Here is a 56,321-nt window from a genome sequence, read left to right as displayed (position 1 = left end):
GCAAGGATAAGGGACCATCAAGAACAACAGAGTTGATGACGATCACGAAGATCGCGGTGAACACGACCTCGAAGACCAGCGCCGCCGGCAGCGCATATTCGCCGAGATAGCCCGGACCCCAGCCGTTCTGTCCAAGGCTGGCCGTGGAGCCGGCGATGATTGCCAGAACGAATGCGCCCACCAGCCCGCCGGAGAACTGGGCGACCCAGTAGCGCAGCATTTCGCCGGCCGGCATGCGGCCCGCGACAAATACGCCGAGGCTGACGGCGGGATTGATGTGGCAACCGGAGATCGGCCCGATGCAATAGGCCATGGCGACGATGGCAAGACCGAAGGCAAAGGCGATGCCGGTCTGGCCTATGGCATCGCCGCCCAGAACGGCCGCGCCGCAGCCAAACAGCACAAGCACGGCCGTGCCGATAAATTCTGCCACGAGTTTCTTCATGTTGAGGACCCCGAAAAAACGGCGGCCCCCATTCCCCGAGCGGCTCGCCGACAATTGAACGATCAATGTGGAGCGACCCAGGTGTTTTTTTCGAGATATGCGCGATTGATTCGCGTTTAGCAAGCAAAATAAGAGAGCGGCAACCTATCCGTCTATCGTCACGGACCAGCCGAAGCGCGCGGACTTGCCGGCGGGCAGGGTGACGGTGAAAGGCCGGTCTTCGATCGCCGGCCCCTTGCCGTGGGCCGCGGCCATGCCGTGCCAGGGCTCGACGCAGATATAGGGCGCGCCGGGCTTGGTCCAGAGCGCCAGATTGGGCAGGTTTTCGAAGCGGAAATGCAGCGACGGGCCATCCTCTGCGCTGAGGCTCAGCCGATCGCCCGCGCCTTCGGGAAAGATCATCGCATCCTCCTCGAAATAATCATGGTCGAGGGCGAGCAAGCCGCCTGAGAAGGGGGAGGCGAGCGGCGTCAGGTCCAACAGGCCGTCGCGCAGGCGGATCATGGCGGGCGCGGCGCGGTTTGCGAGCGCGATGTGATGGACATGGCCCCTGGTGAGGCCCGGCATCGGCCAGCGGAAGGCGGGATGAAAGCCGAAGCCGAAGGGCATCGGCCGGTCGTCCCGGTTTTCCACCTCGGCGGTCACCGTCAGCGTCGCGTCCGACAGCGCATGGGTGATCGAGAGCGAGAATTCGAATGGATAGGCCAGCCGCGTCTCGTCGGTCGGGTCGAGCCGGAAGCGGCAGGAGGAGGACGAGCTGTCCTCGAGCGCGAACACGTTCTTGCGGGCAAAGCCATGCTGTTGCATCGGGAATGCCATGCCCTCGATCGTCACCCTGTTATCCGGCGCCTTGCCGACGATCGGAAACAGGATGGGCGCGCGTCCGGTCCAGTAGGCCGGGTCGCCATCCCAGAGCCATTCGCGCCCGTCCTTGCTGGTGAGAGATCGGGTCTCGGCGCCAAGCGGCGAGACCGCGACGGCGAGGCGTTCGTTCTTGATCAGAATGTCGTCGGACATGACTGCATCTCCCGTTTGCGGTAATGCAACAGTAGAGCAATTCCAGGTGAAGTGGATACCGGTTCACCGTCCGGAATTGCGTAAAACAAAGAGATAGGGCCTTTTCGCCTTTCCGTGAAACGCGGAATGGCTCTAGTGGAGAACGGCGAAAAAGCGGAACCGGTTCTCGCCAAATCCGAGGCGGCGGCGGAAAGCGGCGCGGCGAGAAAACCCGATGCGCCGGCTTTCACGCCCGCTATCATGCGAGGCGGCCTCAGATACTGTTCATCAGCACCTTGCGCAGCTTCTCGAACAATTCGTCGATCTCGGATTTGGAAATGATCAGCGGCGGCGACAGGGCGATGATATCGCCGGTGGTGCGGATCAGCAGGCCGTCTTCATAGGCTTTCAGGAAAGCGGTGAAGGCGCGTTTGGTCGGCTCGCCCGCGATCGGTTCCAGCTCGATCGCGCCGATCAGCCCGGTGTTGCGGATGTCGATGACATAGGGGCAGTCGCGCAGGCTGTGGAGCTGTTCTTCCCAATAGGGCGCGAGTTCTGCTGCCCGCGTCAGCAGGCCCTCTTCCTTGTAGGTGTCGAGCGTGGCGAGCGCCGCTGCCGACGCCATCGGATTGCCGGAATAGGTATAGCCGTGGAAGAACTCGATCATGTGCTCCGGGCCGCTCATGAAGGCGTCATGGATCGCGGAGGTCACGAACACCGCGCCCATCGGAATGACGCCGTTGGTCAGGCCCTTGGCGGTGATGATGATGTCCGGTTTGACGTCATAATACTGCGCGGCAAAGGGCGTGCCCAGTCGGCCGTAACCGGTGATCACCTCGTCAAAGACCAGCAGGATGCCGTATTTGGTGCAGATCTCGCGCAGCTTCTTGAGATAGCCCTTCGGCGGAATCAGGACGCCTGTGGAGCCGGCGACCGGCTCGACGATGACGGCCGCCACGGTCGAGGGGTCGTGGAGCGTGACGATCCGCTCCAGTTCGCTCGCAAGATCGCCGCCATGCTCCGGCTGGCCCTTGGTGAAGGCGTTCTTCTCGGGCAGGTGGGTGTGGGGCAGATGGTCGACGCCGGTCAGAAGCGTGCCGAACATCTTGCGGTTGGCCACGATGCCGCCGACCGAGATACCGCCGAAATTGACGCCGTGATAGCCCCGCTCGCGGCCGATCAGCCGGAACCGCGAGCCCTCGCCCTTCGCCCGGTGATAGGCGAGCGCGACCTTGAGCGCGGTCTCGACCGATTCAGAGCCCGAATTGGTGTAGAGCACATGGTTCATGCCCTCCGGCGCGATATCGACCAGCCGGTTGGCGAGTTCGAAGGCCTTGGGATGGGCGAGCTGGAAGGCGGGAGCGTAATCGAGTTCGCCGGCCTGTTTGCGGATCGCCTCGACGATCTTCGGCCGGCAGTGACCGGCGTTAACGCACCAGAGCCCCGCGGTCGCGTCCAGAACCTTGCGCCCGTCGGCGGTGGTATAATACATGTCCTTGGCGGCCACGAACATGCGCGGGGCCTTCTTGAACTGCCGGTTGGCGGTAAACGGCATCCAGAATGCGTCGAGATTGTTGGGCGTCACATTGGTGCTGTCGGACATGAGCTGCTCCACAAAAGAAAGCGACCCGTCGCCGGGCCCTGTTGCTTCAATACTATTGGAGAGCACGTTATCAGCGGCACCGCCGCCGTCAAGCGAAAGCCTCTGCCAAAAGGCACAATCCGTCAGGCATCGCCCTGACTATCCCTGTCGGCCCGCGATGCGCCGACCGACAGAGGCTCAGCCCGCCTTGCGGCTGGCGATCATTTCCTCGTCGTAGATCTCGCCGAGCGTATCGAGAAGCTTGCGGACCGGTTCGGCATGCGTGCTGTAATAGATGGTCTGCGCTTCGCGCCGCGTTTCCACGAGGTTCTGGGCGCGCAGCTTCGACAGATGCTGCGACAGGGCGGATTGACTGAGGCCGACGCGGACCGCGAGTGCGCCGACCGGCATCTCCCGTTCGATCAGCACGCAGAGAATCTGAAGACGCTTCGGGTTTGCCATCGCAGAAAGCAGGCTGGCGGCCGGAGAGGTCTTGTCTGACAGTTTGTTTGCGCTCACATCAGTACTCCTTGGCTTGCAACGAAGTGTCAATAATTTTCCCAATGCCTAAAATGGAATGTAACTGAGTCGTCTGGAAAAAAATAATACGAAATTTAGGGTATTTTTTAACAGGGTCGCCGAAAATAAAGGAAAATCCCATTTCCATCTGCCCGCTGCGCCAATTCAACTCGATTGATTACTGATAAATGACAAACTGGAACCGGTCTGGATGCGGCGCGTCCCGCGGTCGGGTCTTTACCCGGGGTCGATCAGGTCCTTGCCCTCGATGGCGTAGGCCTTGCCAAAGCCGCCATTGAGGTTCGCCGACACCGGCGTCAGGCGGAACAGGTTGAAATCGGGGAAATCGATGTAGGTCTTTGCCTTCGGGTGACGTTCGAGGAACCGCTTCCGCATCCGCGCGTGGTCTTCGCTGCCGCGTTCGATAACCCCGGCCAGGCACCGCGTCGTCATGCGCGGATGGGCCATCGGGTCGCCCTTTCCGGGTTCCCCCGTCAAAAGCGATACCCTGCCGTCGCGCTGGATCGCCCTGGTATGGCTCGATAGCGCCGAAATCAGGATCACGGGCGCGCCGTCGACATCGGTCGCGATCAGCACACGGCTTGCAAGTGGAAAACCGGTCTCCGGTTCGTTGACGGCAAGGGCGGCAAAGCCGGCATCGCGCAGAAGCGATTTTGCCAGCCGGATCGCCGCTTCGTCGGTTTCGCGCAGGGGAGAGGCTTTCTCGTTCATGCCAAAGGCCCTGCCGATTGCGGCCGCCGTGGCGAAAGGCCGGCGGCAATCTCGCGGTGCGAGATCGTTCCGGCAATCCGTCCGCCCTCGACAACGCCGATCGTTCCGGGCCGTTCCGCCAGCAGGCGTATCAGCGTCATGGCCGGCGTTGCGGCTTTGACGGTCGCGGCGATCTGCGTGTCCAGCTGGCTGCGCGAGGATACCGGGTTCATGATGTCTCCTGCCGTGAGAACCGTGAGCGGGTTGGTATTGGCGACGAAGTCGGCAACATAGTCGTTTGCCGGGTTCTTGATGATTACGCGCGGCGTGTCCGTCTGGATTATCTTGCCGCCTTCCATGATCGCGATGCGATCGCCGAGTTTGATGGCTTCGTCGAGATCGTGGCTGACGAACAGGATCGATTTTCTGAGGCGCTGCTGCAGCTCCAGCAACTCATCCTGCAGATGCGCGCGGATCAGCGGATCGAGCGCCGAAAACGGCTCGTCCATCAACAGGATTGGCGCGCCGGTGGCAAAGGCGCGCGCAAGGCCGACCCGCTGCTGCATGCCGCCTGAAAGCGCGTCGATCGGGCTGTCGGCCCAGTCGGAAAGGTTGACCAGCGCGAGCTGTTCTTCGATGCGTTCGCGCCGCTCGCGTTTGGGCACGCCCGAAAGTTCCAGGCCGAGGCCGACATTCTCGGCAACGCTCAGCCAGGGCAGCAGCGCGAACTGCTGGAACACCATGGAAACGGACCGGGCCCTCAGCGCCCTGAGCGCTTTGGCGCTCGCGGTATAGGGATTGATGACACCGTCTTCGGTATGCACGTCGACGTCGCCGCGCACGACCGGCGCCAGGCCATTGACGGCGCGCAGCAAGGTCGATTTTCCTGAGCCCGAAAGGCCCATCAGCACGACGATCTCACCGCGCCCAAGCTTCAGCGAGGCATTGGAGACCCCGACGAGGCTTCCGGTGCGGGCGTGAATATCATCACGCGAAAAACCGGCATCGATGAGCGGCAGGGCGCGGCGCGCATGCCTGCCATAGACGATATCGATTGCGTTGATCTCGACGACTGTTTCCATGGGTTCTGCGTCAGCATGGGCAGGAGGGGATGGCAGGCGGTTGTTTCTCATATTCGCGCACAAGCGGCAAGATGCGCCGCGCGAAAGCGGCGGCCCGCGCTTTTCTGTGGCTTTCTGCGATTCAGGCTTTTTGCGGGCCGCCGTTCGCGGCAAGAAAGAAGAAAAAGGACCGCAAAAATGGCGAAACTTCACTTTTACTATGCCACGATGAACGCCGGCAAATCGACCCTGCTGCTTCAGGCCGCCTATAATTACCGCGAGCGCGGCATGCATGCCGTCATCCTGCTTGCCGAACTCGATGATCGCGGCGGCAAGGGCGTGGTTTCCTCGCGGATCGGGCTCAAGGCCGATGCGGTCACGTTCGGGCAGGATACCGACCTGTTCGAATGCGCAAGCGCACTCAACGCAGAGCGCACGATCGATTGTCTGTTCGTTGACGAGGCCCATTTCGCCACCGCCGAGCATGCGTGGCAACTGGCGCGGGTCGTCGATGAACTCAAGATTCCCGTGATGGCCTATGGCCTCAGATCGGATTTCATGGGCCGGCTGTTTCCGGCATCGGCCGAGCTGTTCGTGCTCGCGGATGAAGCGAGGGAGGTGCGGACGATCTGCCATTGCGGCCGCAAGGCCACCATGGTCGTGCGTCTGGATCAGGCCGGCAACGCGCTGCTCGAAGGCCCCCAGATCGAGGTCGGCGGCAATGACCGCTATGTCTCCTATTGCCGCCTCCATTGGAAGGAAAAAACCGGCCGCCGGTAGAGCTTCGTCTTCGGCCTGATCTGCGCCGAACGCTTATTCGATCAGCTTGAGACGGATCGCCTTTGCCACCAACTGGGCCCTGTTGACGCATTCCATCTTGCGGATCGCGTTCGCCAGATAGGCATTGACGGTATGATCGGAGAGATTGAGGATTCTGCCGATCTCGTGCGATGTCTTGCCCTCGGCGGTCCATTTGATGACCTCCAATTCGCGCGAGGAAAGGCTCTTCAGGTGGTGGGCGGAAACCGGCCGTAACTGCTCGAACCGCCGGCAGGCGGCGACCGCCAGCCGGTCGAGCTCCGCCTTTTCCGCGTCGTCGAGCGGTTCGCGATCCCCGAACAGCAGGAAGGCCAGGGGCTCCGGCTGACAGTCCGGCGCGGTGAAGACAACCCCCATGCGGACATGGATGGTCTTGAGGCGCTGGCCGAAAGCCGCCTCCCTGTCATCCAGTTCGAACTGGTCGATATCCCACTCGATCGGCGAGGTCGCGGCTCTCCAAGACCGGACAAAGGCGGAATTTTGCAGGATCTCCGCCTGATCATAGGCCGCGATCAGGGGGTAGGGGAGCGAAGTAAAGTGAATCAGGGACTGCAGCAGCGCGTCCTTGCTCCGGGGAATGTCAGTCAACGTAAAGTGGTTGAAACCAAAGGTTGATGTTATCTCTCCAAGCGCTACGATAAGCTCCGCCGTTGTGTCCGAACGCGCGACCCGCGCCCGCAACTCCAGAATTCTGGATTCGTCCATCATCATCGCTATTTCTGCCATAACTTGTTTTATCTTAAGCATTTTTCGCATTTCAGCCCAAGATGGTCGATGAAGGTCGGCGACCTCCCGAGGAATATTATGAGAATAATGTTCGCGGACTATTCCCTCTTGAGTTGACACGGAAACTCTTTGCAGGCGAACATTGTCTTTAGTTTGATAAACCTTTCGACATGTAAAAATCAAGCTATGGTTGTAAATGAGATGTGAATATCCTCGTTCGGACTGCGATCTGCCCGTGGTTTGACGATGGTGCGGAGGGGATCCCGGCCAGACTTCTCGCCCTGGCGCAAAGCGCGGTAAATGCGCAGGCCCGCGCGCCGCCGGGAAACTCTCAGGGGTAAGCGGCGGCACGCCGCTGGCCCGACGCCGGATAATCGCCGATTGCGACCTGCTAAATTGCCTATTCCGCCGCCCGGCGCTTCTCCGAGGCCGCGACATCCGCCTCCACCACCGCAAGGCTCGCCATGTTGACGATGCCGCGCGAGGTCACCGAGGGCGACATGATGTGCGCCGGCAGGGCGCTGCCGAGCAGGATCGGCCCGACATGCAGCGCCTCGAGCATGCTCTGCACCACCGTCATGGTGATATGGGCGGCATCGAGCGAGGGGAAGATCAACAGATTGGCTTCGCCCGTCAGCGTACTGTTGGGCATGGCGCGTTCGCGCAACAATTCGGAGATTGCGGTATCGCCGTGCATTTCGCCGTCGACCTCGAGCTCGGGCATGCGGGCGCGCACCAGCGCCAGCGCTTCACGCATCTTGGCAGCACTTTCGGAATCGCGCGAGCCGAAATTGGAGTGCGAGACGAGTGCTGCCTTCGCCGTGATGCCGAAGCGGGCAACGGCGCGGGCGGACTGGATCGTGGTTTCCGCGATCTCTTCCGCGCTCGGGCAGTAGGTCACGTGGGTATCGGCGAAGAAGGTCGCGCCGCGGTTGGAAATCAACAGGCCAAGGCTCGAGAAGTCGCGGACGTCCTCATGCTTGCCGATGATGTTGCCGATATCGCGCAGGTGCTTTTCGAACCGGCCCTCGACGCCGCATAGCAGCGCATCCGCGTCGCCGCGCTTGACCGCCAGCGCGCCGATCACCGTGGTGTTGGTGCGCACGATGGTGCGCGCGCGCTCCGGCGTGACGCCCTTACGCGCGACGAAGGAGAGGTATTCGTCGACATATTCGCGAAACCGCGAATCGCTTTCCGGATTGATGATCTCGAAATCCTCATGCAGCTTCATGCGCAGGCCGTAGCGCTTCATGCGGGTTTCGAGCACGTTCGGGCGTCCGATCAGGATCGGCTGGGAGATGCCTTCCTCGATCAGCACCTGGGCGGCGCGCATCACGCGCTCGTCCTCGCCGTCGGAGAAGATCACGCGTTTGCGCTCGGCGGCCTTGGCGGCGGCGAAGACCGGCTTCATCACCAGGCCGGAGCGGAAGGCAAAGCGGGTCAGGTGTTCGTAATAGGCCTGATAGTCCGGGATGGGGCGCTCGGCGACGCCGGTCTCCTCGGCGGCGCGGGCAACGGCGGGCGCGATCCTGAGGATCAGGCGCGGGTCGAAGGGCGAGGGGATCAGGTAATCGGGCCCGAAGATCAGCGGTTCGCCATTGGCCGCTGTCCGCGATGCTTCCCAGACCTCCTCCTTCGCCAGCCCGGCAATGGCGCGCACGGCGGCCATCTTCATTTCCTCGTTGATCGTGCGCGCGCCGCAATCCAGCGCGCCGCGGAAGATATAGGGGAAACACAGGACGTTGTTGACCTGGTTGGGGAAGTCCGAGCGCCCGGTGCAGATCATCGCGTCATCGCGCTCGGCGCGGGCGAGGTCGGGCATGATTTCCGGCACGGGGTTGGCGAGCGCCATGATCATCGGTCGCGGCGCCATCTGCTTGAGCAGCGACGGTTTCAGCGCGCCTGCGACCGAAAGGCCGAGAAACACGTCCGCGCCCGCGATATGGTCGGCAAGCGCGTGGGCGTCGCTCTCCTGCGCGTAGATTGCCTTCCACTGGTCCATATTGGTCTCGCGGCCGGGATAGACCAGGCCGTCAATGTCGAACACCCAGATATTCTCGCGCTTCGCGCCAAGCGAAACCAGCAGGTTAAGGCAGGCAAGCGCCGCCGCGCCCGCGCCCGAGGCCACGATCTTGACGTGCTCCAGCGATTTCCCGGCAAGCTCCAGCCCGTTCAGGATCGCGGCGGCGACGATAATGGCGGTGCCGTGCTGGTCGTCGTGGAACACCGGGATCTGCATTTTTTCGCGCAGGATCCGCTCGACCTCGAAACATTCCGGCGCTTTGATGTCCTCAAGGTTGATCCCGCCGAAGGTGGGCTCCAGCGCGGAAATGGTGGAGACCATGCCATCGATCGACGGCGCGTCGATCTCGATATCGAAGACGTCGATACCGGCGAATTTCTTGAACAGAACGGCCTTGCCTTCCATGACCGGCTTGGAGGCGAGCGGGCCGATATTGCCGAGGCCGAGAACGGCGGTGCCGTTCGATATCACGGCGACCAGATTGGCGCGGGAGGTGTATTGCGCGGCGTCATGCGGGTTTTCATGAATGGCGATGCAGGGCGCGCCGACGCCGGGCGAATAGGCTAGGGCGAGGTCGCGCTGGTTGCCGAGCGGCTTGGTCGCCTGGATTTCCAGCTTACCGGCACGCGGATAGCGGTGATAAAAAAGAGCCTGCTGCTGGAGGTCTTCCCCGGCGGGCTTCTTTCCTGTCGGTTCGCTCATCGTCTGGTCTCCTTGCACGGCGAAAAATCCGGTCCCCATAAAGTCGGGCGACTATATGGTCGGAAAAAAGGAACTGCAATCCATCGGGATCGCTTCAAGCATTTTTGGAATTCGGGAGGCGGTGCGGTTGGCGACGCAGTGTTTACACATCCTCGTCTTCCGCGATCCGTTTTTTCGCGTATGTTAGCGTCTTCTGAAGCCGCGCCCGCGCGGGCAACCATTATCACGGAGCTGATTTATGAGCACAAACCGCATGCTGCAGCCGATGGCGCCGATTTTCCTGGCCATTCTGCGTGTCGTGGCAGGGATTCTGCTATTTGAACACGGTACGCAAAAAATCCTGCACTTCCCGGTCTCGGAGATGCATCCCCCGATGTTTTCGCTGCTTTGGGTGGGCGGCATTCTCGAAATCGTCGGCGGCGCGCTGATCGTGCTCGGACTGTTCACCCGCATCTCGGCCTTCGTGCTGTCCGGCATGATGGCGGTCGCCTATTTCATGTTCCATGCGCCCTCGAGCCTCTATCCAGCCAATAACGGCGGCGATGCGGCGATCCTGTTCTGCTTCATCTTCCTCTATCTCGTCTTCGCCGGCCCCGGCTCCTTCAGCCTCGACGGCAAGCGCAAATAAGCCTCAGCGCATTCAAGACAATCGAAAGCGGGCCCTGGCGCCCGCTTTTTTGTTGTGTCCGCGAAGCATGGTTGCCCTTGGACCCGAACTGCTCTAGGCCACGGCAGAGACAGAAGGAGATAGGCCGCCATGATGCCGAAGCAATATATCATTCCCGGCATGATGATCCGGGACATGCTGGTGCCGGTGCCGCTCGACTGGAGCCGTTCGGAGGGGCCGGTGCTGCAGGTTTTCGCCCGCGAGATCGTCGATCCGGTCAAGCGGCGGGAGGATTTGCCGGTGCTCGCCTTTCTGCAGGGCGGGCCGGGCGGCAAGTCGCCGCGTCCGGTCGCCGGCGGCCCGCCATGGCTGAAGGCCGCGCTGAAAACCCACCGGGTGGTGCTGATCGACCAGCGCGGAACCGGCCGTAGCAGCCCGATCGACGGTCATGTCATCTCCCGTTTCGAAAGTGGCGAGGCGGCCGCGGACTACCTGATGCATTTCCGCGCCGACAGCATCGTCGCCGATTGCGAGCACATCCGCAAACAATTGCTGGGCGATGTCAAATGGGAGACGCTCGGCCAGAGCTTCGGCGGGTTCATCACGCTCACCTATCTTTCGCGCGCGCCGGAGGGGCTCGCCGCCTGCTATGTCACGGGCGGGCTTGCCGGACTTGCCGCCGAGGCGGAGGAGGTCTATCGCCGCACCTATCCGCGCGTTCTTTCCAAGAACCGGCGCTATTATCAGCGCTATCCAGAAGATGAGCGGCTTGCCGCCCGCATTGCCGATTTCATCGAAGACAACCCGGTTCACCTGCCGGACGGCGACCGGCTGAGCGTGCGCCGGCTGCAGACCCTGGGGCTGGGGCTCGGCATGGGCCCCGGACATGAGGCGCTTCATTTCCTGCTCGACGAGGCCTTTGCGGATCCCGACGAAACGCGCCTGTCGGAGAGTTTCCTGTTTTCCGTGATGGCCGAGACCGGTTTTGCCGGCAATCCGCTGTTCGCGGTGCTGCAGGAGAGCATCTATGCCCAGGGGCCCCGGCCCACTGCCTCCGCCGCTGAACGGATAAGGGGCGAATTCCCGCGCTTCGATCCGGCACGCCGGCCGCTGCTGTTCACCGGCGAGATGATCTACCCATGGATGTTCGAGGAAATCCGGTCGCTGCGTCCGTTCGCCGCCGCCGTCGAGGCGCTTGCGGCAAGAACGGACAATCCGCCGCTTTATGACGCCACGCGGCTGTTCGCCAATGACGTTCCGGTGGCCGCCGCCATCTATCACGACGACATGTATGTCGACGCGGGCCTGTCGCTGGAAACCGCGAACCGTCTTGGCAATTGCCGGATCTGGGTCACCAATGAATATGAGCATGACGGCGTGCGCCAGAGCCCGGCGGTTTTCGAACGGCTGCGGGATATGGTGATGGCCGAAGGCGGCCCGCACCGCTGAATTCCGGGTGGGCCGAAGCGGCGCTACGCCTCTGTCGGCCTGCCCTTGAAAGATTTGGCGAGCACGAACATTTCCACGGATTCGGAGCGTGAGGCCGCGGGCTTGACGTGGATCACCTGACGGAAGTTCTGCTTGAGCATGGTCAGAAGATCGTGTTCTGCCCCGCCCTGGAAGGTCTTGGCGAGAAAATGCCCGCCCTCGGCAAGCGTCTCCACCGCGAAATAGGCCGCGACCTCGCACAGATACATGGTGCGCAGATGGTCGGTGCGGCGGTGGCCGGTGGTGGGCGCGGCCATATCGGAGATGACGACATCCGGCGGCCCGTCCAGCGCCTCGCGTAAAAGATCGGGGGCGGTCTCGTCGAGAAAATCCATCTGAAAGAACGCCACGCCCGGAACGCCGTCCATTTCGAGAAAGTCGATCGCCGCGACGCGAATGTCGGTATCGGTGGAGCCGGTGACCTTGGCGGCGATCTGCGACCAGCTTCCGGGTGCCGCCCCCAGATCGATGATCCGGCGCGCGCCTTTCAGGATCTGATGCTTCTCGTCGATCTCCAGCAGCTTGTAGGCCGCGCGCGCGCGAAAACCCTCGGTCTTGGCGCGCTGCACATAGGGATCGTTGAGATGGCGCTCCAGCCAGCGACGCGAGGACGCCTTCAGCTTGGTCTTCTTGACCTTCTGGCCGATCTTGCGACCCGTTCTGGCCGGTTTGGCGGGTGGTTTGGTCACAACATTCAGTCCTTGTTTGAGGCCGCGCCCTGGCGGCGGCTGAAGCCGCCGCGGCGACGCTGTTTGCGCCAGACCCCGTCATGCATCATCATATCGGTCAAAAGTCCCTCGCGCAGGCCGCGGTCGGCAACCCGCATGCGCGAGGACGGCCAGCGCCTTCGGATTGCCTCCAGGATGGCGCAGCCGGCCAGCACGAGGTCGGCGCGATCCGGGCCGATGCAGGGGTTGGCGGCGCGGCCGGCGAAATCCCAGGACAGCAGTTTCGACTGCATGGCCGTGACCTCGTCATCGGAGAGCCAGATGCCGTCGACCTTGCGGCGGTCATAGCGCGGCAGGTCGAGATGGACGCCGGCCAGCGTCGTGACGGTGCCCGACGTGCCGATCAGGTGAAACCCCTCGTCGTCCTTTCCGCCGCCGATGCCCGGACAGTTGAAATCGCCGAGCATCCGGGTGACTTCGGCCACCATGTCCTCGAAGATTTCCGGCGTCACGTCATGGCCGCCATAGCGTTCCGACAGCGTCACCACGCCGACGGGAAGCGACGTCCAGTGCGAGATGTGGTTGGCGAGCCGGTAGGACCGGTTCTCGTCGAGTTTTATCACCGCGATTTCGGAGGAGCCGCCGCCGATATCGAAGAGCACGGCCGACCGCGTTTCCCTGCCGATCAGCGACGCGCAACTCGATACCGCCAGTCTCGCTTCGGTTTCGCGGTTGACGATTTCGAGCTCCAGCCCGGTTTCCTCGCGCACCCGTTTGAGGAAGATCTCGCCGTTATCGGCCGAGCGGCAGGCCTCGGTGGCGATCAGCCGCATGCGCCGGACGGACCGGCCCCTGAGCTTGGCGGCGCACATGGCAAGCGCCTCGATGGCGCGGTCCATGGCGGCGGGCGACAGGCTGCCGGTGGCGGCAAGGCCTTCGCCCAGCCGCACGATGCGCGAGAAACCGTCGACCACGCGAAACTGATGGTGACGCGTGGGCTGGGCAATCAGCAGCCGACAATTATTGGTGCCGAGATCAAGCGCGGCATAGAGGCTGTGGCCGGGCGATCGATGCGGCGCGGCGGCATTGCCCTGCGGAGCCTCGCGACGGGGCGGAGGCGGCGCGTCGGCGCGCGAGGGCTGTTTCGCGGCGTCGGCGACCGGAGCGGTCGTCTCCCCGGCTACATGCTTGCAACCATCGGCCCCGAGCGGGCCCTTGGTATGAGCCCGGCGTCCGCGCCGACGCTTGCGTTTGCGCCGAGCGGGCTTGTCGCCGTCGCGGGCGGCTTGAGCCGGGCTGTTTTTGTGGTTGCCGTCGGACTGTCGATCCGAAGAGGGGTGTCGCGCAGCCTTGCCGTCGCGGCTTCTCGTCGTTTCGCCGCCATCTGGCGAACGCGCCTGTTCATCGCCACCTGCGACGGCGGCATCATGTGATGCGGGCACTCCGGCGGCGGCCTTGCGGCGACCTTTCCGGGATCGGCGGCGAGCGCGTTTGCCCTTGCCGCCATTGTTCAAGCGCGCCCCGCCATCGGACAGCTCAGCGCTGTTTTGGGGGTCTTCCACTTTGCCAATTCCATCACGCCGCGCAAACCGCAATGGCAGTTCGCAGCAAGGCGCTCATATGATTTTCAGTTGACGTAATCATAGCAGCGTAAGGCCGCTAGGCCAATGACTTTTCTGCGAGGATGCCGGCCACGCGCCATACCGTTGCTTCAAAGTCCCGCGCAGGCGGGGCTGCGGTCTTCTTGCTGCAAGCCATTTTCCGGCGTGACGGACGAAATGGCGAAACCCGGGTTCCAGACGCTTCAGCTTCGACAAAACCGGAACGGGTGCGGGGATTGGGGTCAGCCGTCCCAAGCTTTCGTAAGCGGTCTTGCCGAAGTGAGGAAAATTTTGCGTCTCCCCCTTGGCAAAGCCCGACCTTTCTGTTTATAAGCCCACCACATCCACGGTGCCCCTCGGGCGCCGCGTTGGGGAATAGGTTAACGGTAGACCCACGGACTCTGACTCCGTTAGTCCTGGTTCGAATCCAGGTTCCCCAGCCAAATCTATCGTCAAGTCATTGAAATAAAACACAGTTTTGTATGTTTCACTGCGCGTCAAACCCGCATTGTCACACATGACTGTAACACAAACGGCATCAGGCTGCGTCAGACGAGGTTGAAGCCGATGCCGACGATTGCCCATGTTTTCCGCCGAGGCGCCGTTTACACTTGGCGCCGCCGTGTTCCCGTTCGCTCTGGAAATGCAACCAAAGCTGGTTATATTCAGGTAAGCCTGCACACACACGATCCCGCCAAGGCTCGCGTGATCGGTGCAGCCCTGCATGCGACAAGCGAGAGAGCGTTCGAATTGATGGCAGCTTCACGATTAACCGCCGAGCAGGCAAGGACATGGCTCGAGCACGTCGTAAAAACAGAGCTTGATGCGATCGACAATCGCCGCCTTGCGGAACATGACGATATCTCGGGAGGCGGATACGAGGACAACCGCCTTCTTGATGAACTGGCCGCTCATTGTTTTCGCCTTCTGGCGAGTCAGGGAAAGGGCGCGATATTTGATCCATCAAAAGACAAGGCGCTGGCGGCGCGTGGCTTTTCCGACGAGGAGATCGAGCGCGGCGGCTATATGCTGGATATCTACAAGCGGGATTTCTGGTCTGATGCGCGACATGGCAAGACCGTGCGCGAAGCCGGTCGTGTGCTTGGTCAGGATGAAATATCGTCTCTGGTTTACATGGAGCTCAGACGGATACAGATGGAAGGCAAGTCAGTTGCCCTTTCCGCTTCGCTGAACCCGGATGATGACCGCTTGGGCGACGCCATTGCGGCCGCGAGCAGGGTGATCGAGGCGCGGGAAAGCGCTCGCCGCAATATCTTTGCCGACGGCACGGCAACGGCCCCGCAAGGACAGGATTCCGCGCTTGGTGGCGCAACGCCCGAGCCCGAAGCCATATCCGTCAAGCAGGTCGAACCGCTCGTTTTCCAGGGGAGCAGCTATTCGGACGATATCACTGATGTCGTTGGCCGTCTGAAAGCGATCAAGAAGCGCGAGGGAGCCGACGAGAAGGCGCTGCGGCAGTTCAATCAGGTATTCGGTGTTTTCCGGGAAATCATCGGCGTCCAGAAGATTCAGGAATTGCGGCAGCATCATTTCGCTCGCTACGTGGACACGCTGGGCGAATTGCCCAAGACCTATCGGAAAAGCCCGCGCGATAGGAACCGTCCATTGATTGAAATTCTCGAGGAAGCGCGAGATCTGCCTGATGACAAGAAGGGTATGTCGGCTTCAACGCTCAACCGAAACCTGACGTTTCTGGGTATGCTTTTGCAGAAGGCGAGGTCGGAGGGCCATGACGTCGATCCGAAAATCGACCTGAAAGGCCTGAAGCCGCGAAAGACGGTCAAGGCGCGCGATGAAAAACACGCGTATACACCGGAAGAGGTCCAAAAAATTTTCCAGCATCCGATGTGGACCGGATGCGTCGGTAAACGACGGCGACGCGTGCCTGGCTCCAAGATAATCAAGGACGGGCGATACTGGGTGCCATTGATCCTGGCACTTACGGGCGCCCGGCGGGAAGAGATCGCTGGTATCAAGGCCCGCGAGATTGTTCAGGTCGATGGCATCTGGTGTTTCGATATCAAGCCCAACGCAAATCGGGGCCTGAAGAACGCGCAATCGAAGAGACTTGTCCCCGTTCACGGTCAGCTTCTTGATCTGGGCCTGATCAAGTACGCGAGGAGCCGACGGGGTGTGACGGCTGATCTGTTTCCTGACCTGAAACCGAGCAAAGCAACAGGAAATTTCGGAGACCAAGCCTACCCGGCTTTCGCAAACGCGATGAATGACCAAATCTCCGATGTAGATAAAAAGTCCCTACATTCCTTCCGGCATTACATCATCGATGTGATCAACAATTCCTCGGTCAAAAGTGAGTATCGCAACGACCTCCTTGGTCATCTCGGTGAGAGTATTGGCTCCAGCAGATATGGCAGCGGCACCAGCATCGCCAACCTTCGTGCAACCATCGATCTCTTGCCGCGTATTGCTGCCCTGGAGCCGTTTTGTCAGCCGTTCGAGGTTGGTTCGAAATCGTGATTGGTAAACGGCTTTTGATGTTTCGGTGAGCCGGTCAGGCGTAGCGTCGGCGCGCTCAAGAGCAATATGTCCTGACGGATGAAAGGCGGATTTTTTGTTACCGCCGCATCCTCAGCGTGTAAATCGGCATATGGATTCGACGCCGATCAGCACGATAAGTCTTTGAAATATTTAAAGCGTGTGGGGTCCCGGGTGCCGTGCCGAATAACAGCCGAGGTTGAGGAAATCACCATTTCGCTCGGCTGACCGCATTTGACTGGCCGGGCAGGGCTGACATGATCGCAGCCCGGCCCTGCCTTGCTTTCGTCGAATTTATATGTAGTATGCTAACTAATAGCTACATAACATATAGTGTTCTATCGATATGTCCCGGACTTCGCCCGAACTGCAAATTGCCTTCGTCGAGACGCTTGGCGTCGCCAGCCGCAAGATGCGCACACTTTATGATGCGCGGGTTTCGCGGCTGGGATTGACGTTTTCGCGCGCAAGGGTTCTGACGCTGCTTGCCAGACATGGAAGCTGCAGCCAGAGCGCGCTTGCCTGCGAGCTGGAACTGGAAAAGCCGACCCTGGTGCGCACGCTCGACCGGATGGCCGAACTCGACCTGATCGAACGGGTGGCAGATCCGAATGATCGCCGGGTCAATCTGGTGCAGCTGCGGCCGCACGGAGAGGCGATGGCGGGGAAACTGCTCGCGGAGCGTGCCGGCTTTATCGGCGCGTTTTTCACGCCGGAGGACGATGAAGCGCTCGAAGAGGCGACGGGCCTGCTGCAGGCGATCATTGCGCGTATCGAGCGGCTGGAGCGCGAACCATGAGCGCCGTTCGGCCCCCGGCGGCGCATGAGGACGAAAAGCCGGTCGAGCAGGCGCCGGAAGCGCCTCGGCCGCTTTATCCCGGCGCGCCGCCGCCCCAGCCGCCGAAACCGCTGCCTCAACTGCTGCTCTACATGTTTGCCGCGACCGTGATCGGCCTCACGCAGGCGCTGGGCATGTCCTTCATCACGGTAACGATCCAGCAGATCGCCGGCCCGCTGAAGGCGACCACGGCGGAGGCGACCTGGCTGCTCGCGGTCTATCTGGTTCCGAACGCCAGCCTGACGCTGATGCTGTTCAAGATGCGCCAGCAATTCGGCATACGCCGTTTCGCCGAGCTCTCGATCATTCTCTATGTGCTGGTCAATCTCTGCCACCTCTGGGTGAACAGCTACGAGGCTGCGCTGGTCGTGCGGTTTTTCGCCGGCGTCGCCGCAGCGCCGATGTCGTCGATCGCAATCCTCTATATGCTCGAAGGACTGCCGGCCCAGAAGAAATTCTCGATCGGCATCTGTGCGGCGATGACGGTGATTTCGCTGGGCACGCCGCTTGCCGGCCTGATGGCGCCTGTGCTTCTGGACCATGGCGGCTGGCAACAGCTCTATGTCTTCGAGATCGGCCTTGCGCTGATATCGCTTGCCCTGATCTACAAGCTGCCGCTGGTCTCGGGCGAGCGCGTCAAGGTCATCAGCCGCAACGATCTTGTCGCCTTCAGCTTCCTGTTTATCGGCATGGGCGCGCTCACGGTCGCATTGACGGTCGGGCGGATCTACTGGTGGACGGAAAAGCCGTGGATCGGCGGGCTGATGATCGTCGGCATCGCTTCGCTGACGATCATGGCGATGATCGAGACGCACAGGGAAAACCCGCTTCTCGATGTCCGCTGGCTTACCTCTGCGGAAATCATCCATTTCACTGGCGCGCTGCTGATCTTCCGCATCATTCTCTCCGAGCAATCGAGCGGCGCGCGCGCCTTCTTCATGATGCTCGGACTTGGCAACGAACAGATGCGCGGCCTCTACATCGTGATGATCATTGCCACCATCGTGGCCGGGGCAACCTGTTCGCTGCTGCTGAAGCCGGGACGGGTCGCCGCCCTCCATGCCTTCGCGCTGGTGCTGCTGATCATCGGAACATGGCTCGACAGCCAGGCGACAAGCCTCACCCGTCCGCCGCAGATGTATCTGAGCCAGACGCTGATCGCCTTTGCCGCGGGGCTCTACCTGCCGCCCGCCATGCTGGTCGGGATCATGGCCGCGCTCAAGCGCGGGCCCAGCTACCTTCTAAGCTTCATCATCGTGTTTCTCACCACCCAGCGCATCGGCGGAATTCTCGGCTCCGCGCTGCTCGGAAGCTTCGTCACCTGGCGCGAACAGGTGCATTCCGCCGCCCTGGTTCAGGACCTGGCGGGCGGCGATCCGCTCGTCAGCCAGCGCATCGCCCAGCTTGCCGGAGCCTATGGCCAGACGATCGGCGATGCGGCGGTCCGCAAGGCCGAAGGTGCCATGCTCTTTGCGAGCCAGGTGCGCCAGCAGGCCTATGTGCTCGCCTATAATGACGGTTTTCGTTTCCTCTGCCTCCTGGCCTGCCTGGCCCTTGTGGTTCTCATCATCGATGTGGCCTTCGAGACATGGGAACACAAACGCGCCGCCGCCGAAGGGCTGCCGGCCTGACAACAACAAAAAGACGCCTCCAATGACACGCATATTCCGATCGCTCGCCACCTATCTGACCCTCGCCTTCGGCATTGCAGGCATCGCCGCCCTGCTGTTTGCCTGGGACCTGCCGCCCTTTGACGGATCGGTGGAGCGCACCGACGACGCCTATGTCCAGGGCCAGGTCACCCTGCTTTCGCCGCAACTCTCCGCGCTCGTGGCCGAGGTGTCGGTGACCGATTTCCAGACGGTCAGGGAAGGAGACCTTCTGGTTCGCCTCGACGACCGGATCTATCGCCAGCAGCTTGCGCAGGCGCAAGCAAGCCTGGATGCTGCCAAGGCTGCGCTCGATGCGAATGCGCAGGCGCAGAAGACCGCGAAGGCCAATATCAGTTCGGCCGAAGCCGGCATCGAAAGCGCCGAGGCAAGCCTTGAAAACGCCCGGTCGCAATGGGAGCGCACCGAGCGCCTGAGCGCCAGGGAACTCTCCACCGGAACCGATATGGACAAGGCGCGGGCAACGCTCGATCAGGCAAAGGCCGCGCTCGCGCAGGCCAGGGCCAAGGTCGATGTCGCCAGGCAGGCGCTGCAGACCACGGTCGTCAACCGCCGTTCGCTGGAGGCCAATGTCGCCGCAGCGGACGCCGCCCGCGCGCTTGCCGAGATCAATCTGGAGAACACGCGGATCACCGCGCCGCGCGATGGAACGCTTGGCCAGGTCAAGGCCCATCAGGGCCAGTATGTCACCGCCGGCTCGCAGCTCGTCGCGCTTGTGCCCGACACGCGCTGGATAATCGCGAACTACAAGGAAACCCAGCTCAACGGGCTGAAGCCTGGTCAAAAGGTGACCTTCACCGTCGACGCGCTCAACGGCGAAACCTTTACCGGCCATATCGAGCGCTTCTCGCCGGCATCCGGCTCGCAGTTCTCGGTCATCACGCCGGACAACGCCACGGGCAACTTCACCAAGGTCGCCCAGCGGGTCCCGGTCAGGATCGCAATCGATCCCGGCCAGACCGATGCCGACAAGCTTGTCCCTGGCCTCTCTGTGGTCACCCGCGTTGATGCCAGCCAGAGCTGATCGCCAAATGCTCTGGGTCCGTCTGGGCCGGGTGATCGCAAGGGTCTCAGGAGGATACGGAGAAGCTCCGCCCCTTTGACGGGCACCGGGGCGGTGACAGACCGCCTCAATTCCGATCTTCCTCATCATCGGCTTCGGCGTCACTGAAGACGGCTCCCACCTGTTTGACGAGGTCGTCGATTTCCTTGACAAGGACGCCTCGCGAGCCTCCCGCGACATGTGGCGTGAAGATCGTGTTCGGCGCCTGGTTTAATGGCGATGTGGCGGCGCGCGGTTCCGGCGCATGGGTGTCGAGCGCTGCGAAACCCAGTTGGCCGGAAGTCAGTGCATCGGCAAGCGCCGCCTCATCGACCAGAAAGCCGCGACTGGTGTTGATGAATATCGCCCCGCGCTTCATCCGGGCAAAGGCGGCCGCGTTCATCATCCCCTCCGTTTCCGGCGTCCAGCGCGCATGCAGCGAGACGATGTCAGAGCGGGCCAGCAGATCGTCGCGGGTCGTGAATTCAAGGCCGTATTGCGCCTCCTGAGCGGCGGGCAGGCGATGGCGCTTGGCATAAAGCAGCCGGGCCCCGAAGGGCCGAAGCCGCTCGGCGACCAACAGCCCGACCTGTCCCATGCCGATCATGCCGATCTTCGCGTTGAACAGGCCGCCAAGGCCACTGAGGCCCGGCCAGTTGTACGCAACACCGTCGATGGGAAACACCCTGTTGCGATCCCAGCGGGCATCGCGCGCAAGGGCATCGCTTTGCACCAGGTTCTTCGCCGCGGCGAGCATGAGCAGCACTGCGTGCTCTGCGGTGTAGGCAAGGGAAGGGCGCTCCATGCATATCACATCGGCCCCGGCGGTGCGGATGGCGGCCAGATCCAGACCTGTCGCATCCGACCCGAGCCGCACCACCCGCCGCAATGCCGGAGAAGCGGCGAGTTCTGCGGTCCCGATTGCCGCCCTGCGGCAGATCAGAATATCCGAACCGGCGCTAAGTTCCGCCAGACGGGGCTCTTCCGCAGTGCTCAGTGCGCGGACCTCGACTCCGGCGAGCCCATGGCGTGGGCCGATCCCTTCCACGGCGGAAACGTCGACCGGCTCGGGCGAAAAATAGCGTGTCAGCCATCGGTCATCGTCGCCCCTGGCGCCGCGCAGCGCAATGGCGGCCAGGCGCAGCATCGGGTCGGCATCGCAGATTGTGATGACCGGCACGGGCCGGTCTGCAGGTTCAGTCATCTTTGTTTCAGCCATGTGCGCTGCGCAGGCGGGCCTCTATCCTCTTGACTGCCTCCTTCACGGCGGTGACGGCGGCTTGAGGATGAAACCGGTTCGCCGGTCCGACCACTGTCAACGCATAGGAGCCGCTGCCGTCGTCGAGCGGAACGGACACCGACGCGGTGCCCACGGTCACTTCGCCGAAGCTGATCGCATAACCGTCGCGCCGGGCGGCATCGATGCGCGCGGCGATCTCGTTGGGCTTGATGACGGTCGCCTGCGTTTCCGCCTCCAGCGGCCCGCTTTCCAGCAGCATGGACAGTTCCTGCGGGCGCAGATGGGTCATCAGCGCAATCCCCGTAGCGCCGGAATGGAAGGACGAGGAATACCCCTTGCCATATTCGAACTTGATGCCGTGATGGGAGGTGATTTCCTCCACGATGACCTTGCGCAGGCCGATGCGCTTGCACAGCGTGACCGTCTCGTGGGTTTCGTCGCGCAGGGCCTCCATCTCTGCAAGGGCGGCGATGGCCACCTGCATGTAGCTGCTCTCGACCCGGGCGGAGAGCTTGAGAATGTCGCTGCTCAGGAAATAGTCCTTTGTCAGCGGGTCCTGCGTGACCATGCCCGCATCCATCAGATTCTTCAAAAGCCGGCTCGTGGTGCCGTTGCCAAAACCCAGTTGTTTGCCGATGCGCGAAAACCGGGTTTCGCCGTCCGCCAGCAGGAAGAGGATATCTATGCTTTTGCGGATGGAACTCTGCGGCTTCGTCGCTTCGGTCTTTTTGGCAATGTCCAACTGGTCCATCTCTGTCTCCTCTTCCGGCAGCAAATTGCGATCGATTGCACCGCCGCCCGGCCTCGGGAGAAGTCCCGATCACCGGACAACGGCTAGAATCTAGCCCAGTAAGGCTCGTTCCAAAGCGTCAGGTCGCGCCCTGCCTCTTTCTCGCGCGCGGTCTTGTGGACGCGGTGCCCGCAGATCGCATCGTAAATGGCCATGCCGCGGGCGCAATAGACAATGATTTCCTCATCGTTCTCGCGGCCTGCAACGTCGCCGGCGATCACACCCCCTAGGTCCAATAGCCGATCGGGCGTGATGATGCCGGCATCGATGAGGCATCCCGGCGTCAGGTTCCTGCGGTCCAGCGCTTCGTGGGAATTAGCGTAAAGCTTGTCGGCCCTGGCGAACAGATCATATTCCGCATCCCAGATCGATAGGTCGATGAAAAGCGCGCCGGGGCGTAGCCATTCGTAGCGAATATACGCCTGTTCGGGATCGGTCAGCGTGGTGGCGGGCATGACGATATCGCTGACGCGGACCGCTTCCTCGGCACTGGCGGCGACGGCCACGTCCAGCCCGTGCGCCTTGCGCAGGCGTTCGGCGAAGGCCTCCGCCCGCTCGGTCGAAATATCGAAGACCCGCACTGTGCCGATGTCGCGTCCGTCGTCGCAGACATGCACCAGGGCTTCCATCGCGGCCTGGTTGATGGGACCGGTGGCGATCACGGCCACGTCGTTCCTGCCGGATTTGCGCAGGTAGCGCGCGCCGAGCGCGCCAAGCGCGCCAGTGCGAATGCAACTGATCACGGCCGCATCCATCAGCGCGATCGGATAGCCGCTTTCGGGATCCAGCATCGTCAGCAGGCCGGAAGCGCGCGGGCCGCGGCCCTTGGCCGGGTTTTCCGGGTTGGACGGGATGTTTTTCAGTCCGACCATCCGGTCGCCGTCATTGTCGAGAAAGGCGGCGTGGATATTGGCCCGCTTGGTGCCCTTGTATCCCACGGTCTTCTTCAGGTCGTCCTTGGGAAGATCCCAGAACAAAGTCGCCGTCGTCGCCTCGATGGCGTCGCCCCGGTAGAGCAGGAGCGTTGCGCGATCAACGTCGGCGACCGTCGCGGGTATATCATCCGCGCCGCAGGCGACAGCCTCCTCTTGGGACAGATAGAGGAATTCTTGCTTAGACACTTTGGTGATCCTTCAGGTTCGTATGTCGGACTTAAAAGTCCATAATAAAGGTTCACGAAGCGCGATTATCTGTCAAGCGAAACTCCGAAATTTCAGAAATATGCATTTTCGGTTGACAGATGGGCTGTTCTCGCTTGGAATAATGTCAGACAAAAAAGTTCGTATAACGGACCTTCAGAAGGAGAATGTTATGAAATTGTCTATCTCCACCGGCCTTGCCGCCTTGCTGATCGCGACCGCCCCCCTGGCGGCGAACGCTGCGGACCGCGACCTCAGGGTCGCCTATGACGTCGGCGACATCAGTTCGCTGGACCCGCATCGCGCCTCAAGTCACGTGGATCGGGCGATTGCATCCATGGTCTTCAACGGTCTGGTGCGACTGCCCGCGGGCACCGCCAATATGGGCGCTATCGAACCCGACCTTGCGGAAAGCTGGGAGCAGAGCGAGGATGGTCTGACCTGGACGTTTCATCTGCGCCCGGGCGTGATGTTCCAGGGATGGGATGGCGGCGAGCCTTACGAAATGACGGCGGAAGACGTCGTCTTTTCGCTGAATAAATCCATGGACCCGGAACAGTCGGCCTATTCCGGCGAATATGCCGGCATCACCATTGCCGCTCCTGACCCGATGACCGTGACGATCACCACGCCGGAACCCTTGTCGCAAACCCTGATGCTGGCCAAGCTGATGAACTACGGCGCGGGTTTCATTATTTCCAAGCGCGCTTATGAGGACATGGGCGCTGACGGCTTCCGCCTCCATCCCGTGGGCACCGGCCCCTTCGGCTTTTCCTCCTACACGCCCCAGAGCGAAGTGGATCTCGTCGCCAACGAAAACTATTTCCGCGGCGCGCCCAAGCTGCCCGGCGTCGATATCCTGTTCATGGCCGACGTTTCCGCGCGCGGCATCGGTCTGCGCACCGGCGAGCTCGACGTGATCGAGGGCAGCAGCGAGCAGTCCTGGGTGCAGTTGATGGAGCGCTACCCGAATATCGATGTCGAGGTCTTCGGCCCCGGCTCCGCCTCGGTGCTGTTCCTGAACATGGACAATCCGCCGCTGGATGATATCCGCGTGCGCCAGGCGATAGCGCATGCGATTTCCCGCGACGCCGTTGTCGCAGCCATCGGCCCGGCAACGGCAACGCCGCTTCTTGCGCCCTTTCCGGGCGAATATCTGCCCGGCGGCCTGACCAATGACGAGGTCGTGGCCGATGGTCTGAACTATGACTACGATCCCGAAAAGGCTCGCGAACTGCTCGCCGAGGCCGGCTATCCGGACGGCATCACCCTGAAGGTGATCCATACCGAACTGTCGGTGATGCTGCGTCCGATGGAAAACATCCAGGCCCAGCTTCGCGACGCCGGCATCAACCTGGATCTGCAGGTCGTGGATCACGCCACCTATCACTCGCTGATCCGCGACGACGCCAGCCAGGTGGTGCATTACATGGCATGGCGGCCGAATGCGGATGTCTTCCTGACCCGCTTCTACGACAGCGCCTCCGATATCTCCGACGGATCCTCGCCCGACACCAATTTTTCGCATTATTCCGGTGTTGATGATCTGATCGCCGAGGCGCGCAACACGGTCGATACGCAGGAGCAGGCGGCTCTGTGGAAACAGGCGTCCGAACAGATCTTGCGTGATCTGCCGGCCATTCCCGTTTTCCAGGGTCGCAGCGCTATCGCGCACACGGATGCGCTGGAACTGGGTTACGAGCTGGAGGGCAACCTTGCCTTTTTCCTGCCGGTAACCGAACAGACAGATATCGCCGAATAAACCTCGGCTAGCGCGGACCGAAGCCCTTCTTCCGGGCTTCGGTCAACCGACTGGGAATATGCCATGCTAGAGATCATCGCGAAGCGGGCGGTCAATATCATTCCGATCTGCTTCTTCGTCTACACGATCGTCTTCTTTCTGCTTCGGATCGCCCCCGGCGACCCTGCAACCGCCATGCTGGGCGATTATGCCTCTGCTGAGGCAGTGGCCAATCTGCAGAAGCAGATGGGGCTCGATCGTCCGCTTGTGGTGCAATACTGGGATGGGTTGACCGGGCTTTTGCGGGGGGACCTGGGCACGTCCCTGTCTTCCGGCCGCCCGGTTGCCGACCAGATTCTGGCGGCTCTGCCCTACACGCTGGAGCTTTCGCTGTCAGCGCTTGCGATCGGTATCCTGCTCGGCGTGCCGCTCGGCATGATCTCGGCGGTGAAGCGCGATAGCTTCGTCGATCACGGCAGCCGCGTCTTGTCGCTGGCTGGCCTTTCGGTGCCCAGCTTCGTGCTGGGGATCGTGCTGATGCTGATCTTCGCGATCTACGTACCGATCCTGCCAGCCGTCGGCGGGGGTGATCGCGGCGATGTGCTCAGCATTCTGGATCATCTGGTCTTGCCGGCGACAACGCTGGGGCTGATCATGATGGCCTATGTGACCCGCGTCACCCGCAATGCCATGCTGAACGTACTGAGCGACGACTATATCCGCACGGCGCGCGCCAAGGGTATCCCGGAATGGCGCGTCATTCTCGGCCATGCCTTCCCGAACTGTCTGGTGCCGTTGATCTCGCTTTGCGCGATCAACTTCATCATGCTGATCTCGTCCTCGGTGATGGTGGAAATCATCTTTTCCCGCCCCGGTCTCGGGCGGCTGCTGGTCGGCGCGATGCGCCAGCGTGACTACGTCTCGCTGCAATCCGTTCTGGTGGTCTACGCCTTTCTGATCATCCTCGTGAACATGCTGGCCGACATCCTCTACGGCATCGCCAACCCCAGGATCCGGGCGAAATGACTGTGCTTCTTTCCCGTTTTCGCGGCAATGGCGTCGCCGCCTTCGCCCTTGCCGGGCTTCTCGTCCTGCTTCTGGTCGCAGCCCTTGCGCCGGTTCTGCCGATCGCCGATCCGCTTGATCACGACCCCTACAATACCCTGGCCGCTCCGTCCGCCGAGCACATTCTGGGAACAGACAACCAGGGCCGCGACCTGCTGTCGCGGTCGATCTACGGTGCTCGGGTTTCGCTTCTGGTCTCCATCGTCTCGATCGGGGTGGCGATGGTTGTGGGCACCATATTCGGCGTCCTTGCCGGATACTGGCGCGGCTGGACCGAAGTCGCGATCATGCGCGTCGCCGACAGTCTGATGGCGTTTCCGGCGCTGATCCTCGGCATCGCGGTCATGGCGATCCTCGGCTCGGGCCTGGACAAGGTCATCCTCTGTCTGGCCATCGTCATGACGCCGCGTTTCACCCGCATTGCCTATGGCGCGACCATGACGGTGCGCCCGCGCGAGTTCATCGAGGCGGCCAATGCCGTGTCAGCCCCCTTCCTGCGGATTTTCCGGGTGCATATCCTGCCCAACATCTTCAGTGAACTGCTGGTGGTGGGGGCGCTGTGGATCGGCACGGCGATCCAGATCGAGGCGTCGCTGTCGTTCATCGGAATCGGCGTGCCGCCGCCGCAGCCGACTTGGGGGAACATGATCAAGGACGGCCTCGACTATCTGCCGATCGCGCCCTGGATGGCGCTGGTGCCGAGCGCGGCGATTTTCCTGACGATCATCTTCTTCAATCTCGTCGGCGATTCCGTCCGCGACATCATCGACCCCAAGCACTACCGCTAGGATCAGGCCGCATGTCCACAATGACCACATCCCAGCCCAGCCACGCGGCAGATCGTATGCCCGATTTCAGCAACGACCTGCAACTCAGCGTCCGTGATCTGGAGATCACCCTGACCACCAGAGACGAAGCGAAGCCTCTGGTGAAGGGCATCAGCTTCGACATACGGCGCGGTGAGACCGTCTGTCTCGTCGGTGAGAGCGGATGCGGAAAGTCCGTGACCTCGCTTGCCATCATGGGGCTTCTGCAAAGCCCGCCGCTTTCGGTGACCGGCGGGCAGATCCTGCTTCGCGAGGGCGATAGCGTGACCGACCTCGCCGCGCTCACGCCGCGCGGCAGCGCCTATCGCGACCTGCGCGGACGGGCAATGTCGATGATCTTCCAGGAGCCGATGACATCGCTTAATCCGGCCCATCGCAATGGCCGCCAGATCGTTGAAATGATCCGTCAGCATATCAGCCTGTCGCGCGCAGCGGCGTGGGATCGGATGCTTGAAATGCTGCGGCTTGTCGGCATCCCTTCGCCGGAAATCCGGGCGAAACAGTACCCCCACCAGCTTTCGGGCGGCATGCGGCAGAGAGTGATGATTGCACTGGCGCTCGCCTGCGATCCGGGGCTGCTGCTGGCCGATGAACCGACCACGGCGCTGGACGTGACGACACAGGCGCAGATCCTGAACGAGATCCGCAAACTCAGCGTGAAGCGTCATACCGCGACGCTGTTCATCACCCATGATCTCGGCGTGGTGGCGCAACTCGCCGACCACGTCCATGTCATGTATCACGGCAAGATCGTCGAAAGCGGCACGGTGCGGGAGATATTCAAGAACCCGCGCCATCCCTATACGCGCGGCCTGCTGGCTTCCGTCCCCTCGCTCGCGCGCGACCAGGAAACGGACATGGAGACGCTGGATCCTATCCCTGGATCGGTCCGCGACCTGCCCGAAGATCCGTCCGCCTGTCCATTCCAGCCTCGGTGTCGCATGGCGCTAAAGCGCTGCGCGCATGAAACGCCGCCGGAATTTCAGGTGAGCGAAACACACAAGGCACGATGCTGGCTGGAGGCGGAAATCCGATGACAGAGATGAAGACAGACAACGATACCGTTCTGGATATTTGCGACCTCTCGGTCCGTTTCGACGTGGGCGGTGGTTTCATGGGGCGCGGCAGGAAGGTGCTGAAGGCGGTCGAAGGCTTCAACCTGAAGGTCCGTCGCGGCGAGACGCTGGGCGTGGTCGGCGAAAGCGGATGCGGAAAATCGACCTTGGCGCGGGCGCTGATGGGGCTGGTGCCGGTGCATTCCGGCAGGATCGGCTTTTATCCCACAGCGTCCGGTTTCGGGCCGGAAGGCCTCGACCTTGCAAGATGCGGCAAGTCGGCCTGGAAGAAGGCTCACCGGGCCATCCAGATCGTGTTTCAGGATCCCTTTTCGTCGCTCTCGCCCAAACAGACCGTCGGCAATATCGTCGGCGAACCTTTGATCGTTCATGGCGTTGCCCCGCGCGGCTGGCGCGAACGGGTATGCGAGCTTCTCGACATGGTCGGGCTGTCAGGCGCCGATTTCGACCGCTATCCGCATGAGTTTTCCGGCGGCCAGCGGCAGCGCATCATGATCGCCCGCGCCATCGCGCTGGAGCCCGAGGTGCTGATCGCCGACGAGGCGGTTTCCGCACTCGACGTATCGATCCAGCTACAGGTGATCCGTCTTCTAGAAGAATTGAAACAGAAACTGGGCCTGACCCTGATCTTCATCTCCCACGACCTGTCGGTCGTGCGCGCCCTGTCGGATCGGGTGGTGATCATGTATCTCGGCCGCCGGGTAGAGGTCGGGCCCGGTCGCCGGATTTTCACGGATCCGCGGCATCCCTATACGCGCATGCTGATCCGCTCCACCCCGGTGCCCGATCCCGATTTTCGGCTGGAGGAAATGGAAAGCTTCGGCGAACTGCCTTCTCCGATCGCGCCGCCGCCGGGCTGTCCGTTTCATCCGCGTTGCGCCCATGCGCAAGAGCTTTGCAGCGCCCGTCTGCCGGAGCCGCGCCCGCTGGAGGCGGGGCATGTGGCCGCCTGCCATTTCGCGGCGGATCTGCCGGTTATGCCGCCTTTGCGCGGCCAGGCGGCCTGATCATGGTCTACGATCTTGCGATCATCGGTGGCGGCATCAATGGCGCGGCGCTCATGCGTGAGGCGGCCGCGCGCGGTGCGCAGGTCATACTGCTGGAAAAGGCGGACTTCGGAAGCGGCTCCACCAGTCGGTCGTCGCGGCTTCTGCATTGCGGGCTACGCTATCTTGCGCCCGGCAGTTCGATGTCGCGTTTCCTGACCAGTCCCGACCAGTTGACGCGCGCCCTGCGCACGGTGCAGCGTTCCATGCGGGCCCGCAATGCGCTCGTCGCCGAGCGCCCGCATCTGCTCAAGCCGATCAGGATGACCTTTCCGATCTATGAAGGCGACACCTATCGCGGCTGGCAGATCGACGCGGCTTTCGCGGTCCTGCGTCATTTCGGTCGCGGCGGAGCACCGCTTGATTATCGCCGCTACCGCCCGGACCGGTTGGGCGAGGCGCTTCCCTTCGTCGACTGCCTGCCGAAGCGCAAGCCGCTGCGCCATGTTATCGCCTACACCGAATATCAGTTCGACTGGCCGGAGCGCCTGACCGTGGACATGGTGCTGGAGGCGGAGATGCTGGGGGCGGAGGCCCGCAATTACTGCCCGGTGACGGCCATTTCCGAAACCGGCGACATCTGGCGGCTCGACACGCCCGAGGGGGCGGTCGAGGCAAAGGCGGTCGCCAATCTCGCCGGCCCCTGGGTCGACAAGGTGGCGGGACTTGAGGAGCGGGCGCACCCGCGCATGGTCAACACGACGCGCGGATCGCATCTCGTCATGCAACTCGGGCTGGAATTCCGGGGGCATGGCGTGATGACCATGAGCGGGCTCGATCACCCGTTCTACTGCTTCCCCTGGCGCGACCGCCACTTCATCGGCCCAACGGAGACGGCCAGCACCGAGAACCCCGATACTGTACGCCCCGAGGCGGCGGAAAAGGCCGCCCTTCTGGCGGACCTCAAGGGCCAGTTGCCGGGGCTCGATGTGGATATCGGAGATACCGCGCTCGGCTGGGCGGGGCTCAGGCCCCTGACCCACGAGCCGCGCACGATGATGGCGGCGCGCAATCGGGTGATCCACCAACTGGGCCGCGCCGGCGGGCCGAAATTCGTCGCGCTCACAAATGGCTCGCTTGGCGCACATGCGATAACGGCCGACGATATCTCCGACCTGCTCGGCCTTTCGCGCGCTCAACGCCGGGAGCCGCCCGTCGTCGGGCCAGAAATCAGCCCGAACGACACCCATGTGCGCCATCTGGCAGACGTTGTCTGGCGGCGTCGGGGACGTGTGTGGGACGCAGATTGCGGGAAAGCGGATGCGGCTAGCGAGGTAGCCGCACTTGCTGGCCAGCTTGGCTGGAGCGCGGCCCGCATCGACGAGGAACTGTGGCATTTCCAACGGGAAACGGCATTTTTCCGCTACCCGGGTTCAGACGAGGTCCTCCCGCAGGAGCCCCTCGAACGCCCTGACAGCAAGCGGCAGTGACGGCGGAAAAGAAGCCCTGTCTCCATTTCAGTCTGAGGGTCGCCCGTTTCCTTTGAGCATCGCCTCGAGTTCGGGGTAGACTGCGGCGTTTCCGGCAATAAGCTTGTTGCCGCGGCGCAGTCCGTCGACCATCCGCTCGCCCTGAGGGGCATTGGCCGGCTTCTATCTTGATGAGCCGGCCAATGCCCTTCAGGGCGAGCCTTGTCTTTTCGTCTCAGCTTTACTGCGTACAGCTTTTCCGGTGCGCGCCGACGGCGGAGCGTGCGAGCAGCTCCTCGCATTGTTCCCTGGAATAGCCGAGTTCTTTCATCAGCACGGCCTCGGTGTCCTCCCCAAGAAGCGAAGGCGCAAAGCTGTGGCCGGTCGTCTTGCCGTCGAAGCGGATTGGACCGCGCACCATGCGGAGATCGCCGATTTCGGGATGGTGGACGGTTTCAATCAGCCCGTGCGCCTTGACGTGATCCTGCTCCAGTGCCTCGCCGATCGAAAGGATTGGCGCATTGGGTACGTCGAAGGAGGCCAGCCTGTCGAGCCAGTAGGCTGTGTCGTCCTGCATCATGCGGGCGTTGATGATCGGCTCCAGCAGGTCCCGGTTTTCGAGGCGAGTCTGATAGAGCGCGAAGCGCGGGTCTTCGATCAGGTTTTCACGATCGAGGCAGCGTGCGAAATTGTGCCAGAAACGCTCCGTCAGACAGGCGACGATCACATAGCCATCCGAGGTCGGAAACGAGCCATAGGGCGCGATGCTTTGATGCTGCGTGCCGACCGGCTTCGGGTTTTCGCCTGTGAGGAAATAGATCTGCGAGAGGTAGCCCTGCATCGCTATCAGGCTGTCGAGCATCGCCACTTCGACATGCCGCCCATGCCCTTTCACATCGCGTTCGTGCAGGGCGGCGAGAATGCCGAAGACGGAGAAGATGCTGCCCGCCATGTCGCCGAGCGGCAGGCCGAGCTTGTTTGGCGGCTGTCCCGGCTCGCGGTTGACGCTCATCACGCCGGAAAACGCCTGAGCGACAATGTCGAAGGCCGGCCTGTCGCGATGCGGGCTTGTCGCGCCGAAACCGGAGATCGAACGATAAATCAGGCCCGAATTGTCCGCCTTCAACGCATTATAGCCGAGGCCAAGGCGATCCATCACGCCGGGGCGGAAATTCTCCAGGACGATATCGCTTTTTGCCGCCAGTTCGCGGGCGATCTTCAAGCCCTCGGGCGATTTCAGGTCGAGGGCGACGCTTTTCTTGGAGCGGTTGAGGGCGATGTAATAGTGGCTCATCCCGCCCTTGAAGGGAGGAAAGCCGCGCGTCTCGGCTCCCTTTTCGGTCGGCTCGATCTTGATCACCTCGGCGCCGAGATCGGCCAGCACCATGGAGGCATAGGGGCCGGAGAGAATCCGGGAAAAGTCGAGGACCTTGATGCCCGAAAGCGGCCCCTCAGCCTTGTTTGCGTGCGCCATCCGGCCCTCCCTTACGCGCGATCTTCATCACCGCCGTCGCCAGCGCGACGGTTCTCTCGCCTTCTCGCACCGCGGCGTCGACGAACATCATAGCGCCTGATGTCTGCCGCACCGCTGCTTCGGCCTCAAGGCGGGCGCCGGGTCTTGTGCTGTCGGTGAAGCGCGTGCTCATCTCGACGGTTACCACCGGCGCCCGGTCGGCCGCCCGCCAGGCGACGAGTGCGATCGCCTGGTCGGCGAGACCGGCGATCACCCCGCCATGGACCAGGCCGATGGCGTTGGCATGTGCCTCGCCGGTTTCAAGCGCGTAGGTGAAGCCGCTGTCTTCCCGCCGTGAGAACGGCGGTGCAAAAGTCGGCCACGGAAGCGGCGGAATAATTCGGTCGCGGGCGGAGTAAAATCCGGCCACCTATTTTCCTTCTGCACTGAGCGCAGGAGGGACAGAGGATTTATACTGTAAATTGGCATAGGGGTTCGACGCCGATCGACACGATAAGTCTTTGAAATGTTTAAAGTGTGTGGGGACTCGGTACCACGCCGAATGACACCGCATAAGCGAGAGCGGAGGGCGAGGCTTTTGACCGGGGTCTTTAACTTTACGATGCCATCGCCGCGCGCTCACGGTGCGTGTGTAATCCGAGCCGTTGACGCCGATGCACTGTCGGAGCCCGTCGCGATTTTCTTGAGCCAGAAGTGCTCGGATGGTCCGAAACTGTCCTCACGGCGATCCCGGTGGCGTCGGGCTGCCATTGCGATCCTTGGCCTGATCTTCCGCGTGACGCCGCTGAAATCTCTCAAGGTTGCTGGTCATGCGCCACATTAAGTCGCGAAACGCCTCGATCTCCTCGTCGGAGAAACCGTCGAATGCGGCGGTCCAATACTGCGTGATCGCGCCATAGGCCTTTGCATGCGCAGCGATGCCGCTTTCGGTGATCTTGACGATCTGGCTCCGCCGATCTTTCGGGCTGGTGACCCGGCGGATCAGGCCCCGTCGTTCCAGCAGGCCGAGTGTGCGCGAGATATTGTTGCTGTCCTGGTCGACAAGCGTCGACAGGGCCACCTGATTGATCCCGTCGCTGACACGCAACTGGCGTAAAATGACCTCCTGCTCGCGCGACAGGTCGCTGTCGGCCGCTTTCAAAAGGCGCGATAGGGTAAGGTTCACCTGCTTGTTGAACCGGGCAACCGGCAGGCGTCGGACGGGTACGTTCTTCAGGTCTGTGTCGTCGGTCATCCGGGCCCAGAGGTTTTGGGAAGCGATCAGGCGAATATATCATTAGAGGGGCCGATGTTGTCCACCAGGACGCGACGAATTTCATTTGCCGCGCCGACAGCCATGGCGATCTGCGCCTCGCGGGTCATAGCGGCCACATGCGGTGTGGTGACGACTTGAGGCAGGGCAAAGAGCGGATCATCGAAATCGGGCGGTTCGGCGTCGAACACGTCGAGCGCGGCGCCGTCGATCTTGCCGGCTTCGAGGGCCTGGGTCAGCGCCGCAGTGTCGATCAGACCACCGCGCGAGGTGTTGACCAGCAGTGATCCGGTCTTCATCCGACCGATACGCTCTTCGTTCATCAGATGCCACGTGTCGTGCATCAGCGGACAATGCAGGCAGACCACATCCGCCTGCGCCAGAAGCCCATCGAGCGGGGCGGTCTCATAAGGGCAATCGTCGAGCATCTCCGGCATGGCGTCATATACGACGACACGCGCGCCAAAGGCATGGAACAAGCGAGCGGTGCGCTGCCCGATGCGTCCGAACCCGACGATGCCGACGGTGGCATGCGCCAGTTCGCGCCCCATCAGGTTTTCGCGGGCCCAGGCGCGGCTTTCCTTGATCATCCGCTCGCCCTGCGTGACCTTGCGCAGGGCCGCGAGGGTCAGGCCCAGCGTCGCCTCGGCCACTGCATTGGAATTGGCGGCCGGGGTGATCGAGACCGGGATATTGGCGGCGCGGATCGCATCGAGGTCAAGATCGTCGAGCCCGACGCCGTGCCGGGCAATGATCTGCACCCTGGTTTGCGCCGCGACGATCTCGGCATCCGTCTTGGCGATCTTATGCAGCACGGCATCGGCCGCCGGGATCGCCTTCAGGATATCGGCCTTCCGGGGCGGTTCGGGTAGGATCGTCAATTCGGCAAACTCCCGCAGCAGGTCGAGACCCTCGGGCCGCACGTTTCCAAGCACGAGGACGTGGTAAGGTTTGCGCATCTCAGACTCCGGAATAGGCGTTGAAGCCGCCATCGACGGCGGTGGTGGTTCCGGTCACGTAGCGAGAAGCGTTCGACGCGTACCAGAGTGCGGTCCCGATCAGGTCTTCGACCTCGCCGAGCCGGGCCATCGGCGTCAGATCGACGATTCTCTGTCCGCGTGCAGACAGCGAGCCGTCCTCCTCGAAGAGCGTCAGCCGGGCGCGTTCGTTGGGAAAGAACCCCGGGGCGATCGCGTTCACGCGCATTTCCGGCGAATAGTTCTGCGCGACATGACAGGCGAGCCATTGGGTGAAGTTGTTGACCGCCGCCTTGGCCGCGGCGTAGGCGGGGCGTCCTTCCAGCGGACGAAAGGCGTTCATCGAGGTGACATTGATCATCGAGCCGCCGAACCGGCTCTTCGCAATACTGGGCCCGTAGACCAGGCAGGGCAGTACGGCCCCGCCCATGATGTTCAGGTTCAGGGTCTCGCTGATGGCGCTGGCGTCCAGGTTGAAAAAGCCGGTATCGCCACCGGTCATCGCCGCCTTGATATTGCCGCCGGCGCAGTTGACCAGGATGTCGATGCCGCCGAACCGCTCCAGCGTCTCCGCGCAATGCGCCCGGAGCGCGGATTCGGACTGGACATCGACCTGCGACACGGCCGGCCGCGCCCCCTGCGCGGCAAGGTCATCGGCCAGCGCCTCCAGCCGGGCGGGATTGGAATTGTAGGTCAACGCCAGGTTGGCGCCGGCCTCGGCGAATCCGCGGGCGATGGCGCCGCCGATGGCACCGGATGCGCCGGTGATGACGGCGGTTCTGCCGTTGAGAGAAAAAAGCGACATCAATGCACGTCCTTCCATTTCGGATGTTCGAGAGCGTCCGGGTTGACGACATTGTCGGGGATGCCGCCGGACAGGGTGGCGAGGCATTGCCGTGCCGCCGTCATGGCGATGTTGCGCTGGGTATCGAACGTCATGGCGGCGATATGCGGCAGCACGATACAGTTGTTCATCTGCAAGAGCGGCTCGCTGCTGCGCACCGGCTCGTTTGCCAGAACATCCGTCGCCGCCGCAAAGATGCGTTTTTCCGCCAGCGCGTCATGAAGCGCTGCTTCGTCAACCACACCGCCGCGCGAGAGGTTCAGCAGGATGGCGGTCGATTTCATCCGCGCGAACTGGTCCGCGCCGATTAGGTTGCGGGTCTCTGCGGTGAGCGGGGTGTGCAGGGAGATCACGTCGCTTTCTGCCAGCAGGCGCTCCAGTCCGACCAGTTCCAGCGGCAGGTCGGACAGGCCACGCGATGAGGGCCGGGGATGATGGGCTAACACCCGCATGCCAAGTGCCGTCACTCGTTCGACTACAGCCCGCCCGATCCGCCCGACACCGACGATCCCGAAGGTCTTGCCGGTGACTTCAAGCCCGGCAAAGGCCTGCCGGTCCGGCGTGCCATTCAGACAGGCGGCGCTTGCCTGCGGGAGGCAGCGGGCGGCCGCGAACATCAGACCGATCGTGTACTCCGATATCGCCCCCGTGTTGACACCGGCGGCGATCGATACCGCGATGCCGTTGCGGGTGGCGTGGTCCAGATCCACGTTGCTGTAACCGGTGCCGTGCCGGGCGACATGGCGCAGCGCCGGGGCGGCTGTCATCAGTTGGGCGTCGATCAGGACTGGATCGGTTTTCGACAGGATGACCTGTGCTCCAGCGACCCGTTCAAGAACCGCCTCGCGCGTCAGCTCTTCGGTTCCGAAAGCGACGTCGGTCTTGCTACGCAGCAGATGCTCGGCTTCGGAATGGATCGGTTCGGTGACATAGAGCGGAATGCGCATGGGTTTGACAGCCATCAGCGAATGGTGAACCCGCCGTCGACCGGAATGGTGATGCCGGTGACATAGGACCCCAGCTCCGAGGCGAGGTAGAGGACCGCGTTGGCATAATCGACGGGCTCGCCCTGACGTTGGATCGCCAGCTTGGCCATGACCTTGTCGGTTTCGTTTTCGCCTCGATAGAACATCTGGCCGTCGCGCCCGCCGATCTTGGCGGTCGAGGTAAATCCCGGTGCCAGCGCGTTGACAGTGATGTTGTGCTCACCAAGCTCGCGAGCCAGCAGTTTTGTCGCCATGATGACCCCGGCTTTCGAGACCGAGTAGGGGCCGCGGCTGACATTGGCGTTGAGCCCCGTAGACGACGACAGGTTGACGATCGTGCCGCCCTGGCCTTGCGCGATCATCTGCTCGGCGGCATAGCGTGCGCACATCACCAGCCCTTTGAGATTGATGTTGAAAACCGCGTCCCATTCCTCGTCGGTCACGTGCATGAGGGTTTCGCGGCTCGAGATCCCGGCATTGTTCACAAGGATGTCGATGCGCCCGAGTTCCGCTGTACAACGCGCTACCATCTGTTTGACCTGCGCCCGGTCTGCTACGTCACAGACCACCGGCAAGGAGCGGCGTCCCAGGGCTTCGATCGCGGCGCAGGTCTGCTGCATGTGATCGTCATCGGCGATATCGGCGATGCAGACATCGGCGCCGCATTCGGCAAGCCGGATTGCCTGCGCCGCGCCCAGTTGTCTGCGCCCGCCCGTAACGATGGCGACCTTACCTTCAAGCGAGATCTGAATGCTCATTTTAGCGGCCTTTTCGGATTGGAATTGGTAATCTGTGCCGGTCTGGCGGTTCGGCGTCAAAAAAACATGTTGCTACATGCAAGTCAACAGGCCTAAGTTCGGGTGCAGGTTTTCAGCACGACAGAGAAGGCACGGTACATGTCCCCAGACCCGACACAGACCCTGAGCGAGCAACTTGCCGAACTGACTGAATGGGTGGGATCGCGCCCGTTGCCGGGCGCGGTCACGCAAGAGATCAAGCTTTGTTTCCTGGACTTTCTGGCCGCTACGCTGGCCGCGCCTTCGGACGCGGCCCTGCCGCTGATGGCAAATGCCTTCGGCGAGGGGCCGGCGCGCCTGTTGCATCGTCCGGAGCGGATCAGCGTGGCGGGGGCGGCTTATGTTCACGGCTTTCTCGCAACCGTCGAGGACATCGACGATGCTCATGCGCTCGCTTCGGGCATGCATTTGTCGGCCACCGTCTTTCCTGTCGCCCTGGCGCTGGCGCAATCAGGCAATCTGCCGATGCGGCGGGTCTTGCGCGGGGCGGTTGCCGGCTATGAAGTCGCCGGCCGATTGGTGCGTAGCATGGACGCCGGTCTGCGCAAGACCGGGTTCCACTCGACCGGGGCGATCGGTCCGTTTGCGGCCTGCGCGACCGCGGGGGTGATTCTTGGCCTGTCGCGCAAACAGCAGACCGATGCGTTTGGCATCGCAGCCAACGGGGCAGGGGGGCTCTTTGCTTTTCTGCCGACCGGGGCGTCTTCGCGCCACAGTCACGGGGCGAATGCCTGTGTAACAGGATTGATGGCGGCATTGGCCGCCAAAGGCGGCGTCACGGGCCCGGCCGATGTTTTCGAGGCCCCCGACGGCTTCATCCGCGCCTATGCCGGTGAGTGCGACCGGAGCTTTATCGACCGTCAGCTGTCCTCCGCTCCGGAGGATTTCGAGGTGCATAACGCCTACCACAAGAGGTTCATGGCCTGCGGACACGCCATTCCGTCCATCACCATGGCGCTGGAATCCCACGCGGGTCAGGCTTCAGATCCCGACGATATCATCGCGGTGCGGATTTATGGGTACAAAGCGAGCGCCGCCCTGACCCGGTTTCCGGTGCCCTCGGTTTCGGCGGCGAAATTCTCATTGCCGGTGATATTTGCGCTGGCCGCCCTGTACGGCGACGTTTCCGCACGGGAAATGCGGATGGAGGTGATCGAAAGATCGGAGGTGCAGGCCCTGGCGGCCCGGACCCAGGTGTTCGAAGATCGCCAGTGCACGGAACGGTTTCCCAAAGCGCGCTGCGGACGGGTCGAGATCGACCTTGCGAGCGGCGGTACCGTGCATCTCGAAACCGATGCGCCGGTGGGAATGCCGGCAAACCCCCTGCAGTTCGACGATGTAAGTCGAAAATTCCTCGCGATTGCGCCGGAGCAGGTCGCTGGGATGAAGCGCAACAGGGTGGTTGAGGTTGTTCGCGACCTTGCCGACAACGGGGGGCGGTTTCCGGCCTTTAAGGCATGATGCGCTATTGACAACAGTGTAATTGTCAACAATCGTATTATGATCGTAAACTCGATGAGTTATGGCTTGTGACATACAATTGAAGGACGCACGCGGTATGATAACGAAATTGACCATGAGCGCTGGTCCTCTGAGCGAACGCCTCTCCCGGTGGCGGCAGCTGCTGCCAGGCATCTTTGCCGCAACCCTCGTGGCCGGGGCCGCGCAGTTCGTATCGGACAACTATCAGGCGCCGACGATGCTGATGGCGCTGCTCTTTGGCATTGCCATGAACTTTCTAAGCGAGGAAAGCGCCTCGGCGCCGGGTATCCAGTTTGCCTCGCGGACAATCCTGCGGTCCGGCGTTGCCTTGCTGGGCGCCCGGATCAGTGTCGATATCTTTGCCTTGCTGGGCGTCTGGACAATTCTTCTGGTGGTTCTCGGCGTCGGTGCGACGATCCTGTTCGCCACTCTCATCGCGTCCTCGCTCAGGCAGGGCCCGCGTTTCGCCATCCTGACCGGCGGCGCCGTCGCGGTATGCGGGGCATCGGCGGCGATGGCGATTGCGGCATGTCTGCCCAAGGACGAGCGCTCGGAGAACAATCTGATCTTCACTGTGCTCTCGGTTACGTTGCTGTCGACGGTGGCGATGATCGTCTATCCGATCCTGATTCAGTATTTCGATCTGTCGATGATAGAGACCGGCGTCTTCCTCGGCGGGACGATCCACGATGTCGCACAGGTTGTCGGTGCAGGCTTTTCGGTCTCGGAGGAAACCGGGGAAATCGCGACGCTTGTCAAGCTGTTGCGGGTCAGCATGCTGGCGCCCATCGTGCTGGTGATTTCGATCTACTGGCGGCGCAAGGGCGGACAGCACGCCGAGGGAACCCCGATTCTGCCGCAATTCGTAATCTGGTTCCTGATATTCGCGGCCATCAACAGTGTCGGCTGGATGCCCGAAGAGGTCGTGGAGTTCACCGGGACCCTGTCACGCTGGTTGCTCGTGATCGCTATCGCCGCCGTCGGCATGAAGATTTCGCTTGCCCAGGTCATGGTGGTCGGCTGGCGCGCGATTGCCTTCGTGACGCTGGAGACAATCTTCATCGCCACACTGGTTCTCGGTGGGCTGAAGCTGATCGCCACCTTCTGAGCTCGGGGGTGATTCCCGAATAATACAAACCTTCGCGGTGACAACAATCTCAGATCAACAGAGGCGCACCGCCTGCCTTCGTGCGCCGCAGTACAAGGAGCAAGGTCATTCCGGACTTGGTAACAATAGGAGAAACCTGTGCGGTGCTGGTCGCTAAAACCGGTGGGCCGCTGCGGTATTCATCCGAATTCGAGCGGCGCCCCGGTGGGGCCGAAAGCACCGTCGCAGTTGGCGTCGCGCGCCTGGGACATTCCGCGGGCTGGATGTCGAAGGTCGGCGACGACGAGTTCGGCGAATACATCTTGAACGTCATGCGCGGAGAGAATGTCGATGTATCTTCTGTCCGAAAGAGCGCCGAGGCCCAGACTGGTGTGTTCTTTCGCGAAAATCGGGCATCGGGACCGTCTTCGGTCTATTACTACAGGAAGCACTCGGCCTTTTCGACCTATGGGCCCGACGATCTTGACGAAGATTATATCGCCAGCGCCCGAATCCTGCATCTGACGGGCATCACGCCCGGGCTGTCCGCCACCTGCCGCGCGGCAGTCGACCGTGCTGTCGATATTGCAAAGGCGAATAACGTCACCGTGGTGGTCGACCCGAACTACCGCGCCAAGGTATGGGGCGCCGAGGAAGCGCGCGAATGTCTCGAACCCCTGATGTTGCGCGCGGATCATGTGCTGGCGGGACAGGAAGATCTGGCAAAACTGACCGGAGTAACCTGCGAAAAGAAGCTGCTTGGCTATCTGCACGGCCTCGGATTGCCCCAGGTCATTCTCAAGCTCGGGCGCGAAGGGGCGATCCTGTCTGGCGACAATACGATCGAAAGAGTGGCCAGCTATCTGACCGACCGCCCGGTGGACCGTTTCGGTGTCGGTGATTCATTCGCGGCCGGTTTCCTGGTCGGGTTGCTCGAGGAGCTGCCGGTGCGCGAGGCGGTCTCCCTCGGCAACGCGGTCGCGGGTTGGTCCATCCGGTTGCCGGGTAATATCGAGGCATTGCCCGATTGGGATGACCTTCATCAGTTCCGCAGCGAATCGAATTTCGTGGTGCGCTGATTGAGCGCGTCAGAAGGAGTGGGCTGCCTGCCCACTCCTTCTGACGCTTCAGACACTTGCAAAGTCAGGAGTCGGCCGTCTCATTCGCCGAGGTTTCGTCGTCCAGGAACCGCGCGGCGAATTGCCGGACGTCCAGAACCCTGCGACGTTCCAGCATTTCGGCCTCGCGCTCGTTGCCTGCGGCAATCAGGCGGATCAACTCACGCCAAGTTTCGACACTGTTTTCGCGCGCGGCCTTTTCCGACAGGCCAAGTCGTGTATAGCGCGCGGTCTGCCTGGCCAGCTGAAAAACCATCTCCTGAATGCGAAGATTCTCGGCTTCGGTCACCAGTTTTTCGTTCATTTCGGCGCTGACATCCATGTGGACGCCGAGCGAATCGTCGGAAACCAGATTGCGTTCCAGAGCCGCACATCCGCGGGTCAGAGCCTCGACGCAGTCGCGAGTTTTCTTGTGCGCCGCGCGGGCTGCACAATAACCCAGCAGGACGGCACGCAGCTCGAACACCTGGTTGATCTCGTTGATCGTCAGGTGGGTGACGCGTGCGCCCTGGCGCGGGATGATATCGACCAGGCCTTCCTTTTCGAGGATGCGAAGTGCCTCGCGGACCGGTCCACGGCTGACCTGAAAGCTGTCCGACAGGCTTTGCTCGGTGATGGCCTGTCCGGGGGCAAGCTCTTCTTGCACGATGGACTCGGCAACCTGCTGAGCGATCTGCTCAGCCAGAGACATTGTCTTACGGACAGTCTTTTTTGCCAGCAGCATGTAGTCTCCTCGTTTTACCAGGCACCTCTCTGCAACATCCACGTCTCGCGCTGAGGGCTTTTGCTATTGTCGACAATAGCCAGTTTTGTCTCGGCAGCGCAAGCTTTGAGATGGTTTTCTTTCGCAGATCAACGGAACGGATGAAGATTTTGTGTCATTGCGGTTGTTGACAATCGTAATGTTTACTCTTATCAATCAGCTCAAGTGCTGACCTGATCGGCAAGCACTGAGATTGAACCGAACTACGGATAGGACCTGCGAGATGAGTATGAAGAACTTCAAAGGCGCCATGCCGGCGCTGATTACGCCCTTCGACACTGACGGAAACATCGACGTTCCCAAGTTCAACAGCTTCCTTGACTGGCTGGTGCCGCAGGTGAACGGTCTCTATGTCGTGGGGTCCTACGGCTCCGGCCCGATCATGTCGGTCGATCAGCGCAAGCAGGTGATCGACGTAGTTACCGAAAAAGTGGACGGTCGCATTCCGATCGTCGTCCACGCCGGCGATCCCGATACGCACACCACGATCGACATCGCCAAATTTGCAGAGGCGCGGAAGGTCTCGGCCATCGCGTCGCTGACGCCCTATTACTACCTGCACGGGCAGGCAGAAGTGGACGCGCACTTCCACCGACTGATCGACGCGGTGGAGACGCCGATCTATCTGTACAACAACCCGAAATACACCAATTTCTGCGTCACGCCCGAGCAAGTCCGCGCCCTGGCGGAGCGCGGTCTCAAGGGTGTTAAGGACAGTTCCGCAAGCATCCAGCTGTTTTACGATCTTGTCGCCGCGACCCTCGACTTCGAGGATTTCAACGTGCTCGTCGGTTCGCAGACAATCCTTCTGCCGGCGCTTGTCGGCGGCGGCACGGGTTGTGTTTCGGGTCTTTCGAACCTCTATCCGAAGGTGGTCAACGGGATCTTTGATGCTGCCAACAAGGGCGATTTCGAAGGCGCCCTGAAACTGCAGCGCGAAGCCAACCAGCTTCGCAAGTTGACCGGATCGGGCATCCCGGTGCCGTTCTACCATGCGGCCCTGAGGTCGCGCGGGATCGACATCGGCCATCCGAAACTGCCGATGCTGCCGAAAACCGAAAAGCAGGAAGCGGACATCGCGAAGGCGCTGGCGGAGTACAAGCACTTCGAGTGACGTGGATTGCGGCGGGCGAGGGAGTTCCTTCGCCCGTGCCTGCCTGACGCTGCGCGTCATGTGCCACCCCTCTCTTTGACGTCGAAGGTGACCGATGCAAGCCAAACTGGTCCTGTTCGATTGCGACGGCGTGATCGTGGACAGCGCAGCGACGACATTTCAGTGTTTGCGGGAAAACCTGCAGGCGTACGGACTTGCCCTGACTTCGGGCGACCTCAAGGAACTGTCCGGCGGCGCCACCTTGGCCGCGATGGGAGATGACCTGCGACGCCGGGGCGTTGACTTGCCGGAGAGCTGGCTGGAAGACTTCTATGTCTATCTCTATGAACGGCTTGACCGCGAAGTTCGCATCATATCCGGGATATCCGGGGTATTTGATGCGCTGGACACGGCCGGAATTCCCTATGCCGTGTGCTCGAACGGCCGACTTCGCAAGATGGAGATCATGTTCGAGCGCGTCGGGTTGTGGGGCAGGCTGAGCCGACGTCTCTATTCTGCCCAAGACATGCCCGCAGCCAAACCGGCGCCCGATGTATATCTCAGGGCCGCAGCCGATGCAGGCGTGGCGCCGTCGGACTGTGCCGTGATCGAGGACAGCGTGACTGGGCTGCGCGCCGCGCGCGCCGCGGGCATGCGCAGTTTGGGTTTTTTTGCCAACGAGAAGCCCGAGAAACTGGAGCCTCTTGCAGACATCCTGTTCGACGACATGCGCGCGTTGCCAGGTCTTTTGGGGCTGTGACGGCGAGACGGAGGGCGCCGAAGATCCTCGTAAATAACACAATCTTATTGTAGACAATATCAAAGTTGTATGAGAGGCTGGATGGCGTGGCTGGAGGAGTCACACGAAGGCATGAACGTTGTGCCGCCACTGAGGAGGAAAAAATGCTGACACAATTTTTAGCGGCTGGTCTTGGAGTTGCCACGTTGCTGGCGGCACCCGCCACAGTCATTGCGGAAGAGTTTCCGGAACGCCCGATCAAGGTCATCGTGCCTTTCAAGTCGGGCGGCGGTTCCGACGCCATCGCGCGCATTTTCCAAAGCGCCATTGAAGCGAATGATCTGGTCGATGTTCCAATCGTCGTGACCAATATCGAAGGCCCCGGAGGCCGCATCGGGTCGCGGACTGCAAAGGACGCGGAACCGGATGGCTATACGGTCCTGATGAACCACATGACCCTTCTGACCAGCGAAGCCACGGGGCTGGCCGACTTTGGATATCGTGATTTCGAGCCGATTGCGGGTACGGGGGACGTCTGTCTGACGGTGGCGGTGGCAGAAGACTCTCCCTTCGACAGCCTTGAAGAGGCGCTTGCTGCGGCCAGCGAGACCCCGGATACGCTGACTTACGGCGTGAACCTCGGTGCGCTGAACCATATGGGCGGGCTGCTGCTGCAATCCAGCAACGAAGGCTCGAAGTTCCGCTTCGTTCAGATCGGCGGCGATGTTGCCAATTCCACCAGCCTGATGGGCGGCCATATCGACATCACCGCCTTTTCGGCCGGCCAGTTCAAGGCCAGCGAATCTGCCGGCCTGCGCGGGCTGGCAATCCTGGCCGATGATCGCCATCCGGCGCTTCCGGATATTCCCACGGCGAAGGAGCAGGGCTTCGATGTGTCCTACTGTTTTGAATACTGGTGGTTCGTCCCCGCCGGCACGCCCGAGGATCGCGTCGAAAAGCTCGCCGACGTTCTGGAAGCGGCGATGCAGACCGAAGAGGTCAAGACGGCCTTCGAAAACCGCCTGACCATTCCGGAGTTTCGCCGCGGAGCAGAGCTGGATGCCTATATCGCGGATGAATACGCCAAGATCGAACCGGTCGCGGCGCAAGCAATGAGCCAGTAGATCGCGACCCGTCAACCCGGTGCCGCGCCTGCGGCGTCGGGTTGTGTCGAGCGCCGGAGGTGACATGAATAGCTCGAGATCAATATGGGCAATGGCCATCGTGGTCATCGGTCTTTCCGCGATGGCGATACAACAGGCCGGTGTGGCGCCGGACATCAGCGTCGATCAGTTTGGTTCGGGCACGGCACCGCTGGCTGTTGCCGTTAGCCTGATCATCCTGTCGGTCTTCATGGTCGTCGAGGCCTGGTTGAAGAGGGCCAATGAATTCGAGGACCTTCCGATCGTCAACCCCGAGGCCCTGAAGGCGCGGCGCGCGAAACCATACATGCAGCACGGCATCTTCAAGGGCACGGGCACGATTGGATTGTTTCTGATCTTCGTCGTGCTTCTCGAGGCGACCCGCGCACCGTTCTGGTTGCTGACCGCAGTATTCCTTTTCCTCGCCAGCCGTGTGATCGAAGGGAGTCTCCGGCAGTGGCTGATCTTGTCGCTTCTGCTGTCACTGGGCCTCGGCGTGGCCCTGGACGTGATCTTCGCGCGGTTCCTGTTGATCGAGCTCCCCTGAAAAGAGGTATGAACCCATGACAGAAGTCTTCGGTCTATTCGCGGGTCTGGCTGGCGGAACGGCCACGGTGCTGTCGCTTTCGATCCTGCCGTACTTGCTGATCGGCGTGTTTCTTGGTGTGACGGTCGGCGCGATCCCCGGCCTGACAGGCAGCATGTTGATCGCCCTGTCCTTGCCGGCGACCTTTTTCCTGACGCCCGAGCAGGCAATGGCGCTGCTGGTCGCCGAATATGTCGGATCGGTGAGCGGTGGTCTCATTTCGGCGACATTGCTCAGCATGCCCGGCACACCGGCCAGCGTCATGACAACGCTTGACGGATATCCCATGGCGGCCGGTGGTCAGCCGGGCCGGGCGCTTGGACTTGGCACCATGGCCTCGCTCGCGGGCGGGCTGATGTCGTGGCTGTTTCTTGTGCTGCTGGCAATGCCGCTGGCTTCGGTCGCGGTGCAGTTCGGGCCCTGGGAGTATTTCTCTATGGCACTTCTGGCGCTGCTGCTGATCTCGGCGGTTCGCGACGGCAGCATGGCCAAGGCCCTCTTGTCCGGGCTCTTGGGCGTGCTGCTGGCCTTGCCGGGAGAAGACCCGTCTATCGGTATGCCGCGTCTCACCTTCGGCATGCCCAGCATGGAGGCCGGTTTCTCCATGCTACCGGTTCTGGTTGGCGTCTATGCCATCAGCCAGGTCGTCGGTGATCTGCTATCCGATACGCGCGCGGTCGATTCCAGCGGTCCGGTCAGGACGATCACGGTTCGTATCGCCGATGTCGTGCGGCACCGGGTCAATCTGGCACGCTCGGCAGTGATCGGAACGATGGTGGGCATCCTGCCCGGGGTCGGCGCGAATATCGGGTCGGTCATGTCGTATCTGGTCGCCAAGAAATCCTCCCGCACGCCGGAAGAGTTCGGCCACGGCTCGGAAGAGGGAATCGTCGCCTCCGAGGCGGGCAACAACGCCACCGTCGGCGGCGCACTCATTCCGTTGATCTCCTTGGGCATCCCCGGAAGCATCGCGGATGCTTTCCTGATGAGCGCAATGGTGATCCATGGCATCACGCCCGGGCCCCTGCTCTTCACCACCAACGCCGAGTTGGTCTATGTGATCATGGGCGCGGCGCTGTTTGCCAATCTCGTCATGTTTGCCGTAATGCTGAGCACGATCCGCTTCCTGAGGCGTTTGACCGACATACCTTTGTCGCTGCTGTTCCCGCCGATCCTGGTTTTCTGTGTCGTCGGCTCCTTTGCGCTCAACAACCGGATGTTCGATGTCTGGGTGATGATTGGCTGCGGTGCACTGGGGGTTCTGATGAACAAGGCGCGCATTCCCCTGGCTCCGTTCGTGATCGGCTTCGTGCTTGCTCCGATTGCCGAGGCGAAACTGCGCACTGGTCTGATGATCTCGGGCGGTGACTATACCGCCGTTTTCGAGAGGCCGATCGCACTCGGGCTGCTCGCACTCAGCGCCCTGCTGCTGTTCATGCCGGCGATCAAGTGGATGCTGCGCCGCAGGACGGCGTGATACGAGGGAGAAGTCAAAATTGATGACATAGAGATTGTTGACAATAAGTGTTGGAGCGTCGACAATCTGAATCGAACGAAACGGGAGGAACTATACAATGACACTTCGAACGTGGAAGACGGCGCTGGCAGCCACCATGGCATTTGCCTTTAGCGGGGCGAGCGCGCTGGCCGAGTATCCCGAAAAGCCGCTCACGATGCTGGTCGGTTTTGGAGCCGGTGGCGGCACGGACGCGATCGGGCGCAAGATCGCCGTGGAAATGGAAGAGGTTCTGGGTCAGCCGGTCGTCGTGGTGAACAAGCCCGGCGGCGGCGGTCTGGTCTCCTGGCAGGAGCTGGTGGCTGCCGAACCCGACGGCTACACCATGGCGATCTTTCTGCCGTTGAATGCCGCGATCCAGAAGTACCTGAAAACATCTGAATCCTGGATTGATCCGCTTGAGGACATCCGGCTTCTGGGCATGGTGAACGCCGATGCCTGGGGCATCGCGGTCCGGGCCGATCAGCCTTACGACGATGTCGAAGGATTCGTGGAATGGGCGCGGCAGAACCCCGGCGCCAAGGTCAGCGACGGCGGTCCGGCCACGGCGTACCACTGGGCTTGGGAAGCGCTCAACGAGAAATACGGCCTGGGGCTGAAGACCGTGACCTATAAGGGCGGGACTGCCGGAGGTTTGAAGGCTGTTGCCGGCGGCGAAGTCGTGGCGGCCGGCTCTGGTGCGCCCGAGGCCAGTTCCATGGCCCGGGCGGGTCTGGTCAAGATGGTCGGTATCGCAGCCGAAGACCGCAATCCCAAGGCGCCGGATGTGCCGACTTTCCGCGAACAGGGTTTCGACTTTATCTTCGGTCCGTCCCGCGGCTTCGCGGTTCCGGCCGGCACTCCCGATGACGTGGTTCAAGTGCTTGCCGACGCTGTCAAGGCTGCCTATGACTCCAAGGGATACCAATCTCACCTTGAAAAAAGCGGCCAAGGCGGCTGGTACCTTACGCCGGAGGAGAGCGAGGCCTACGTCGAGAGCGTCGACGCCGAGTTCAAATCCTTGATTGATAGCGCAGGTATGCTGCGCTGACCGGCGCGAAAAGCGGGTAGCGGATAATGAACACGGATATCGCAACCGGATTTCTGGGCCTGGTCATCGCCTTTTGCGCATGGCTGACGGCCCGGAACTTTCCTTTGCAAAGCCTTGAAAACGGTCTTGGAGCGGGTTTCTTCCCGCTCCTCATCATCGGGCTGATCGCCCTGCTTTCGCTGACTTCCATCGCCGTCGGACTTGCAAAAAGCGGGCGCGCGCGCCCGGTAACTCTTGTACGAAAGGGCACCCCCCAGGCGGCGACCCTGCTACTGTCACTCGTCGTGTTTACCTTCCTGTTCGGTCAGGTCGGACTGCTGGTGCCGGTGATCATCCTCATCGTCGGGCTGATGTTTGTTCTGGGCGCATCTTTGCTGTCCGCTGCAGCCGTCGGGACGATTGCGGGCGGCGCCGTCTACGGCTTGTTCGTTCATGTCTTGCAAATGCCGCTACCATAGGTCCGGAGTAGGAAGACCATGTACAGCTTTTTCGACGCCGTCTCTCTGGGCATTCCACTTGTGTTCAAGCTGGATATCCTGATCCTGGTTTTTATCGGAACCGTCGCGGGGCTGCTGATCGGGGCCTTGCCAGGCCTGACCTCGGCCATGGCCGTCGCTCTTCTGGTGCCGATGACCTACACCCTGTCGCCGGAACAGGCCTTTGCCATTCTCCTGCCCGCCTACGCGGCCGGCACGTTCGGCGGATCGGTTGCAGCCATATTGTTGAACATCCCGGGCACTGGCGCGGCCATCATGACAACGCTGGACGGCTCGCCGCTCCGCGAACAGGGGCAGGCCGGGCGCGCGATCGGATTGGCCATTTCGGCATCGGTCCTCGGCGGGCTGGCCAGCGCGGCCGTCCTCATGGCCATTGCTCCGGCGGCAGCGCTATGGGCGTTGAAGCTCGGCGCGCATGAATATTTCGCGGTCGCGCTGTTCGGCCTCGTGGTGATCGCCTTCGTCAGCGACGCACCGGTCGCAGGCATGCTTTCCGGTGCGGTGGGGCTCCTTCTTGCGACCGCAGGCAATGATCCCGCCGGGGCGTACCCCCGGTTTACCTTCGGACAGTCCGAGATGGTCGGCGGCCTGCAATTCGTGCCGGTCATGATCGGCCTCTTCGGGATTGCCGAAGTTCTGACCGTGGTGGACAGGGGGCTGGCCGACCGACCGCCAGTAACGCAGAAGCTGAAAGGCGTCTATCAGAGCCTGTTGGAGCCGTTGGTCCGGTTCACGGTCTTGGTCCGTTCGATCATCACGGGCCTCGTGATTGGCATCATGCCGGGATCCGGACCCACCATCGGATCTGTCATGTCCTACGGGCTGGAAAAGAGCATAGGCCGGAACCGCGCGCAGATGGGGCGTGGCGCGCCCGAGGGCGTCATCGCCGCAGAGGCGGCCAACAACAGTGGCACCGGCGGCGCGCTGGTTCCGATGTTCGCCCTCGGCATTCCAGGCGATGCCGTCACCGCCATCTTGATCGGCGCCCTGCTGATCCACGGGTTGCAGCCCGGGCCGGCGATGTTCCTGGAGCAGCCGGAACTGGTGTCCAGTTTGTTCCTGCTGTTCGTCATGGGCAATATATTCTTCCTGGCCATCGGCCTGGCGGGCTTGCCGGTTCTGCTCAAGATTCTCGAAACCCGGCCGCGATATCTCTTGCCGGTCGTGATCTCGCTGTGTCTGATCGGCTCCTATGCAGCGTCGGCCAGCCTGTTCGACGCCTGGCTGGCGCTGGGGTTCGGCGCATTCGGTTTCTTCATGCGAAAGTTGTACATTCCGATCGCGCCGATGGTGCTTGGCTTCATTCTCGGCCCGTTGATCGAGGACAACCTGCGCCGCGCAATCATTCTGGACGATGGCGACATCAGCGGCTTTGTCGACCATCCGATCAGCCTTTTGGCGTTTGCCGGAATCGGCCTCATGATTGTGATGCCGCAAATCATGAAGCTGGGGAGACGTCGGGCACAGGAAGTCTCCGGTTCGTGACCCTCCGCGGGTCTACACTGAAGATCCGTCCGCACGACCTCGCTCAGACCAGGAAAAAGAAGGGAATCACATGATCTATCGGGACTTGGGAGCGACCGGCCTGAAAGTGTCGGAAATCGGCTTCGGCGGCTGGGCGCTTGGGGGCGTTGCTTACCGTGACGGTGTGCCTTCCGGGTGGGAGGGCACCGAGATGAAACGGTCCATCCTGACCGTCGAAAGAGCCTGGCGGCAAGGCATGACGTTCTTTGATGTCATTCGGCGTGACACCGGGACCCCACACGCTTTAACCCTTTCAAAGACTTATCATACCGATCGGCGTAGAACCCCTATGCAGATTTACAGACATGGCCCGCATCCAGCTTGCCGCCGGGTCGGATCGCACCAATATGGCGCTGGCGCAACATATCATTGCCGAGCAGCAGAAGGAGATCGAGGCCATGCGCGCTTGGCTGCGTCAGCGTGGCATCGAGACCGAGTGATGGGCGAGGAAGCGGGCTTGCCCCGCGTTCTCCAACTGCAAGGCGTCAAGACAATTGTGCAGGGCGCCTTGCCTCATGAGATGAGGACCATTCCGGTGAACCGAACACGAAGCCCTCAGGCGCGGGTTTTCTGTATTTGGTGTCATCACTGAAGCTGTCCATTTGCAAAGATGGGCCAGCTAGCGACTGACAGGAGACCAGTGGTTTCGCCATACCAGCGGCTGCCGACTTGGACCCGTTCTTGCTGGAACTGGCTTAGCGAATGCGCGTTGATTTTCTTACACACAACTGAAGGGAGCGAGCACAATGAACAGCCCTATTCGCACGCTGGTCAGGTAATATGGATGGATCCACCTTTCCCTCGGCCTTCTCGGCAATATCGGCTTCTTCGTCGGAAGCATCTTCTTCCTGCCTTCTTTGGAGCAATACAAAACGCTGGGCGTCTGGCTCTTTATCGTCGGCTCCTTTTTCATGCTGATTGGGGCGTTGGGGCGCCTGCTCGTGGATGTGACCGACAAAACGTGACGGCCGCCCACTGGGTTTCCTCCGCGCGTCGCGCCTCCATCGCCGCCGGCCCGAAAAAAAAAGGAACTTCGGCGATCAAAGCCTAAAGGATTTCTCAGCCAGTTGGCGCGACTGAAAAAGGCTCAATAGCCCGCCGCTTCGAGGCCGGTTTCGCGGAAACGCAGAGAGGTTGCTCGATCAAATGCGCTTTCAGACAAACTGATACAGTTGCACAGGCAAGGTAGGTGTCGCGCCGCAGCGCGGGGATGTGCTGGGACAATTGCCACATCACAGCACCCCCAATGCAACGACCGTCAATACAATGTAGCGACTGGCCTTGGCGATCGTCACGAGAAGCAGGAAGCTCCAGATCGGTTCGCGCAGCACGCCAGCGACCACGGTCAGGGCATCGCCAACAACGGGAGCCCAACTGAGAAGAAGGCTCCAGCGACCCCATCGATGATACCAGCGTGTCGCCCGGTCAAGAGCCTTTTCGTTCACTGGAAACCATCGCCGTTGCCGGAACCGCTCGATCCAGCATCCGAGTGCCCAGTTGACGGCGGAGCCGAGCACGTTGCCGATCGTGGCGACGACAATCAGCAGGGCAGGCGATTGCTTGCCGAGAACCAGCAAGCCGACCAAGGCGGCCTCCGACTGGGCAGGCAGGATTGTTGCAGCGACGAACGCAATTGCGAAAAGCCCGGCTAGTGAGAACAACCCATCCACATTACTGGTCGACGCGGGTGTGGTTGTGCACCTGGCGCTATCGTTACTATGGCATTCAACTTAGTGGCAAGCGCTGCCCTGAGCACAGCGCCAGCGTCTTTACCACATTGACGGTCGCTTTCCGAGCGACCATTCGCACAAGACGCCCGCCGCCTCTGCAGGAAGCGGGCGATCTGATTCATTGGACGTCGCAACCAGCGGCAGCATCGTCTGAGCGCCCCATCTACCGAGGCGCCCGTTGGAACCTCTGCCCGAACCGTTTCAGATCGGCCCTTCGTAGTCCAGGTAGGCCATCATGCCGCTCGCCATGTGATAGAGGTGGTGGCAGTGGAAGGGCCAGCGGCCGGGATTGTCGGCGGTAAACGCGATATCGACCTTTGCCATCGGCGGCACATAGACGGTGTCGCGCACCGCGCCCTCCAGCGTCCTGCCATTGATGCCGACAACCTGGAAGTGATGGCCATGCAGATGCATTGGATGTCCCATCATCGACATGTTGGTCATGGAAAGCCGGATGTGATCGCCGCGGCGCGCGCGCAACTGGTCCGCGCCGCCGATCCTCCAGTCATAGCCGGACATGCTGCCGGAAAGGACGAGGTCATGGCTACGGGTTGTGGAGCCGGCTTCTGAAGCGGAAAGGCCGCGAAGCCGGCTTTCCAGCGTGAGATCCAGCACTGGGCCGTCTTCCGCCCCGAAGCCTGATACCCTGGTAACGGTCGCGCCGCGCGTCGCCAGGATGATGCCGGTCCGTTCGCGCGCGCCTTCGCGCAGCGCCAGAACCGGAAAGGCCCCGCCTTCGGCCGGAACGTCGAGCATGATGTCGAGGCGTTGCCCCATCGAAATCCCGAAGCGGGCGCCGGAAACAGGCTGGACCGGCTGGCCATCGACGGCCACCAGGCGACCGGGAAGCGTGCCGGCGTCGATGGTGAAGCTGGTGGCGGTGGCGCCGTTGATGACGCGCAGGCGCACCCGGCCGCCCTTGTCGACGGCAAACACCTCCGGATCGTCCAGCGTCCGGTCATTGGCGAGGTAGGCATCATAGTCGATGTCGTTCAGGTCCATCTGCATTCCGGACATCGCCATGCCGGGCATCGCCGTGCCGGACATGTTCTGCCCCTGCATCATCATGGCGTGACCGCCCATCATCCCGCCATGGCCGCTTCCACCTTTCGTCAGGCCGGCGAGCAATTCCTCGGGCGAACGGAACGAGAAGTCGTGGAGCAGGATGACGACGTCCTGCACATCGGCCTTTCTGTCTTCCTCCGAAAGGATGATCAGCGGCGCTGCCAGCAGGCTCTGTTCCTGAAGCGTATGGGCGTGCATCCAGTGCGTGCCGCCGGCGGCGAGCGGGAAAGTGTAGCGGCGTTCTTCCCCCGGCGCGATCATCGGCGCCGGATTGTCGGGCACGCCGTCCATCTCCCATGGCGGCGTCAGGCCATGCCAGTGAACGAGCGTCGCCTCGTTGCTGTTGTTTGCAAGGCGCACATCGAACGGGCGTTCCGCCTCAAGGGTGAGGCCGGGCTTGCCGCCGGGCCCGGTAAGGCCGAAGACGCTGGCAGACTGACCGTTCACCTCGATCGTGCGGTTGGTGATCTGAAGGTCGATGGGCGTCTGCCGCGCCCGCGCGGGGCTGGCCCAGGCGATAGGCAGGCCGGGTCCGAAGGCTGCCGCGCCAAGCGCGAGCCTCTGCATGAATTGTCTGCGATACATGATCGTTCTCCCGATGGCCGGTCATCGGACCGGCATTGTCACATGAAGGATGGCCGGCATGGCCGGCGGTTCATGCGAGGGAGCGGGGAGGCTCGAAATCGGGCGGAACGGGATGGCCCTTCAGGCGCGAGGAGAGATCGGGGAAGGTGAGGTTTCTGGCAATGCGTGTCAGCAGGCCCGAAGTCGGCGTCGGCGGTCCATGTCATGCAGGGCGCCGGCGGGCTGCGCCTGGGTGATTGCGGTTTCGGGCGAGGTTGCGCAATGCGTGACGGCGCTCGCCGCGGAGGGCGAAAGCACGCCGAGAAGCATGGCCGTGACAATGCACAGCGCCTTCACCGCCGCTCTCATTGTCCGCATGTACCCCATGTTCAACCCATTCGCCGTGCGCCGGCGCCGGAATGCCTCGGCGCACCGGCGATCAGCAGACAGTGCGGGGCGATCATGGCCGATCTTGGGCCGTGTCGCGGCGTGCTGCGGGTCCCGATGCATGAGCCGTCCTAAAGCTTCGTCGCCCGCAGCCTCAGCGCATTGCCGATGACCGAGACCGAGGACAGGCTCATCGCCGCGGCCGCGACGATCGGCGAAAGCAGCAGGCCGAAGAAGGGGTAGAGGATCCCGGCGGCAAGCGGCACGCCTGCGGTGTTGTAGACGAACGCGAAGAACAGGTTCTGGCGGATATTGGCCATCGTCGCCTCGGCAAGGTGACGGACGCGCACGATCCCGGTCAGGTCGCCCTTGATCAGGGTGATGCCGGCGCTTTCGACTGCGACATCCGCGCCGGTGCCCATGGCGATCCCGACATCAGCGACCGCGAGCGCTGGCGCATCGTTGACCCCGTCGCCGGCCATGGCGACCGCGTGGCCGTCGCGGCGCAGGCGCTCGATCAGGTCGTGCTTGTCCTGCGGGCTCACCCCGGCATGGAGCTCATCGATCCCGAGTGTCCGCGCCACGGCTTTCGCGGTTGCCTCGGCATCGCCTGTTGCCATCACGATGCGCATGCCCGCTTCGTGCAGCGCGCGGATCGCATCCGGGGTGGTTTCCTTGATGCGATCAGCGACGGCGACAATTCCGGCAGCATGGCCATCGGCGGCGACGTACATCGCAGTCTTGCCCTCGCCCTGAAGCGTGGCGACGCGCTCCCGCAAGGCGATGACATCGATACCTTCCGCCTCCATCAGCGCGGCGTTTCCAAGCGCCGCCCTGCGTCCGTCGACCGTTCCCGTCACGCCCTGGCCGGTGACGGCAGCGAAATCACTGCTTTCCCGTTCCGGCGCTTCCGCTTCGCGAGCACCGGCGACGATCGCTTCGGCGAGAGGATGCTCCGAGCCGCGCTCAAGCGCTGCCGCAATCGAAAGCAGGTCCATGCGGTCGAAGCCGTCCCGCGGCTCGGCGTCGGTGAGCGTCGGCTTGCCTTCTGTCAACGTGCCGGTCTTGTTCACCACCAGCACGTCGACCTTTGAAAAGCGCTCCAGCGCTTCCGCATCGCGGATCAGCACGCCTGCATTCGCGCCACGTCCGGTAGCGACCATGATCGACATCGGGGTTGCAAGCCCCAGCGCGCAGGGGCAGGCGATGATCAGCACCGAAACCGCCGCGACAAAGGCATAGGAAAGCGCGGGTGAGGGGCCGAATGCCAGCCATGCCAGAAAGGCGATCACCGCCACCGCGACGACGGCCGGCACGAAATAGGATGCCACCCGGTCTGCCATCGCCTGGATCGGCGCGCGGGAACGCTGGGCCTTGGAGACCATGTCGACGATCCGGGAGAGCGTCGTCTCCGCGCCGACGCTTTCGGCGCGCATCAGGAAGCTGCCGTTCTTGTTGAGCGTCCCGCCGGTCACCGGCTCGCCTTCGCTCTTTTCGACCGGGACCGGCTCCCCGGTAATCATGCTTTCGTCAACCGACGAGCGACCTTCGATGACGATGCCGTCGACAGGCACGCTCTCGCCGGGCCGCACGCGCAGCACGTCGCCCGCCTGCAGCGTTTCGACGGGGACGTCCTCCTCGCCGCCGTCGGTGACCTTGCGCGCGGTCTTCGGCGCGAGATCCAGCAGCGCCCGGATCGCATCGCCCGTCCGTTCGTGCGCGGCAAGCTCCATCACCTGGCCGATCAGCACCAGTACGAGAATGACGGCGGCGGCTTCAAAGTAGACCGGGGCCATGCCCATAGCGTCGCGCATCGCCGCGGGAAACAGCCCGGGCGCGACAAGCGAGACGACGGAGAAAACATAGGCCGCCCCGGTTCCGAGCGCGATCAGCGTCCACATGTTGGGGCTTTTGTTGACGATCGACGACCAACCGCGCTGGAAGAACGGCCAGCAGATCACCATGACGGGCGTCGCCAGCGCGAATTGCAGCCAGCCGAACAGCGTGCGGCCGAACCAGTTCTCGAAGGGCAGGCCCAGATGGCTGCCCATTTCGAGAGCGAAGACGGCGAGCGCCAGCGGCGCGGCAATCATCAGTCGGCGCTTGAAATCGACAGATTCAGGGTTGGGCCCGGCATCGGCTGAAGGCGTCATCGGCTCCAGCGCCATCCCGCATTTCGGGCAATTTCCGGGGTGATCGCGCACGATCTCGGGATGCATCGGGCAGGTATAGAGCGTGCCTTCCGGCTGCGCTTCGGCCTCGGCGGGACCGGACGCGTAGCGCTCCGGATCCGCCTCGAACTTCGCCTGGCAGCCGCCGGAGCAGAAGTAATAGCTTTCGCCGCCGTGCTTCGCCATGTGGCGGGCACGGGCGCGGTCGACGGACATGCCGCAGACCGGATTCTCAGCACTCAGATAGACCGTCGGGTCTGCCGCGAAGCGATCCCGGCATTTTTCCGAGCAGAAGTGAAATTGCCGGTGATCATGCTCGACAGAAGGCTTCCCGGCGTCCGGTTCGACCGTCATCCCGCAGACTGGATCGCGCGTTACGGTCTCACTCGCAGCATGTCCGTCGTTGCCGGATCCGGACCAGTGGTTGGTGTGCGAATGCTGCATTGTGTGGCCTCCTGATGATGTCGGTCTTCCACAATATGGTCCTTCCAGCAACTGGAAGGTCAAGGCCGGTGATGCAGGTCTGGTGAACGTAGGGCCTTGTGGATCTCTTCCGGCGACTGCAGGTTTCCAGATTGCCACAGCGACAGCTGAAGGCGTGAAGCCCATCGCCGAACACTTCAGAGTGATTTGATCCAACCAGACATTTCCCGTCGCCGAAACGCAATGCGATGGGCGACGATGACGGGGTGGTCTCCCGACCAAGGAATTATTAACCGCCGCGATCCTCTAAACCTTGTTTTGTCTACGAAATAGGTGAGACTTAAGAGGTCGGCGGTTCGCTTCCCTTCAAGACCGCTGTTCTCTCTCAATGCTGGCAGTGTCACAACAACAGTGTGGTGAAAGCCTGCGGTCATGTCGCCGATGACGCGCACGCCATCCTCATTATGGATCAGGCGCGCTCGCACATGTTCAACAATCTCGTCGTGCCCGAAAACATTGCCATCCTGCCGCTGCCGTTGAAGTCGCCCGAGATGAGCCCGGTCGAAAACCTCCGGTAGTTCATCCGTCAGAACTGGTTGTCAAACCGGGTCTTCAAAGCAAACGAGGGACAATCGAACCGGATCGTTTCATCATTGATCCGATCGATCAAATGCTGGGACTAAGCTAGAGCAGTTTCCGATCATATAGGTTCATAGCCGGCGGCTT

At 62.0% G+C, this 56,321-nt stretch carries 51 protein-coding genes, 1 tRNA gene and 1 pseudogene; 28 read left to right on the top strand and 25 right to left on the bottom strand.

Going from position 1 to position 56,321, the window contains the following annotated elements:
- The 6 genes and pseudogenes from K7H91_RS22335 to choV form a co-directional block, all read right to left on the bottom strand.
- Positions 1-445: aquaporin (locus tag K7H91_RS22335; protein ID WP_230722407.1), on the bottom strand; the 445-nt coding region annotated here is incomplete at its 3' end.
- A 144-nt stretch (positions 446-589) separates the two neighbouring features.
- Positions 590-1,462, bottom strand: a complete 873-nt coding sequence (locus K7H91_RS22330) for an aldose 1-epimerase family protein (RefSeq protein ID WP_230722406.1) — start codon at positions 1,460-1,462, stop codon at positions 590-592.
- A gap of 253 nt (positions 1,463-1,715) precedes the next feature.
- On the bottom strand, positions 1,716-3,044 hold the full coding sequence (locus K7H91_RS22325) for an aspartate aminotransferase family protein (protein ID WP_230722405.1): 1,329 nt from the start codon (positions 3,042-3,044) through the stop codon (positions 1,716-1,718).
- A gap of 177 nt (positions 3,045-3,221) precedes the next feature.
- Entirely contained in the window at positions 3,222-3,542 is a 321-nt protein-coding gene (locus tag K7H91_RS22320; RefSeq protein WP_018066088.1) for an ArsR/SmtB family transcription factor, read from the bottom strand.
- A gap of 249 nt (positions 3,543-3,791) precedes the next feature.
- Positions 3,792-4,274, bottom strand: a pseudogene (locus K7H91_RS22315) (HugZ family protein); the annotation flags it as partial.
- Complete coding sequence (gene choV, locus K7H91_RS22310) at positions 4,271-5,335, bottom strand: choline ABC transporter ATP-binding protein (protein WP_230722404.1); 1,065 nt, start codon at positions 5,333-5,335, stop codon at positions 4,271-4,273. The pseudogene K7H91_RS22315 and the gene choV, both read right to left, overlap by 4 nt.
- A 177-nt stretch (positions 5,336-5,512) precedes the next feature.
- Here choV and K7H91_RS22305 point away from each other — a divergent pair, with 177 nt between their 5' ends.
- Positions 5,513-6,094, top strand: coding sequence for a thymidine kinase (locus tag K7H91_RS22305; RefSeq protein ID WP_230722403.1), 582 nt, complete (start codon positions 5,513-5,515; stop codon positions 6,092-6,094).
- A gap of 33 nt (positions 6,095-6,127) precedes the next feature.
- Here K7H91_RS22305 and K7H91_RS22300 read toward each other — a convergent pair whose 3' ends face one another.
- Together K7H91_RS22300 and K7H91_RS22295 are read right to left on the bottom strand one after the other, a co-directional pair.
- A complete protein-coding gene (locus K7H91_RS22300) occupies positions 6,128-6,979 on the bottom strand; it encodes a helix-turn-helix transcriptional regulator (RefSeq protein ID WP_230722402.1) in 852 nt (283 codons plus the stop codon).
- A gap of 280 nt (positions 6,980-7,259) precedes the next feature.
- Positions 7,260-9,584, bottom strand: a complete 2,325-nt coding sequence (locus K7H91_RS22295) for an NADP-dependent malic enzyme (RefSeq protein ID WP_230722401.1) — start codon at positions 9,582-9,584, stop codon at positions 7,260-7,262.
- Positions 9,585-9,822: 238 nt separating this feature from the next.
- Between K7H91_RS22295 and K7H91_RS22290 the strand changes: the two genes are divergently transcribed.
- Together K7H91_RS22290 and K7H91_RS22285 are read left to right on the top strand one after the other, a co-directional pair.
- Positions 9,823-10,212: a DoxX family protein gene (locus K7H91_RS22290; RefSeq protein ID WP_230722400.1), complete on the top strand. Its 390-nt coding sequence runs from the start codon at positions 9,823-9,825 to the stop codon at positions 10,210-10,212.
- A 132-nt stretch (positions 10,213-10,344) separates the two neighbouring features.
- Entirely contained in the window at positions 10,345-11,640 is a 1,296-nt protein-coding gene (locus tag K7H91_RS22285; RefSeq protein WP_230722409.1) for an alpha/beta fold hydrolase, read from the top strand.
- A 23-nt stretch (positions 11,641-11,663) separates the two neighbouring features.
- Here K7H91_RS22285 and K7H91_RS22280 read toward each other — a convergent pair whose 3' ends face one another.
- On the bottom strand, positions 11,664-12,368 hold the full coding sequence (locus K7H91_RS22280; protein ID WP_230722399.1) for an RlmE family RNA methyltransferase: 705 nt from the start codon (positions 12,366-12,368) through the stop codon (positions 11,664-11,666).
- A 5-nt stretch (positions 12,369-12,373) separates the two neighbouring features.
- Entirely contained in the window at positions 12,374-13,909 is a 1,536-nt protein-coding gene (locus K7H91_RS22275; protein WP_419197513.1) for a Ppx/GppA phosphatase family protein, read from the bottom strand.
- Positions 13,910-14,317: 408 nt separating this feature from the next.
- Here K7H91_RS22275 and K7H91_RS22270 point away from each other — a divergent pair.
- From K7H91_RS22270 to K7H91_RS22250, 5 genes are all read left to right on the top strand, one after another.
- Positions 14,318-14,391, top strand: a tRNA-Gln gene (locus K7H91_RS22270).
- 124 nt (positions 14,392-14,515) lie between these two features.
- Complete coding sequence (locus K7H91_RS22265) at positions 14,516-16,447, top strand: site-specific integrase (RefSeq protein ID WP_230722398.1); 1,932 nt, start codon at positions 14,516-14,518, stop codon at positions 16,445-16,447.
- 364 nt (positions 16,448-16,811) lie between these two features.
- Positions 16,812-17,264 (top strand): MarR family winged helix-turn-helix transcriptional regulator, encoded by a 453-nt coding sequence (locus K7H91_RS22260; RefSeq protein ID WP_230722397.1) that lies wholly within the window; start codon positions 16,812-16,814, stop codon positions 17,262-17,264.
- Complete coding sequence (locus K7H91_RS22255) at positions 17,261-18,934, top strand: MFS transporter (RefSeq protein ID WP_230722396.1); 1,674 nt, start codon at positions 17,261-17,263, stop codon at positions 18,932-18,934. The genes K7H91_RS22260 and K7H91_RS22255 overlap by 4 nt, the downstream gene beginning before the upstream one ends.
- 22 nt (positions 18,935-18,956) lie before the next feature.
- On the top strand, positions 18,957-19,997 hold the full coding sequence (locus tag K7H91_RS22250; RefSeq protein WP_230722395.1) for an HlyD family secretion protein: 1,041 nt from the start codon (positions 18,957-18,959) through the stop codon (positions 19,995-19,997).
- Positions 19,998-20,103: 106 nt separating this feature from the next.
- Here the strand turns inward: K7H91_RS22250 and K7H91_RS22245 are convergent, their stop codons facing one another.
- From K7H91_RS22245 to K7H91_RS22235, 3 genes are all read right to left on the bottom strand, one after another.
- Positions 20,104-21,219, bottom strand: a complete 1,116-nt coding sequence (locus K7H91_RS22245; RefSeq protein ID WP_230722394.1) for an NAD(P)-dependent oxidoreductase — start codon at positions 21,217-21,219, stop codon at positions 20,104-20,106.
- Between the two features lie 7 nt (positions 21,220-21,226).
- Positions 21,227-22,006 (bottom strand): IclR family transcriptional regulator, encoded by a 780-nt coding sequence (locus K7H91_RS22240; RefSeq protein WP_230722393.1) that lies wholly within the window; start codon positions 22,004-22,006, stop codon positions 21,227-21,229.
- An 83-nt stretch (positions 22,007-22,089) separates the two neighbouring features.
- Entirely contained in the window at positions 22,090-23,166 is a 1,077-nt protein-coding gene (locus K7H91_RS22235; RefSeq protein ID WP_230722392.1) for a hypothetical protein, read from the bottom strand.
- Positions 23,167-23,356: 190 nt separating this feature from the next.
- On the opposite strand from K7H91_RS22235, the gene K7H91_RS22230 reads away from it, so the two are divergent.
- From K7H91_RS22230 to K7H91_RS22205, 6 genes are all read left to right on the top strand, one after another.
- On the top strand, positions 23,357-24,946 hold the full coding sequence (locus K7H91_RS22230; protein ID WP_230722391.1) for an ABC transporter substrate-binding protein: 1,590 nt from the start codon (positions 23,357-23,359) through the stop codon (positions 24,944-24,946).
- A 63-nt stretch (positions 24,947-25,009) separates the two neighbouring features.
- Positions 25,010-25,951, top strand: coding sequence for an ABC transporter permease (locus tag K7H91_RS22225; protein ID WP_230722390.1), 942 nt, complete (start codon positions 25,010-25,012; stop codon positions 25,949-25,951).
- Entirely contained in the window at positions 25,948-26,778 is an 831-nt protein-coding gene (locus tag K7H91_RS22220) for an ABC transporter permease (RefSeq protein ID WP_230722389.1), read from the top strand. Before K7H91_RS22225 ends, K7H91_RS22220 begins: the two co-directional genes overlap by 4 nt.
- 11 nt (positions 26,779-26,789) lie before the next feature.
- Positions 26,790-27,854 carry an ABC transporter ATP-binding protein gene (locus K7H91_RS22215; RefSeq protein ID WP_230722388.1) on the top strand — a complete coding sequence of 355 codons (1,065 nt, stop codon included), beginning with the start codon at positions 26,790-26,792 and terminating at the stop codon, positions 27,852-27,854.
- On the top strand, positions 27,851-28,900 hold the full coding sequence (locus K7H91_RS22210; protein ID WP_230722387.1) for an ABC transporter ATP-binding protein: 1,050 nt from the start codon (positions 27,851-27,853) through the stop codon (positions 28,898-28,900). The genes K7H91_RS22215 and K7H91_RS22210 overlap by 4 nt, the downstream gene beginning before the upstream one ends.
- Positions 28,901-28,902: 2 nt before the next feature.
- Entirely contained in the window at positions 28,903-30,369 is a 1,467-nt protein-coding gene (locus K7H91_RS22205; protein WP_230722386.1) for an FAD-dependent oxidoreductase, read from the top strand.
- Between the two features lie 220 nt (positions 30,370-30,589).
- Here the strand turns inward: K7H91_RS22205 and K7H91_RS22200 are convergent, their stop codons facing one another.
- From K7H91_RS22200 to K7H91_RS22170, 7 genes are all read right to left on the bottom strand, one after another.
- Positions 30,590-31,822: a CaiB/BaiF CoA transferase family protein gene (locus K7H91_RS22200; RefSeq protein ID WP_230722385.1), complete on the bottom strand. Its 1,233-nt coding sequence runs from the start codon at positions 31,820-31,822 to the stop codon at positions 30,590-30,592.
- Entirely contained in the window at positions 31,800-32,231 is a 432-nt protein-coding gene (locus K7H91_RS22195; RefSeq protein ID WP_230722384.1) for a PaaI family thioesterase, read from the bottom strand. The genes K7H91_RS22200 and K7H91_RS22195 overlap by 23 nt, the downstream gene beginning before the upstream one ends.
- Before the next feature lie 309 nt (positions 32,232-32,540).
- Positions 32,541-33,056: a MarR family winged helix-turn-helix transcriptional regulator gene (locus K7H91_RS22190; protein ID WP_230722383.1), complete on the bottom strand. Its 516-nt coding sequence runs from the start codon at positions 33,054-33,056 to the stop codon at positions 32,541-32,543.
- Between the two features lie 26 nt (positions 33,057-33,082).
- The gene (locus K7H91_RS22185; RefSeq protein ID WP_230722382.1) at positions 33,083-34,033 is read right to left on the bottom strand and encodes a hydroxyacid dehydrogenase; all 951 of its coding nucleotides are present in this window, start codon (positions 34,031-34,033) and stop codon (positions 33,083-33,085) included.
- Position 34,034: 1 nt separating this feature from the next.
- Entirely contained in the window at positions 34,035-34,856 is an 822-nt protein-coding gene (locus tag K7H91_RS22180; protein WP_230722381.1) for an SDR family oxidoreductase, read from the bottom strand.
- On the bottom strand, positions 34,856-35,857 hold the full coding sequence (locus tag K7H91_RS22175) for a hydroxyacid dehydrogenase (protein WP_230722380.1): 1,002 nt from the start codon (positions 35,855-35,857) through the stop codon (positions 34,856-34,858). Before K7H91_RS22175 ends, K7H91_RS22180 begins: the two co-directional genes overlap by 1 nt.
- On the bottom strand, positions 35,857-36,699 hold the full coding sequence (locus tag K7H91_RS22170; RefSeq protein WP_230722379.1) for an SDR family NAD(P)-dependent oxidoreductase: 843 nt from the start codon (positions 36,697-36,699) through the stop codon (positions 35,857-35,859). The genes K7H91_RS22175 and K7H91_RS22170 overlap by 1 nt, the downstream gene beginning before the upstream one ends.
- 78 nt (positions 36,700-36,777) lie before the next feature.
- Between K7H91_RS22170 and K7H91_RS22165 the strand changes: the two genes are divergently transcribed.
- The 3 genes from K7H91_RS22165 (at position 36,778) to K7H91_RS22155 (ending at position 40,326) form a co-directional block, all read left to right on the top strand.
- The gene (locus K7H91_RS22165; protein WP_230722378.1) at positions 36,778-38,139 is read left to right on the top strand and encodes an MmgE/PrpD family protein; all 1,362 of its coding nucleotides are present in this window, start codon (positions 36,778-36,780) and stop codon (positions 38,137-38,139) included.
- A gap of 115 nt (positions 38,140-38,254) precedes the next feature.
- The gene (locus tag K7H91_RS22160) at positions 38,255-39,268 is read left to right on the top strand and encodes a YeiH family protein (RefSeq protein ID WP_230722377.1); all 1,014 of its coding nucleotides are present in this window, start codon (positions 38,255-38,257) and stop codon (positions 39,266-39,268) included.
- Between the two features lie 80 nt (positions 39,269-39,348).
- The gene (locus tag K7H91_RS22155; RefSeq protein WP_230722376.1) at positions 39,349-40,326 is read left to right on the top strand and encodes a sugar kinase; all 978 of its coding nucleotides are present in this window, start codon (positions 39,349-39,351) and stop codon (positions 40,324-40,326) included.
- Positions 40,327-40,390: 64 nt separating this feature from the next.
- On the opposite strand, the gene K7H91_RS22150 is transcribed toward K7H91_RS22155, so the two are convergent.
- The gene (locus K7H91_RS22150; RefSeq protein WP_230722375.1) at positions 40,391-41,089 is read right to left on the bottom strand and encodes a GntR family transcriptional regulator; all 699 of its coding nucleotides are present in this window, start codon (positions 41,087-41,089) and stop codon (positions 40,391-40,393) included.
- A gap of 268 nt (positions 41,090-41,357) precedes the next feature.
- Here K7H91_RS22150 and K7H91_RS22145 point away from each other — a divergent pair, with 268 nt between their 5' ends.
- From K7H91_RS22145 to K7H91_RS25910, 10 genes are all read left to right on the top strand, one after another.
- On the top strand, positions 41,358-42,242 hold the full coding sequence (locus K7H91_RS22145) for a dihydrodipicolinate synthase family protein (protein ID WP_230722374.1): 885 nt from the start codon (positions 41,358-41,360) through the stop codon (positions 42,240-42,242).
- Positions 42,243-42,336: 94 nt separating this feature from the next.
- The gene (locus tag K7H91_RS22140; RefSeq protein ID WP_230722373.1) at positions 42,337-42,981 is read left to right on the top strand and encodes an HAD family hydrolase; all 645 of its coding nucleotides are present in this window, start codon (positions 42,337-42,339) and stop codon (positions 42,979-42,981) included.
- Positions 42,982-43,124: 143 nt separating this feature from the next.
- On the top strand, positions 43,125-44,084 hold the full coding sequence (locus tag K7H91_RS22135) for a Bug family tripartite tricarboxylate transporter substrate binding protein (protein ID WP_230722372.1): 960 nt from the start codon (positions 43,125-43,127) through the stop codon (positions 44,082-44,084).
- Between the two features lie 64 nt (positions 44,085-44,148).
- Positions 44,149-44,649, top strand: coding sequence for a tripartite tricarboxylate transporter TctB family protein (locus tag K7H91_RS22130; protein ID WP_230722371.1), 501 nt, complete (start codon positions 44,149-44,151; stop codon positions 44,647-44,649).
- Positions 44,650-44,665: 16 nt separating this feature from the next.
- The gene (locus K7H91_RS22125; protein WP_230722370.1) at positions 44,666-46,165 is read left to right on the top strand and encodes a tripartite tricarboxylate transporter permease; all 1,500 of its coding nucleotides are present in this window, start codon (positions 44,666-44,668) and stop codon (positions 46,163-46,165) included.
- A 136-nt stretch (positions 46,166-46,301) separates the two neighbouring features.
- Positions 46,302-47,234, top strand: a complete 933-nt coding sequence (locus K7H91_RS22120; RefSeq protein WP_230722369.1) for a Bug family tripartite tricarboxylate transporter substrate binding protein — start codon at positions 46,302-46,304, stop codon at positions 47,232-47,234.
- 26 nt (positions 47,235-47,260) lie between these two features.
- Entirely contained in the window at positions 47,261-47,692 is a 432-nt protein-coding gene (locus tag K7H91_RS22115) for a tripartite tricarboxylate transporter TctB family protein (protein WP_230722368.1), read from the top strand.
- Positions 47,693-47,710: 18 nt separating this feature from the next.
- Positions 47,711-49,216 carry a tripartite tricarboxylate transporter permease gene (locus tag K7H91_RS22110; RefSeq protein WP_230722367.1) on the top strand — a complete coding sequence of 502 codons (1,506 nt, stop codon included), beginning with the start codon at positions 47,711-47,713 and terminating at the stop codon, positions 49,214-49,216.
- A 344-nt stretch (positions 49,217-49,560) separates the two neighbouring features.
- Entirely contained in the window at positions 49,561-49,695 is a 135-nt protein-coding gene (locus K7H91_RS22105) for a DUF305 domain-containing protein (RefSeq protein WP_230722366.1), read from the top strand.
- A gap of 348 nt (positions 49,696-50,043) precedes the next feature.
- Entirely contained in the window at positions 50,044-50,220 is a 177-nt protein-coding gene (locus K7H91_RS25910; RefSeq protein WP_419197514.1) for a YrhK family protein, read from the top strand.
- Between the two features lie 267 nt (positions 50,221-50,487).
- On the opposite strand, the gene K7H91_RS22100 is transcribed toward K7H91_RS25910, so the two are convergent.
- The 4 genes from K7H91_RS22100 to K7H91_RS22085 form a co-directional block, all read right to left on the bottom strand.
- Positions 50,488-50,925, bottom strand: coding sequence for a YqaA family protein (locus K7H91_RS22100; RefSeq protein ID WP_419197512.1), 438 nt, complete (start codon positions 50,923-50,925; stop codon positions 50,488-50,490).
- 261 nt (positions 50,926-51,186) lie between these two features.
- The gene (locus tag K7H91_RS22095; protein ID WP_230722364.1) at positions 51,187-52,635 is read right to left on the bottom strand and encodes a multicopper oxidase family protein; all 1,449 of its coding nucleotides are present in this window, start codon (positions 52,633-52,635) and stop codon (positions 51,187-51,189) included.
- Positions 52,636-52,803: 168 nt separating this feature from the next.
- A complete protein-coding gene (locus K7H91_RS22090; RefSeq protein ID WP_230722363.1) occupies positions 52,804-52,992 on the bottom strand; it encodes a hypothetical protein in 189 nt (62 codons plus the stop codon).
- Positions 52,993-53,132: 140 nt separating this feature from the next.
- A complete protein-coding gene (locus K7H91_RS22085; protein ID WP_230722362.1) occupies positions 53,133-55,616 on the bottom strand; it encodes a heavy metal translocating P-type ATPase in 2,484 nt (827 codons plus the stop codon).
- A gap of 392 nt (positions 55,617-56,008) precedes the next feature.
- Here K7H91_RS22085 and K7H91_RS22080 point away from each other — a divergent pair, with 392 nt between their 5' ends.
- Entirely contained in the window at positions 56,009-56,173 is a 165-nt protein-coding gene (locus K7H91_RS22080) for a hypothetical protein (protein WP_230722361.1), read from the top strand.
- Positions 56,174-56,321 lie beyond the last annotated feature (148 nt).

This window comes from Martelella mediterranea, assembly GCF_021021415.1.
Lineage (GTDB): Bacteria > Pseudomonadota > Alphaproteobacteria > Rhizobiales > Rhizobiaceae > Martelella > Martelella mediterranea_C.
This window is presented reverse-complemented; position numbering and strand designations above follow the sequence as displayed.

What these genes read in the sequence shown, in the direction of transcription:
- K7H91_RS22330 (WP_230722406.1), bottom strand. Translation starts at nt 1,462, where the DNA reads ATGTCCGACGACATTCTGATCAAGAACGAACGCCTCGCCGTCGCGGTC.
- K7H91_RS22325 (WP_230722405.1), bottom strand. Translation starts at nt 3,044, where the DNA reads ATGTCCGACAGCACCAATGTGACGCCCAACAATCTCGACGCATTCTGG.
- choV (WP_230722404.1), bottom strand. Translation starts at nt 5,335, where the DNA reads ATGGAAACAGTCGTCGAGATCAACGCAATCGATATCGTCTATGGCAGG.
- K7H91_RS22305 (WP_230722403.1), top strand. Translation starts at nt 5,513, where the DNA reads ATGGCGAAACTTCACTTTTACTATGCCACGATGAACGCCGGCAAATCG.
- K7H91_RS22295 (WP_230722401.1), bottom strand. Translation starts at nt 9,584, where the DNA reads ATGAGCGAACCGACAGGAAAGAAGCCCGCCGGGGAAGACCTCCAGCAG.
- K7H91_RS22290 (WP_230722400.1), top strand. Translation starts at nt 9,823, where the DNA reads ATGAGCACAAACCGCATGCTGCAGCCGATGGCGCCGATTTTCCTGGCC.
- K7H91_RS22285 (WP_230722409.1), top strand. Translation starts at nt 10,345, where the DNA reads ATGCCGAAGCAATATATCATTCCCGGCATGATGATCCGGGACATGCTG.
- K7H91_RS22265 (WP_230722398.1), top strand. Translation starts at nt 14,516, where the DNA reads ATGCCGACGATTGCCCATGTTTTCCGCCGAGGCGCCGTTTACACTTGG.
- K7H91_RS22260 (WP_230722397.1), top strand. Translation starts at nt 16,812, where the DNA reads ATGTCCCGGACTTCGCCCGAACTGCAAATTGCCTTCGTCGAGACGCTT.
- K7H91_RS22255 (WP_230722396.1), top strand. Translation starts at nt 17,261, where the DNA reads ATGAGCGCCGTTCGGCCCCCGGCGGCGCATGAGGACGAAAAGCCGGTC.
- K7H91_RS22250 (WP_230722395.1), top strand. Translation starts at nt 18,957, where the DNA reads ATGACACGCATATTCCGATCGCTCGCCACCTATCTGACCCTCGCCTTC.
- K7H91_RS22245 (WP_230722394.1), bottom strand. Translation starts at nt 21,219, where the DNA reads ATGACTGAACCTGCAGACCGGCCCGTGCCGGTCATCACAATCTGCGAT.
- K7H91_RS22240 (WP_230722393.1), bottom strand. Translation starts at nt 22,006, where the DNA reads ATGGACCAGTTGGACATTGCCAAAAAGACCGAAGCGACGAAGCCGCAG.
- K7H91_RS22230 (WP_230722391.1), top strand. Translation starts at nt 23,357, where the DNA reads ATGAAATTGTCTATCTCCACCGGCCTTGCCGCCTTGCTGATCGCGACC.
- K7H91_RS22225 (WP_230722390.1), top strand. Translation starts at nt 25,010, where the DNA reads ATGCTAGAGATCATCGCGAAGCGGGCGGTCAATATCATTCCGATCTGC.
- K7H91_RS22220 (WP_230722389.1), top strand. Translation starts at nt 25,948, where the DNA reads ATGACTGTGCTTCTTTCCCGTTTTCGCGGCAATGGCGTCGCCGCCTTC.
- K7H91_RS22215 (WP_230722388.1), top strand. Translation starts at nt 26,790, where the DNA reads ATGTCCACAATGACCACATCCCAGCCCAGCCACGCGGCAGATCGTATG.
- K7H91_RS22210 (WP_230722387.1), top strand. Translation starts at nt 27,851, where the DNA reads ATGACAGAGATGAAGACAGACAACGATACCGTTCTGGATATTTGCGAC.
- K7H91_RS22205 (WP_230722386.1), top strand. Translation starts at nt 28,903, where the DNA reads ATGGTCTACGATCTTGCGATCATCGGTGGCGGCATCAATGGCGCGGCG.
- K7H91_RS22200 (WP_230722385.1), bottom strand. Translation starts at nt 31,822, where the DNA reads ATGGCGCACGCAAACAAGGCTGAGGGGCCGCTTTCGGGCATCAAGGTC.
- K7H91_RS22190 (WP_230722383.1), bottom strand. Translation starts at nt 33,056, where the DNA reads ATGACCGACGACACAGACCTGAAGAACGTACCCGTCCGACGCCTGCCG.
- K7H91_RS22185 (WP_230722382.1), bottom strand. Translation starts at nt 34,033, where the DNA reads ATGCGCAAACCTTACCACGTCCTCGTGCTTGGAAACGTGCGGCCCGAG.
- K7H91_RS22180 (WP_230722381.1), bottom strand. Translation starts at nt 34,856, where the DNA reads ATGTCGCTTTTTTCTCTCAACGGCAGAACCGCCGTCATCACCGGCGCA.
- K7H91_RS22175 (WP_230722380.1), bottom strand. Translation starts at nt 35,857, where the DNA reads ATGGCTGTCAAACCCATGCGCATTCCGCTCTATGTCACCGAACCGATC.
- K7H91_RS22165 (WP_230722378.1), top strand. Translation starts at nt 36,778, where the DNA reads ATGTCCCCAGACCCGACACAGACCCTGAGCGAGCAACTTGCCGAACTG.
- K7H91_RS22160 (WP_230722377.1), top strand. Translation starts at nt 38,255, where the DNA reads ATGAGCGCTGGTCCTCTGAGCGAACGCCTCTCCCGGTGGCGGCAGCTG.
- K7H91_RS22150 (WP_230722375.1), bottom strand. Translation starts at nt 41,089, where the DNA reads ATGCTGCTGGCAAAAAAGACTGTCCGTAAGACAATGTCTCTGGCTGAG.
- K7H91_RS22145 (WP_230722374.1), top strand. Translation starts at nt 41,358, where the DNA reads ATGAAGAACTTCAAAGGCGCCATGCCGGCGCTGATTACGCCCTTCGAC.
- K7H91_RS22140 (WP_230722373.1), top strand. Translation starts at nt 42,337, where the DNA reads ATGCAAGCCAAACTGGTCCTGTTCGATTGCGACGGCGTGATCGTGGAC.
- K7H91_RS22135 (WP_230722372.1), top strand. Translation starts at nt 43,125, where the DNA reads ATGCTGACACAATTTTTAGCGGCTGGTCTTGGAGTTGCCACGTTGCTG.
- K7H91_RS22130 (WP_230722371.1), top strand. Translation starts at nt 44,149, where the DNA reads ATGAATAGCTCGAGATCAATATGGGCAATGGCCATCGTGGTCATCGGT.
- K7H91_RS22125 (WP_230722370.1), top strand. Translation starts at nt 44,666, where the DNA reads ATGACAGAAGTCTTCGGTCTATTCGCGGGTCTGGCTGGCGGAACGGCC.
- K7H91_RS22120 (WP_230722369.1), top strand. Translation starts at nt 46,302, where the DNA reads ATGGCATTTGCCTTTAGCGGGGCGAGCGCGCTGGCCGAGTATCCCGAA.
- K7H91_RS22115 (WP_230722368.1), top strand. Translation starts at nt 47,261, where the DNA reads ATGAACACGGATATCGCAACCGGATTTCTGGGCCTGGTCATCGCCTTT.
- K7H91_RS22110 (WP_230722367.1), top strand. Translation starts at nt 47,711, where the DNA reads ATGTACAGCTTTTTCGACGCCGTCTCTCTGGGCATTCCACTTGTGTTC.
- K7H91_RS22105 (WP_230722366.1), top strand. Translation starts at nt 49,561, where the DNA reads ATGGCCCGCATCCAGCTTGCCGCCGGGTCGGATCGCACCAATATGGCG.
- K7H91_RS22095 (WP_230722364.1), bottom strand. Translation starts at nt 52,635, where the DNA reads ATGTATCGCAGACAATTCATGCAGAGGCTCGCGCTTGGCGCGGCAGCC.
- K7H91_RS22090 (WP_230722363.1), bottom strand. Translation starts at nt 52,992, where the DNA reads ATGCGGACAATGAGAGCGGCGGTGAAGGCGCTGTGCATTGTCACGGCC.
- K7H91_RS22085 (WP_230722362.1), bottom strand. Translation starts at nt 55,616, where the DNA reads ATGCAGCATTCGCACACCAACCACTGGTCCGGATCCGGCAACGACGGA.